Source organism: Subtercola sp. YIM 133946, assembly GCF_036553535.1.
Lineage (GTDB): Bacteria > Actinomycetota > Actinomycetes > Actinomycetales > Microbacteriaceae > Subtercola.
The window spans coordinates 1-44,049 of the sequence record NZ_JAZHPE010000021.1 but is presented as its reverse complement, the minus strand read 5'-3'; the positions used below and the strand labels follow the sequence as shown (position 1 = coordinate 44,049).

General features: G+C 69.0%; 41 protein-coding genes and 1 pseudogene. 16 read left to right on the top strand and 26 right to left on the bottom strand.

Annotation, left to right across the window (positions count from 1 at the left end):
• Positions 1-247: 247 nt before the first annotated feature.
• On the bottom strand, positions 248-706 hold the full coding sequence (locus tag V3W46_RS07415; RefSeq protein WP_331782454.1) for a sterol carrier family protein: 459 nt from the start codon (positions 704-706) through the stop codon (positions 248-250).
• Between the two features lie 561 nt (positions 707-1,267).
• Here V3W46_RS07415 and purD point away from each other — a divergent pair.
• The gene (gene purD / locus V3W46_RS07410) at positions 1,268-4,012 is read left to right on the top strand and encodes a phosphoribosylamine--glycine ligase (protein WP_331782453.1); all 2,745 of its coding nucleotides are present in this window, start codon (positions 1,268-1,270) and stop codon (positions 4,010-4,012) included.
• Between the two features lie 289 nt (positions 4,013-4,301).
• Here the strand turns inward: purD and purM are convergent, their stop codons facing one another.
• Positions 4,302-5,609: a phosphoribosylformylglycinamidine cyclo-ligase gene (gene purM / locus V3W46_RS07405; RefSeq protein ID WP_331782452.1), complete on the bottom strand. Its 1,308-nt coding sequence runs from the start codon at positions 5,607-5,609 to the stop codon at positions 4,302-4,304.
• A 284-nt stretch (positions 5,610-5,893) separates the two neighbouring features.
• Between purM and purF the strand changes: the two genes are divergently transcribed.
• The gene (gene purF / locus V3W46_RS07400; protein WP_331782451.1) at positions 5,894-7,351 is read left to right on the top strand and encodes an amidophosphoribosyltransferase; all 1,458 of its coding nucleotides are present in this window, start codon (positions 5,894-5,896) and stop codon (positions 7,349-7,351) included.
• Between the two features lie 114 nt (positions 7,352-7,465).
• Here purF and V3W46_RS07395 read toward each other — a convergent pair whose 3' ends face one another.
• The 3 genes from V3W46_RS07395 to V3W46_RS07385 all read right to left on the bottom strand — a co-directional run bounded on the left by V3W46_RS07395 (position 7,466) and on the right by V3W46_RS07385 (position 11,408).
• Complete coding sequence (locus V3W46_RS07395) at positions 7,466-8,794, bottom strand: hypothetical protein (protein ID WP_331782450.1); 1,329 nt, start codon at positions 8,792-8,794, stop codon at positions 7,466-7,468.
• 232 nt (positions 8,795-9,026) lie between these two features.
• The gene (locus V3W46_RS07390; protein WP_331782449.1) at positions 9,027-10,076 is read right to left on the bottom strand and encodes an LLM class flavin-dependent oxidoreductase; all 1,050 of its coding nucleotides are present in this window, start codon (positions 10,074-10,076) and stop codon (positions 9,027-9,029) included.
• Between the two features lie 81 nt (positions 10,077-10,157).
• Positions 10,158-11,408 carry a Bcr/CflA family efflux MFS transporter gene (locus tag V3W46_RS07385; RefSeq protein ID WP_331782448.1) on the bottom strand — a complete coding sequence of 417 codons (1,251 nt, stop codon included), beginning with the start codon at positions 11,406-11,408 and terminating at the stop codon, positions 10,158-10,160.
• A gap of 157 nt (positions 11,409-11,565) precedes the next feature.
• On the opposite strand from V3W46_RS07385, the gene V3W46_RS07380 reads away from it, so the two are divergent.
• Positions 11,566-12,474: a VOC family protein gene (locus V3W46_RS07380; RefSeq protein WP_331782447.1), complete on the top strand. Its 909-nt coding sequence runs from the start codon at positions 11,566-11,568 to the stop codon at positions 12,472-12,474.
• Between the two features lie 71 nt (positions 12,475-12,545).
• Entirely contained in the window at positions 12,546-15,104 is a 2,559-nt protein-coding gene (locus V3W46_RS07375; RefSeq protein ID WP_331782446.1) for a glycoside hydrolase family 15 protein, read from the top strand.
• Here V3W46_RS07375 and V3W46_RS07370 read toward each other — a convergent pair.
• The 7 genes from V3W46_RS07370 to V3W46_RS07340 all read right to left on the bottom strand — a co-directional run bounded on the left by V3W46_RS07370 (position 15,101) and on the right by V3W46_RS07340 (position 23,108).
• Positions 15,101-16,354 carry a mechanosensitive ion channel family protein gene (locus V3W46_RS07370; RefSeq protein WP_331782445.1) on the bottom strand — a complete coding sequence of 418 codons (1,254 nt, stop codon included), beginning with the start codon at positions 16,352-16,354 and terminating at the stop codon, positions 15,101-15,103. The genes V3W46_RS07375 and V3W46_RS07370 overlap by 4 nt on opposite strands.
• 254 nt (positions 16,355-16,608) lie before the next feature.
• A complete protein-coding gene (locus tag V3W46_RS07365; RefSeq protein WP_331782444.1) occupies positions 16,609-18,246 on the bottom strand; it encodes a DHA2 family efflux MFS transporter permease subunit in 1,638 nt (545 codons plus the stop codon).
• Positions 18,247-18,316: 70 nt separating this feature from the next.
• Entirely contained in the window at positions 18,317-18,904 is a 588-nt protein-coding gene (locus V3W46_RS07360) for a PadR family transcriptional regulator (protein WP_331782443.1), read from the bottom strand.
• 77 nt (positions 18,905-18,981) lie between these two features.
• Positions 18,982-20,193 (bottom strand): MFS transporter, encoded by a 1,212-nt coding sequence (locus V3W46_RS07355; protein ID WP_331782442.1) that lies wholly within the window; start codon positions 20,191-20,193, stop codon positions 18,982-18,984.
• Between the two features lie 223 nt (positions 20,194-20,416).
• A complete protein-coding gene (locus tag V3W46_RS07350; protein ID WP_331782441.1) occupies positions 20,417-21,979 on the bottom strand; it encodes a catalase in 1,563 nt (520 codons plus the stop codon).
• A 91-nt stretch (positions 21,980-22,070) separates the two neighbouring features.
• Positions 22,071-22,508, bottom strand: coding sequence for a Fur family transcriptional regulator (locus V3W46_RS07345; RefSeq protein WP_331782440.1), 438 nt, complete (start codon positions 22,506-22,508; stop codon positions 22,071-22,073).
• Between the two features lie 60 nt (positions 22,509-22,568).
• Positions 22,569-23,108: a YbhB/YbcL family Raf kinase inhibitor-like protein gene (locus V3W46_RS07340; protein WP_331782439.1), complete on the bottom strand. Its 540-nt coding sequence runs from the start codon at positions 23,106-23,108 to the stop codon at positions 22,569-22,571.
• 142 nt (positions 23,109-23,250) lie between these two features.
• Between V3W46_RS07340 and purS the strand changes: the two are divergent.
• Positions 23,251-23,490, top strand: a pseudogene (gene purS / locus V3W46_RS07335) (phosphoribosylformylglycinamidine synthase subunit PurS); the annotation flags it as partial.
• 257 nt (positions 23,491-23,747) lie between these two features.
• Positions 23,748-24,446 (top strand): phosphoribosylformylglycinamidine synthase subunit PurQ, encoded by a 699-nt coding sequence (gene purQ, locus V3W46_RS07330; protein WP_331782455.1) that lies wholly within the window; start codon positions 23,748-23,750, stop codon positions 24,444-24,446.
• Between the two features lie 74 nt (positions 24,447-24,520).
• Here the strand turns inward: purQ and V3W46_RS07325 are convergent, their stop codons facing one another.
• A complete protein-coding gene (locus V3W46_RS07325) occupies positions 24,521-25,951 on the bottom strand; it encodes a lipase maturation factor family protein (RefSeq protein ID WP_331782438.1) in 1,431 nt (476 codons plus the stop codon).
• Between the two features lie 92 nt (positions 25,952-26,043).
• Here V3W46_RS07325 and purL point away from each other — a divergent pair, with 92 nt between their 5' ends.
• Positions 26,044-28,419: a phosphoribosylformylglycinamidine synthase subunit PurL gene (gene purL, locus V3W46_RS07320; RefSeq protein WP_331782437.1), complete on the top strand. Its 2,376-nt coding sequence runs from the start codon at positions 26,044-26,046 to the stop codon at positions 28,417-28,419.
• Between the two features lie 11 nt (positions 28,420-28,430).
• Here the strand turns inward: purL and V3W46_RS07315 are convergent, their stop codons facing one another.
• The 5 genes from V3W46_RS07315 to V3W46_RS07295 all read right to left on the bottom strand — a co-directional run bounded on the left by V3W46_RS07315 (position 28,431) and on the right by V3W46_RS07295 (position 30,953).
• Positions 28,431-28,793 carry a type II toxin-antitoxin system PemK/MazF family toxin gene (locus V3W46_RS07315; RefSeq protein WP_331782436.1) on the bottom strand — a complete coding sequence of 121 codons (363 nt, stop codon included), beginning with the start codon at positions 28,791-28,793 and terminating at the stop codon, positions 28,431-28,433.
• Positions 28,790-29,014 carry an antitoxin gene (locus V3W46_RS07310; RefSeq protein ID WP_331782435.1) on the bottom strand — a complete coding sequence of 75 codons (225 nt, stop codon included), beginning with the start codon at positions 29,012-29,014 and terminating at the stop codon, positions 28,790-28,792. Before V3W46_RS07310 ends, V3W46_RS07315 begins: the two co-directional genes overlap by 4 nt.
• Before the next feature lie 42 nt (positions 29,015-29,056).
• On the bottom strand, positions 29,057-29,395 hold the full coding sequence (locus tag V3W46_RS07305) for a chorismate mutase (RefSeq protein WP_331782434.1): 339 nt from the start codon (positions 29,393-29,395) through the stop codon (positions 29,057-29,059).
• 39 nt (positions 29,396-29,434) lie between these two features.
• Positions 29,435-30,379, bottom strand: a complete 945-nt coding sequence (locus V3W46_RS07300) for a DMT family transporter (protein WP_331782433.1) — start codon at positions 30,377-30,379, stop codon at positions 29,435-29,437.
• Between the two features lie 154 nt (positions 30,380-30,533).
• Complete coding sequence (locus V3W46_RS07295) at positions 30,534-30,953, bottom strand: organic hydroperoxide resistance protein (protein ID WP_331782432.1); 420 nt, start codon at positions 30,951-30,953, stop codon at positions 30,534-30,536.
• Positions 30,954-31,010: 57 nt separating this feature from the next.
• Between V3W46_RS07295 and V3W46_RS07290 the strand changes: the two genes are divergently transcribed.
• From V3W46_RS07290 to V3W46_RS07280, 3 genes are read left to right on the top strand one after another with little or no spacing between them, the layout of a single operon-like run.
• The gene (locus V3W46_RS07290) at positions 31,011-31,619 is read left to right on the top strand and encodes a maleylpyruvate isomerase family mycothiol-dependent enzyme (protein WP_331782431.1); all 609 of its coding nucleotides are present in this window, start codon (positions 31,011-31,013) and stop codon (positions 31,617-31,619) included.
• A gap of 23 nt (positions 31,620-31,642) precedes the next feature.
• Positions 31,643-32,113: a GNAT family N-acetyltransferase gene (locus V3W46_RS07285; protein ID WP_331782430.1), complete on the top strand. Its 471-nt coding sequence runs from the start codon at positions 31,643-31,645 to the stop codon at positions 32,111-32,113.
• Complete coding sequence (locus V3W46_RS07280; protein WP_331782429.1) at positions 32,110-32,700, top strand: hypothetical protein; 591 nt, start codon at positions 32,110-32,112, stop codon at positions 32,698-32,700. Before V3W46_RS07285 ends, V3W46_RS07280 begins: the two co-directional genes overlap by 4 nt.
• A gap of 69 nt (positions 32,701-32,769) precedes the next feature.
• Here V3W46_RS07280 and V3W46_RS07275 read toward each other — a convergent pair whose 3' ends face one another.
• Positions 32,770-33,378 (bottom strand): SRPBCC domain-containing protein, encoded by a 609-nt coding sequence (locus V3W46_RS07275; RefSeq protein ID WP_331782428.1) that lies wholly within the window; start codon positions 33,376-33,378, stop codon positions 32,770-32,772.
• Positions 33,379-33,435: 57 nt separating this feature from the next.
• On the opposite strand from V3W46_RS07275, the gene V3W46_RS07270 reads away from it, so the two are divergent.
• A complete protein-coding gene (locus tag V3W46_RS07270; RefSeq protein WP_331782427.1) occupies positions 33,436-34,611 on the top strand; it encodes an alcohol dehydrogenase catalytic domain-containing protein in 1,176 nt (391 codons plus the stop codon).
• A gap of 118 nt (positions 34,612-34,729) precedes the next feature.
• On the top strand, positions 34,730-35,290 hold the full coding sequence (locus V3W46_RS07265) for a hypothetical protein (protein WP_331782426.1): 561 nt from the start codon (positions 34,730-34,732) through the stop codon (positions 35,288-35,290).
• Positions 35,291-35,345: 55 nt separating this feature from the next.
• Here V3W46_RS07265 and V3W46_RS07260 read toward each other — a convergent pair whose 3' ends face one another.
• The 6 genes from V3W46_RS07260 to V3W46_RS07235 all read right to left on the bottom strand — a co-directional run bounded on the left by V3W46_RS07260 (position 35,346) and on the right by V3W46_RS07235 (position 39,456).
• Positions 35,346-35,699, bottom strand: a complete 354-nt coding sequence (locus V3W46_RS07260) for a hypothetical protein (protein ID WP_331782425.1) — start codon at positions 35,697-35,699, stop codon at positions 35,346-35,348.
• A complete protein-coding gene (locus V3W46_RS07255) occupies positions 35,696-36,346 on the bottom strand; it encodes a hypothetical protein (RefSeq protein WP_331782424.1) in 651 nt (216 codons plus the stop codon). Before V3W46_RS07255 ends, V3W46_RS07260 begins: the two co-directional genes overlap by 4 nt.
• Positions 36,336-37,280 carry a linear amide C-N hydrolase gene (locus V3W46_RS07250; RefSeq protein ID WP_331782423.1) on the bottom strand — a complete coding sequence of 315 codons (945 nt, stop codon included), beginning with the start codon at positions 37,278-37,280 and terminating at the stop codon, positions 36,336-36,338. Before V3W46_RS07250 ends, V3W46_RS07255 begins: the two co-directional genes overlap by 11 nt.
• A 129-nt stretch (positions 37,281-37,409) precedes the next feature.
• On the bottom strand, positions 37,410-37,622 hold the full coding sequence (locus tag V3W46_RS07245) for a DUF2945 domain-containing protein (protein WP_331782422.1): 213 nt from the start codon (positions 37,620-37,622) through the stop codon (positions 37,410-37,412).
• Positions 37,623-37,678: 56 nt separating this feature from the next.
• On the bottom strand, positions 37,679-38,980 hold the full coding sequence (locus V3W46_RS07240; RefSeq protein ID WP_331782421.1) for an adenylosuccinate synthase: 1,302 nt from the start codon (positions 38,978-38,980) through the stop codon (positions 37,679-37,681).
• 2 nt (positions 38,981-38,982) lie between these two features.
• Positions 38,983-39,456: a DUF3151 domain-containing protein gene (locus V3W46_RS07235; protein ID WP_331782420.1), complete on the bottom strand. Its 474-nt coding sequence runs from the start codon at positions 39,454-39,456 to the stop codon at positions 38,983-38,985.
• A gap of 174 nt (positions 39,457-39,630) precedes the next feature.
• Between V3W46_RS07235 and V3W46_RS07230 the strand changes: the two genes are divergently transcribed.
• Both V3W46_RS07230 and V3W46_RS07225 read left to right on the top strand, forming a co-directional pair.
• Positions 39,631-41,106: a hypothetical protein gene (locus V3W46_RS07230; RefSeq protein WP_331782419.1), complete on the top strand. Its 1,476-nt coding sequence runs from the start codon at positions 39,631-39,633 to the stop codon at positions 41,104-41,106.
• A gap of 297 nt (positions 41,107-41,403) precedes the next feature.
• A complete protein-coding gene (locus V3W46_RS07225; protein WP_331782418.1) occupies positions 41,404-42,141 on the top strand; it encodes an AfsR/SARP family transcriptional regulator in 738 nt (245 codons plus the stop codon).
• Positions 42,142-42,167: 26 nt separating this feature from the next.
• Here the strand turns inward: V3W46_RS07225 and V3W46_RS07220 are convergent, their stop codons facing one another.
• Positions 42,168-42,362, bottom strand: a complete 195-nt coding sequence (locus V3W46_RS07220) for a hypothetical protein (RefSeq protein WP_331782417.1) — start codon at positions 42,360-42,362, stop codon at positions 42,168-42,170.
• A gap of 200 nt (positions 42,363-42,562) precedes the next feature.
• Between V3W46_RS07220 and V3W46_RS07215 the strand changes: the two genes are divergently transcribed.
• Together V3W46_RS07215 and V3W46_RS07210 are read left to right on the top strand one after the other, a co-directional pair.
• Positions 42,563-43,315, top strand: coding sequence for a TetR/AcrR family transcriptional regulator (locus V3W46_RS07215; RefSeq protein WP_331782416.1), 753 nt, complete (start codon positions 42,563-42,565; stop codon positions 43,313-43,315).
• On the top strand, positions 43,312-44,049 hold a 738-nt coding region (locus V3W46_RS07210; RefSeq protein ID WP_331782415.1), incomplete at its 3' end, for a hypothetical protein. The genes V3W46_RS07215 and V3W46_RS07210, both read left to right, overlap by 4 nt.

Below are 44,049 nucleotides of genomic sequence, written 5' to 3'. Positions count from 1 at the left end.
CCCCCCGCCCCCCCCCCCCCCCCCCCCCCCCCGCACTCCGAGCCCATCTCCAGCGTCGAGGCCTAACCCCAGCCTCCAGTCCATCTCCAGCCCATCCACCAGGCTCGAGCCCATCCCCAGCCTCGAGCCCAACCCCCAGCGTCCAGTCCACCCGCAGCCTCCATCCCTCGGTCAGCCCTGAGCCTGCCGGGCGTCGAGCCGAGCCCACCCGAACCGCTCCCGCGCAGAGACCGCTGGGTGACGAGCGTCAGGAGGTCATTCGAAGCCCGGCGATGGGAACCAGACCGCGCAGGTCGGCGCGCTGCCCCGACGCATGGATGCGCCCGGCCTCGACTCCGGGCATCCACTCGAGGGCGCCCGTTGCGAGTGACAGCCAGGTCTCGGCATCCATCTCGACCACGTTCGGCGGCGTACCGCGCGTGTGCCCCGGGCCTTCGATGCACTGCACTGCGGCGAACGGCGGAACCCGCACCTCAACCGTATTGCCCTTCGCCCGTTCGGCAAGCAACTGAAGGCTGAACCGCACCGCGGTCGCCAGCGTCGTGCGGTCGACTCCCCCGGCAACCGTCGCTGCGTGGTGGGGTGCTGCCGCCTGGTGGGGCGCCGCTGCCTGGTGGGGCGTCGATGTCGGGTGGAGCCCCAGCCCGGCCACGGCCGCTTCGACCGCGGCGTAACCGATGCTGTCGTCGATGCGTGCGCGAGCCATGACTCAAGGCTAGCCACCGCGGTCTCGTCGCGCGCTGCTACCACGGCACCGGCCCGCACCAGCACCGCCGCACGATCGGCCCGGGCACCGGCCACCGCGGGCGCGGCCTGCGCGCTGCTACCGCAGGCTCGGCCCGTGCCACTGGGTCACCAGGGGGGCGTGATGGCGCCAGGCACAGTGGTTCCGCGGGGCCGACCGGGGGATGGACGGCCGACCCCGCGAAAGGGATTCGTGCGGCGCGAAGTCGGGGGGGGAACCGCGCGTCGCACGAAAGGGTTCGTGCGACGGAAGGCCGGGGGCGCCCACCGCCACACGAGATCGTGGGAAGTACGTGCAGCGGAGCTGTTAGGGGGGTTACAGCCCCGCCGCACGACGTCTGCGAGGCCTGTTCAGAGCCTCACATAGAGAAGAGAGCGGTCATCCGTCGTTTCATTACGCCACTTCTGCAAGAAACTTTGAGTAGTTTCCTCGCCGTTCTCCACAGACCTCACGCCAGCCGATCTGTGCACAAACGGCACCCGCCCAGCGGCCCGCACCGCGCCCCCACCCTAGAATCGTCGAGTGAAGATTCTCGTTCTCGGCTCCGGTGCTCGCGAGCACGCCATCGTCATCGCCCTGCTCGCCGAACCGGCTGACGGGGGCGAGCGGCACGAGATCGTCGTGGCGCCCGGCAACGCCGGTCTGGCCGCCGACGCGTCCACCGTCGACCTCGACACCAACGACCCCGCCGCCGTCACGAACTTCGCCAACGAGAACAACATCGAGCTCGTCATCATCGGCCCCGAGGCGCCCCTGGTGGCCGGGGTCGCCGACGCCCTGCGCAGCCGCGCGATCCCCGTGTTCGGCCCTGGCCGTGCCGCCGCCGCCCTCGAGGGCAGCAAGACCTTCGCCAAACGAATCATGGATGCGGCCGGTGTTCCCACCGGCCGTGCCGCCCGCGCCGTCACGGCCGACGACGTCGATGCGGCCCTCGACGCGTTCGGGGCGCCCTACGTCGTGAAGGCCGACGGCCTCGCCGCGGGCAAAGGAGTACTGGTCACGCCAGACCGCGCGGCCGCCCGTTCGCATGCGATCCAATGGCTCGCCCACGGTGACGTGCTCGTCGAAGAGTTCCTCTCCGGCCAGGAGGTCTCGCTGTTCTTCGTGAGCGACGGCCACACCGTGCTCCCCCTCTCGCCCGCCCAAGACTTCAAACGCCTGCTCGACGGCGACGAGGGCCCCAACACCGGCGGAATGGGCGCCTACTCCCCCCTGCCCTGGCTCGACGACGAATTCGACGATGAAGAGTCGTTCGTCAACGAGGTGCTCGTGTCGATAGCGCTGCCGACCATCCGCCAGCTCGCGCACGAAGGCAGCCCGTTCATCGGGCTGCTGTACTGCGGCCTCATCCTCACGCCCGCAGGCATCCGCGTGATCGAGTTCAACGCCCGCTTCGGCGACCCCGAGACCCAGGTCGTGCTGGCCCGCCTGACCACGCCGCTCAGCAGCCTGCTGCTCGCCGCCGCAACCGGAACCCTCGCCGGCCACCCAGCCCCCACCTTCTCCGCCGACTGCGCAGTCACCGTCGTCGTCGCGAGCGAGAACTACCCCGACTCCCCCGTCACCGGCCGCGAGATCACCGGCCTCCACGACGCCGCAGCCCTCGAGGGCGTGCACATCGCCCACGCGGCAACTGCCGTTGCACCCGACCCCGAGCCCACGGCCCAGCGCGAGGCCACGCCCGGGGCCGGGGCGGCATGGGAGGGTGAGGCCTCCTCAGAGCCCGAGGCGGGGGCGGCACGGGAGGGTGAGGCCTCGTCAGAGCCCGAAACCGTGCCCTCACGTGCGACAGACGCGGGGGCCCGGCGGCAGGATGCCCGGCTCATCGCCACCGGAGGGCGCGTGCTGAGCGTGGTCGCCACCGGCGCCGACTTCACCGAGGCGCGCCGCCGCGCCTACGCCGCCGTCGACCTCATCACCCTCGAGGGTTCCCGCCACCGCACCGACATCGCCGCTCGCGTCGACCCCGCCGCGACCTCGTCGGCCGCACCCACCGGCGCCGACAACGCCTCCTCTTCCGCGACCACCGACATCTTCGGCACGGCGGCCCAACCCACTGACTCCTCCGGCACGGCGGCCCAACCCACCGACACCTCCGGCACTGCGGCCGAACCCACCGACTCCTCCGGCACGGCGGCCGAACCCACCGACACCTCCGGCACGGCGGCCGAACCCACCGGCTATCTGAGCGGCTCGGTCGGCAACGTCAGTGGGCCGGCCACGATCGAGGGGTGGCAGCACGTGTATTCGGGAAAGGTGCGCGATCTCTACGTGCCCGCGCCCGGAGCTGGCGGAGCGACGCCGGCCACAGTCGGCGGCCGGCGCGGTGCCGACACGTCAACGGCTGGATCGGCGTCGCGCAGGGTCGAGAGCGGCGAACGCTCGGGCGACGGGGCACCCGGGCGGCACGCGGCGTCGACAGATGTGACACGCGACGTCAGCGCGGCGTTGGCCCAGGCGCGCGGCGTGCTCGTGGTGGCCAGTGATCGGGTGAGTGCGTTCGACTATGTGCTCGAGCCGGGCATCCCGGGCAAGGGAGCACTGCTGACCGCGCTGAGCCGGTGGTGGTTCACGCAGATGGAGGGTTTCGCGAACCACGTGCTCGAGAACGACAGGGCTGTCGAGGGGCTCGACCTGCCGCCCGTTCCGGCGGAGGTGGCCGAGCGGTCGATGGTGGTGAAGTCGCTGGAGATGTTTCCGATCGAGTGCGTCGTGCGCGGGTACCTCTCGGGCAGCGGCTGGGTCGAGTACCAGGCGACGCAGAGCGTGTGCGGGGTGCGGCTTCCGGCCGGGCTGAACGACGGAGACAAGCTTCCGGTGCCGATCTACACGCCGGCGTTCAAGGCCGAGCTCGGTGAGCACGACGAGAACATCACGTACGAGCGCACGGTCGAGCTGGTGGGGGCCGAGGCGGCAGAGCAGCTGCGCGGACTCTCGCTGGGCATCTACGCCCGCGCGGCCGAACTGGCGGAGACGCGCGGCATCATTCTCGCCGACACGAAGTTCGAGTTCGGCGCCGATCGAGTCACGGGCGAGATCACCTTGGCTGACGAGGTGCTGACCAGCGACTCGTCGCGCTACTGGGATGCCGCCGCCTACGACTCGGGCGACCGCACCGCGAGCTTCGACAAGCAGATCGTGCGCAACTGGCTGAGCGCCAACTGGGACAAGACGGGCACCCCGCCCGCTCTCCCCCAGGAGATCGTCGAGCAGACCGCCGCCCGCTACCGCGAGCTCATCGACCGCCTGACGGGCCCGCAGTCCTGACCGTCTGACCGACGGCTCCACCGACCGATCGACCCGCAGGCGGCGGATACGTCAGGAGACGCGCGGCGTCGAGTGGAGGATCCACTCGAGCAGAAGAATGTCCTGAAGAATCTGGAGGTGCGACGGGCGGGCAGGTAGGTGCGGCGGGCGGGTCGGCGCGGCAGCGGGCGGGCAGATAGGCGCGGCGGGCGGGTCGGCGCGGCAGCGGGCGGGCAGATAGGCGCGGCGGGTGTGCGGGTAGGCGCGGCGGGCAGGTCGACGCGACGGGTGTCCGGGTAGGCGCGGCGGTTCAGGCGGCGTAGGAGCCCACGAGGCGCACGGCGCCGCCGTCGACACCCTTGGCGCCCTGCTCGAAGCCGGTCAGGTCGCGGGGGGTGGTGCTGACCGTTCCGATCTGCCAGGTGCGGATGCCGTCGGCGGTGAGCGCCGCCGTCACGGCGGCAGCCGCTGGAGCCGCGACGATCGCGATCATGCCGATGCCGAGGTTCCAGGTGCCCTCGGCCGACTCGAGGGTCGTTGCGGCGAGCTGCGACAGCACGCGGAACACGGGCAGCGGCGACCACGTGGAACGGTGCACATCGACCCAGGAGCCCCGCGGCAGAACGCGCGCGAGGTTGGCCGCGATGCCGCCGCCGGTCACGTGGCTGAGCGCGTGCACCGATCCCGCGGGCACCGCGATGTCGTAGCCGGCATGCTCCTCCGGCGACACGAGCCCCGAGCTGGCGGCCGGTGCGCCGCCCGTCGCGAGGCCCGACCCCGACCCCGAGCCGACGGCCGGGGCGCCGCCCGTCGCGAGGCCCGACCCCGACCCGTACTCCGACGCGCCACCCGAGGCGCCGCCCAACCCGACCCCAGACGCACCCCCGCCCGCAAAACCCGGCGCACCCCCGATGAGCCGAAGCAGCGGAGAGGTGTACAGCCGGGTGGGCTCGAGCAGCGCCTCGCCCACCACACCGCCGAGGTCGGGCGACACCGACGTGTACGAGACTCCGGCGCCCGTGAGAATGTGGCGCACGAGCGAGAACCCGTTGGAGTGCAGTCCCGACGATTCGAGCGCCAGAACCACGTCGCCATCGGCGACGCGCTCGGGGCCCAGCAGGGCATCCGCCTCGACGACGCCCGTCGCAGCGCCGGCCACGTCGTAGTCGTCGGGCCCGAGAAGCCCCGGATGCTCGGCGGTCTCGCCCCCGACCAGCGCCGTTCCGGTGGCGGCGCAGCCCCGGGCGATGCCGGCCACGATGTCGGCGATGCGCGCCGGAACCACCTTGCCGCACGCGATGTAGTCGGTCATGAAGAGGGGCCGGGCGCCGACCACGACGATGTCGTCGACGACCATGCCCACCAGGTCTTGCCCGATGGTGTCGTGCTTGTCGAGGGCCTGCGCAATGGCAACCTTGGTGCCCACGCCGTCGGTCGAGGTGGCGAGCAGCGGGCGGCGGTACGCAGTGAGCGCCGACACATCGAACAGCCCCGCGAAGCCACCGAACCCGCCGACCACGTTGGGGCCGTGCGTGGCCGACACCGCCGATTTCATGAGTTCGACCGCGAGGTCTCCGGCGGCGGTGTCGACCCCGGCTTCGGCGTAGCTGTTCGTCATGCGCCCATTCTCCCAGACTCCGGCGCCGCCGGTTGAGTAGCGGCGAAGCCGCGTATCGAAACCCACACCGCGCCCGCCGGTTGAGTAGCGGCAAAGCCGCGTATCGAAACCCACACCGCCCCCGCCGGTTGAGTAGCGGCGAAGCCGCGTATCGAAACCCACACCCCGAACCGGGTTTCGATACGCGCTCCGCGCTACTCAACCAGCGAGGGGCGGTCGCTCAGATGCGCGGCCGTAGAATGGAGAACGGCCCGTTTTCTCTACCGTCTGGAGCCCGCCTCAGCATGTGCGGCATCGTTGGCATCGTCTCGTCTGAACCCGTCAATCAACTCGTCTACGACTCACTGCTGCTGTTGCAGCACCGCGGGCAAGACTCGACGGGCATCGCCACCGCCGAACGCGACATCTTCCACATCATCAAGGCGAAGGGGCAGGTGCGCGAAGCCTTCCGCACCCGCGACATGCGCTCGCTGCTCGGCACGATGGGACTCGGGCATGTGCGGTACGCGACGAAGGGCAACGCGTCGAGCGAGCAGGAGGCCCAGCCGTTCTATGTGAACGCGCCGTACGGCATCATCCTCGTGCACAACGGCAACCTGACGAACACGCGCGAGCTGACGCAGGAGCTCTTTCACATCGACCGCCGGCACCTCAACACCGATTCAGACACCGAGCTGCTGCTGAACATCCTCGCCCACGAGCTGCAGCAGCAGGTATCGGGCATCGACCTCGACCCCGAACAGGTCTTCACGGCGGTCGAGCGGGTGCATGAGCGCGTCGAGGGGTCGTATGCGACCATCGCCATGATCGCGGGGCACGGGTTGCTGGCGTTCAGAGACCCGTGGGGCATCCGGCCGCTCACGCTCGGCAAGCGCACCCTCGAGTCGGGGCGCGACGAGTGGGTCGTGGCATCCGAGTCGCTCGTGATGGAGTCGCTCGGCTACGAGGTCGTGCGCGACGTTCGCCCGGGCGAGGCCGTGTTCATCACGATGAACGGCGAGATGTTCTCGAAGCAGTGCGCTCCGGATGCCCGGCTGGTGCCCTGCTCGTTCGAATTCGTCTACCTCGCCCGCCCCGACTCGGTGCTCTCGGGAATCTCGGTGTACGAGGCGCGACTGCGGCTCGGCAATCGCCTGGCCGACACCGTCGCCCAGTGGACCCCGTCGGGCGACATCGACGTGGTGATGCCCATCCCCGATTCATCCCGCCCGGCGGCGATGCAGGTGGCGCAGAAGCTCGGCATCGAATACCGCGAGGGGTTCTACAAGAACCGCTACGTCGGCCGCACGTTCATCATGCCCGGCCAGGCCGTTCGCAAGCAGTCGGTGCGGCAGAAGCTGAACGCCATGTCGACCGAGTTCAAGGGCAAGAACGTGCTGATCGTCGACGACTCGATCGTGCGCGGAACCACGTCGAAGGAGATTGTCGACATGGCCCGGCAGGCGGGTGCGAACAAGGTGACGTTCGCCTCGGCGGCGCCGCCCGTACGGTATCCGCACGTCTACGGCATCAACATGCCCTCACGCGATGAGCTCGTGGCTCACAATCGCAAGATCCCCGAGATCGCGGCGTACATGGGTGCCGACCACCTCATCTACCAGGAGGTCGCCGACATGGAGGCCGCCATCATCGAAGGCTCGTCGGTGCAGTCGCTCGAGATGAGCTGCTTCACCGGCGACTACGTCACCGGCACCGTCTCGCCGGAGTACCTCTCGTGGGTGGAGCGCACGCAGAACTCCTGACCCGCGCTCGTCAGCTACGCGCTGGCCCGGCGATCCGTTTGAGTGCATGGCGGCCGATGTCTACGCAGGCTAATCGTCGCCGCTCTTCGCAGGTACGGGACGGAGACAGCGCCGTTACTCCTCTAAGTCGAAGTCGAAATTCAGCGGCTCCTGAATATAAAGATCGTTGACGATCTCAGGCTCCCCCTGGGACCATGGCCAGGTCTGTGAACTGTGCTGTCTGTAGAACAAGAACGATCGATCCGCGAGAAACAGCTTTCGGTCCGACCTGTTGTAGGTCAATACGACGGGATTGACGCCAATTTTCATCTGGAGACGGTCAATCCGATCGAGCGCCTGTGTGAGATCGGAGGCCCGTATAGCGTCGGCACCTTCGTGATCCAGCACTCGCTGAAGCAGAATAGCTGAGTCGATTCCGTCAATGAGTTCATCGTCTGTGGCTTCGGTGGCAGTCTGGAGTATGTGTTTGTAGACCTCCAGACCTTCGGGCAAGCGCCTCATCCCGCGAACAAAGTTGTCTGCGAATGTTTGGTACCTCCCTTGCATTTGGTTTGCTACTTCTTCTCGCGCCAAAAGGTAATTCGTACCGCCTGTGAGCTGACGTTGGCGACTCCCAGAGGTGGCGGCCGTTACGCCCTCCGCAAGCAGGTAGCCCTCGGCTAGTCGCTGCAGCAACCCGACACTTCCGTACGCGTCACGCACCATTTGCTGCTCGATCTGATTGCTGATCATCACATTCAGCGCGCTCGACCCTTGGGACACGACCCGGGTCAGTTCAGCGTTGCTCCACATGAGATGGATATCCACGATTCGGCCATCAAGATCCCCGTTGAAGTAAGAAAGAAGGTGGTCTCGGGGCCACACTCCCACGACGACGACAAAAAGCCCATATTCGCCCATGGCCTTCAACATGAACGCGAACTCACTCTGCGCGTCTTGGCTGAGGTAGTGGAAATCTTCCAAGACCAGGCGTCGGCCGGACTCTCGGATTGTCAGCGCAACCCAGAGCAAATCCGCCGAGGTCTGTCCTACCGGCTCGAGTTCAGTGGTGGACTCGAGCGACCCCTGCACCGACCCATGCCCCTCAGCCTTAGCCTTCGCGATCAACTTTCCCAGTTCGATGGCCGCACGGAAGTCGAGAGACCCTGAAATCTCCTTCGACTTCGTCGTGGAAAGCGTGGCACTCACACCGAGTCGCCCGAGCGCCTCCGCGAGCAGCGACGCCGGCGTGGACGAGGGCGTACATTGCACGAGCAATGTCTGGTCGTCAGGCAAACCACGCGCACGCAACCATGACTTGCCCTGTTTGCTGCCGCCATGGACGGCGATATGGCGATCGCTAACCAGTGCCCGCTCGAACAGCTTGTCGAGACCGCCCCGATCGACGTAGGACGGGCTACCGACGTTGGCACTAATGCCGAAGACATTTCGAAGCTTGAACACCTGAATAACTATACGGATGCATGCCGACGATTGATCAACACTGGCTTCCGTGCCAACGGTGAACTCATTGGGGTTGGCTTATGCGGCGCGGTTCTGCAAAGACGCGGTGGATAGAACATGTGCGGTAGTTCGGGGCATACGCGGTAGCTCGAGTTGGCGCGCATGCGCCGAACCACCGCAGATGCAGTGCTGGACCAGCGCTAGCGGCCGCGCACCCACTGACGGCAGGCGCTCAGGCCAGGGCGGGGGCCGGCAGGTTCGGGGTCCAGCCGAAGGCGGGGGCGACGTGCAGGGCGATCTGCTCGAGCAGATGGGCGTTGTAGTCGACGCCCAGCTGGTTCGGAACGGTGAGCAGCACGGTGTCGGCCGCCTGAACCGCGGCGTCGGCCGCGAGCTCGGCCGCGATGACGTCGGGCTCTCCGGTGTACGACCGCCCGAACCGGGCGAGGCCGCCGTCGAGGTGCCCGATCTGGTCTTGCGACTCACCCGCGGCGCCGGAACCGAAGTACCGCCGGTCGAGGTCAGACGTGATGGGGATGACGCTGCGCGACACCGACACCCGCGGCTCGCGGGTGTGCCCGGCGGATGCCCAGGCAGAACGGTAGAGCGCGATCTGCTCCGCCTGCAGCTCGTCGAACGGCACTCCGGTGTCTTCGGTGAGCAGCGTCGAGCTCTGCAGGTTCAAGCCCTGCTCGGCAGCCCAGACGGCGGTGGCGCGAGTGCCCGAACCCCACCAGATGCGGTCGCCCAGCGTGGCCGAGCGCGGTTCGATGGCGAGGGCGCCGGTATGCCCGGTCATCTGCGGGTTGGCGCTGGCGACGCCGGCGCCGGCGATGGCGGCGCGAAAGATCTCGGTGTGCGTGCGGGCCAGGTCGGCATCCGTCTGGCCGTCGGCGGGCACGTACCCGAACGACTCCGAGCCGCGCAGGGCGGTCTCGGGTGACCCCCGGCTGACGCCGAGCTGCAGGCGTTCGCCGCTGATCAGGTCGGCCGCGGCGGCCTCTTCGGCCATGTAGAGGGGGTTCTCGTAGCGCATGTCGATCACGGCGGTGCCGATCTCGATGCGCGAGGTGCGGGCGCCGATGGCGGCCAGCAGCGGGAACGGCGATGCGAGCTGGCGGGCGAAGTGGTGCACACGCACGTACGCTCCGTCGATGCCGAGCTCTTCGGCGGCTTCGGCGAGCTCGATCGACTGCACGAGGGCGTCTCGGGCCGTGCGCGCCTGCGATCCGGGAACCGGCTGGTAGTGACCGAACGACAGAAATCCGATGCGCTTCTTCATGCCGTGTACAGCGCTCGAGCGCCGCTGCGTATTCCCACCTTCATACATTCGCATGGATGCTCGGCAGCAGCATGAGCGCCGTCACTCCGCGACGGCGACGCCCGCGGCCGCCCCGCCCGCACGGGCCCGGCGCGGCAGACACACCGCGAGCAGCACGAAGCCGACCACGGCGCATCCCACGTAGATGAAGCCCATCGGCGCCTGCGAGGTGTCGGGCAGGCCGGCCGCGGCCCCGAGGGCGACCGCGACGAAGAGGTAGCAGATGGCCGAGGTGAGCCCGCCGACGAGGCCGAGGTTGCGGTCGAAGAGCCCCATCACGAGCCCGTAGGCCAGCGGGCAGAGCGCGCCGCAGCCGAGCAAGGCGAGCAGCCCGCCGAGGGTGATCCAGAGTACGTGCGGGCCCACCAGCGTGCCGCTGAGCGCCAGGATGACCGCGCCCAGGCTGAACGCTGCCAGGGCCGAGAAGCCGAGCATCCGCGACGAGATTCTCGTGGCGAAGTAGCTCGTCGACAGTTCGCCCACGAGATTGGCGGCACCGACCACGAGCGCGATGAGGCCGTAGATCGCCGGACTCAAGCCGAGCTGCGTCTCGTAGAGCAGCGGTGCGACGACCCCGAACATCAGCTGCGCGCTGGCGAACACGGCGAAGATCAGGGTGAGACCGACGAAGATGCGTCGCCGGAAGGTGGCCGCCAGAACGTGCCCGATCTCGCGCGGGCGAATCGGGGTGCGTCGCTCGACCGACAGCGTCTCGGGCAGCAGGAAGAAGATGACGACCGCCGCCAGCAGCGCCAGCACGGCGATCAGCACGAAGATGCCGCGCCACGACACGAACTGCACCAGCAGCCCGCCCACGGCCGGTGCGAGCACGGGCGCGAGCCCCCACGACGCGCCCAGCAGGCCCGAGATCGAGGTGAGCCGCGCTCCGCGGAACGAGTCGGCGGCGATCGCGTAGACGATGACCATGCTGGCGCAGCCGCCGAGGCCCTGCACGAAGCGCAGCGCCAGCAACGTGTAGATGTCGCCGGTCACGGCGCAGCCGAGGCTGGCGAGCAGCAGGATGCCGAGGCACACGAGCAGCGTCGACTTGCGGCCGCGCGCGTCGGCGATGATGCCGATCGGCAACAGCCCGATGCTCATGCCGAGCACGTACGCCGACACCGAGTTCTGCACCAGCGTCGACGAAGCGTTCAGCTCGGTGATCATGTCGGGGATGGCCGGGGTGTAGGCGTCGATCGGAATCTGGCTGAGCGGAATCACCGCGAGCAGAATCAGCACGAGCAGGCGCTGTCTGCCGGCCTCGCGCGACGGCACGGTCTTCGAGTCGGTCATGTTTCCCCCCGGATGCACGTTGTGCGGCTCTCCGGATGCAAGCTTATGCGGCTCTCGGCCGGCCCGAAAACGGTGTTCCGGCACACACCGGACACCAGGGTCTGCCGACACTCCAGGCGGACGGAATACGGCACCCCGGAGTATGGTTGTAGCTACAATGAATACCTCCTCAGACCTGCTTGCCGCGGACACCCAGATGGGCGCCGTGACCCTGCGCGTCGGCGACCTCGACGCGATGATCCGGTACTACCGCGACGCCGTCACGCTCGACCTGCTCAGCCAGCACGGCGACGTCGCGGTGCTGGGGCGGGGCAGCACGCCGGTGATGATTCTGCAGCACGCGCCCGAGTTGAAGCACGCGGCACCACGGTCGGCCGGGCTCTACCACACCGCCATCCTGTTCGACTCGCGCGAGGCGCTCGCCGCGGCTCTCTACTCCGTCGCGACCCGCGCCCCGGGCACGTTCACGGGCAGCGCCGACCACAAGGTGAGCATCGCGTTCTACTTCACCGACCCCGAAGGCAATGGCGTCGAGCTGTACTGGGACAGAGCGCGCACCGAGTGGAGCTGGATCCACGGCCAGATCGAGATGACGACCCTCTACGTCGACCCCAACGCGTTTCTGCAGCAGCACCTGACGGCCGAGACCGCCGAACGCGCGGCGACGGCGGGCGTGCCGCGGCTCGGTGCGGCATCCGTCGGCCACGTACACCTCTCGGTGGGCGACACGGCCACCGCCACAGACTTCTACGTGCGGCGCCTCGGCTTCGAGACGACGTTCGAGGTGCCGGGCAGCGCGCTGTTCATCTCGGCCGGCGGCTACCACCACCACATGGCGATGAACACCTGGCAGAGCGCAGGCGCCGGGCGCCGCGGTCTCGCGCTGGGGCTGGCCGAGGTCGACATCGAGGTGCCGGCGACGGATGATCTGGGCGCACTCGAAGAGCGGCTGGCGCACTACGGCACGCCGTTCGCGAACGACGGCCGCAGCCTGGTCGTCGAAGATCCCTGGGGCAGCACCCTCAGGGTGGCCGCGCCGCTCCCATTGATCACGAAACCCGCGTAATGGATGCCCGGCTGCACAGTCTCTTGAAGTAGACACCCGCACCTCTGCGGGCCCTACCCAAGGAACAGTGAATGCAACGAAGCAATCTCCTGCGTGCCGTCAGCACGGGTCTCGCCCTGTCGGCGATGATCGCCCTGCCCTTCGCCGCTGACGGAGCAGCCGAAGCAACGACCCTCGCCGCCCCGACGACCCCGGTCTCGCCCGCCACCCTCACCGCGCCGGGCGGGCCCGGCGTCACCTCCACCTGGACCAGCGGCGACAAGGAGGGCCTCGGCACGTCGTTCGCCGCCGACCCGTCGACCTCGAAGTCGCACGTCTGGTACACCCTCGGCCCCGGCACGATGACCGAGGTGTTCTACCCCACGGCCGACAGCCCCCAGGTGCGCGACCTGCAGTACATCGTGGCCGACGGCTCCGGGTACACGAGCGTCGAGGGCACCGACACGACCCAGCAGGTTCAGCTGGTCGACGGCCAGGCCCTCGAGTACCGCCAGGTCGACACCGCGAAGAACGGGTCGTACCGCATCACGAAGACCTACGCGACCGACCCCGACCGGTCGAGCGTGCTCATCTCGACGCGCTTCGAGCAGCTGACCGGGGCCATCGCGCTGCACCTCTACGTTCTCTACAACCCTTCGCTCGGCAACGCCGACGCCGACACCGGCGCGACCGCCGGCGGCACCCTGGCCGCCTCAGGCAGCACGGCCGCGACCGACCTGCGGTCGTCGATCGGCTTCAGCCGGCTCTCGACCGGCTACAGCGGAACGGCCAGCGACGGGTTCTCCGACCTCATGGCCAACCACACGCTGACCACGCTCTACGACGCAGCCTCCGCACCCGGAAACATCGTGCAGACGGGCGAGATCCCGGTCGGCCGCGACACCTCGTTCACGCTGTCGCTGGGCTTCGGGGGCACCACCACCGACGCCATCTCGGTGGCCGCGGCATCCGACTCCGCCGGTTTTGCCGACCGCGCTGCCGCCTACGTCGCCGGCTGGCACGGCTGGTTCGCCACGCTCAACGCGCCGCCGGCGAGCGTGGCGGGCACCCCGGCCCTGCTGACGCAGTACGACGTGGCGCTGATGACGCTGCGCGCGCACGAAGACAAGACGCACCCCGGTGCGTTCGTGGCGTCGCTCTCGACGCCGTGGGGGCAGGCCAGGACGGGTGCGGCCCCGGGCTACCACGCCATCTGGGCACGCGACCTCTACAACACCGCGACCGCCCTCGACGCGGCGGGCGACCACGCCGCCGCCGTGCGGGCGCTGAAGTACATCCTGAACACGCAGGAGGTGACCACGGGCACCGACGCGGGGCTCATTCCGCACAACTCGATGGTGAACGGGGCGAGCACGGGGCTCACGGGCATCCAGTTCGACGAGATCGCCGACCCGGCCATCCTCGCCGACCAGCTCGGGGTTCGGGATGCGGCCACCTGGGCGAAGATCAAGCTCTCTGCCGACTACCTGGTCGCGCACGGCGTGAACACCCCGCAGGAACGGTGGGAGGAACAGGGCGGCTACTCGCCGGCCACGATCGCGGCCGAGATCGCCGGGCTCGTCTCGGCCTCGTCGATCGCGCTGGCGAACGGCGACACCGGGCGGTTCGGCACATACCTCGCCACCGCCGACAACTGGCAGGCGAGCGTGGAGTCGTGGACGGTGACGCACAGCGGTGACATCGCCACCGCCCACTACGAGCGCATCAACCGCACGGGGGCACCCGATGAGAACCAGACGATCACCGACGGCAACGGCTGGCTGAACCTCGACGCCCGCGACGAGATCGACCCGAGCTTTCTCGAACTGACGCGACTCGGCATCAAACCGGCCGACGACCCGGTGATCGTGGCATCCGTCGGGGTCGTCGACTCGATTCTCAAGGTGAACACCCCGTCGGGGCCGATGTGGCACCGCTACAGCGAAGACGGCTACGGCGAGTTCGCCGACGGTACGCCCTTCGGCGGCTCCAGCACCGGGCACAGCACGGGCCGGGCCTGGCCGGTGCTGACCGGCGAGCGCGGCGAGTACGAGCTCGAGAGCGCACAGCTCGCCCGGGCCGCGGGCGACGCGTCGAGTGCGGCGACGCACACCGCTGCGGCGAAGGCCGACCTCGCCGCCATGGCGGCGAGCGCCAACGCCGGGTACATGATTCCCGAGCAGGTGTGGGATACGGCCGATGCGGCCGGCTTCACCGAGGGCGAGGCCACCGACTCCGCGGCACCGCTGGCCTGGGCCGACGCCCAGTTCGTGCGGCTGGCGATCTCGATCAGCACCCCCGCCGTGGCCGGTCAGCCGGCCAACGTCGAGACGCCGAAGAGCGTTGCCGCGCGCTACGCGAACCTCGTCACGGTGACCTTCGTCGAGACCGCCAGCACGACCCCCGGCGACTACGTGTACGTGGTGGGCGACGGGCCGGCGCTCGGCAACTGGGACACGGCGAAGGCCATCCGCCTCTCGCCCGCCGGCTACCCGGCGTGGTCGGTGCGGGTCGGGCTGACGGGCGGAACGAGCGCGAAGTTCAAGTTCTTCACCCGCGGCGCCGACGGGGTGGTGCACTGGCAGCTGGCGCCCGACACGGTGAAGGCGGTGCCGTCGTCAGGTTCGGTGACCTTCACGGGCACGTTCTAGGCCGTCGGGTCGGCGGGTCGCTCCTCCTCGGAGGGAGCGGCCCGTCGTCCGTCGTCAGACGCAGTAGGCCGCGCGCCGGGATGCACGTCGGCGGGAGCGACCCGCTGCACCTCGAGCGGGCCGGTGAACTGGCTCGCCCGCAGCTCGGAACGGGCATCCCCGCTGAACAGTGCGTCGGGCGGCGTCTTCGAAGGCGCGGTCTTCTTCCGTGGGGCATCCGATTCCAGCGGCGTCTCCGAGATCTCGACCCGGCTGCGCGGAACGGTCTGCGGGCTCACCTGCTGCACCCAGCTGACCAGCGATTCACGCACGTAGCAGCGCAGATCGAAGAGCGTCGGCGCATCGACGGCCGTCACGAGGATGCGGATGCGCACGTAGCCGGCCACGGCATCCGTCACCTGCAGAATGGCCACACGGTGATCCCACAGGTCGGTCTTCTCCATCACGCGGTGCAGTTCGTCGCGCATCGCGTCGGGTTCGACGCGCCAGTCGAGATCGAACTCGACCGAGCCCATCAGCTCGGAGTTCTTGCGGGTCCAGTTCTGGAAGGGGGTGGTCGTGAAGTAGGTCGAGGGCAGCACCATGCGCCGGTCGTCCCACAGGTGAACGACCACGTAGGTCAGCGTGATCTCCTCGATTCGGCCCCACTCGGTCTCGACGATCACGACGTCGTCGACCCGGATGGCGTCGCTGAAGGCCAGCTGCACCCCGGCGAACACGTTGGCGAGTGTCGACTGAGCGGCCAGACCCGCGATGATCGAGATCAGGCCAGCCGATGCCAGGATGCTCGCGCCCGCCGCCGAGACGCCTGGGAACGTCAGCAGAATGGCGCCCACTCCCAACAGCACCGCCGCGACGACCGTGATGCGCCGGATGATCAGCACCTGCGTGCGCAGACGACGGGCATGCCGGTTGTCGGCAACATCGATGCGGTACCGCGCGAGCCCGAGGTCTTCGAGGAAGATGGCCAGCGCGCAGATGAGCCAGGTTCCGGCCGCGATCGAGGCGACGAGCAGGCTGTGGCTCAGAAACTCGCGCCACCCCGGGTCGACGGCGGTCGACTGCACGGCCACCCAGAGGGCGATGACCAGCAGGAAGATGCGGAAGGGCATCCGCGCGCGTTTGATCAGCCGGCTCGCCCACGCCTTCTTGCGCGCGATGCGGCGCACGATGAAGGCCACCAGCGCGGTGACGACCACCGCGCCGACGGCGGCGATGAGCACGTAGACGAGAGCCTGCAACCAGGGCATAGTGGCCAGACTAGACAGAAAATCGGTCAAAGGGCGGGGCTCCTTCACAAAAGACGTGAGATGGAGAATCGCGCGGCGGTGCACAAAACATTTCGGAGTCTCCAGCCTGTCATGCCGGTCGGTCCGAACCTCCGTAACGCCTGTGCGCGCCCACGCAAGCCCTCGCGGGTGCGCGGCGGTGGCGGCCTAAACGCTCCTGCGCGGTGCACGCGCTACAGCGACCAGGCCACCACCGACCACACCGGCTACGCCGGCTACGCCGAGGCGCTCGACGCCGCGCTCGAACCGCTGCCGCCGGCGGCGGCGGCGACTGCGGAGTCGGAGGTCACGCCGGCCCCCGACGCGCCCGCCTGATCGCGCACCTGCGTGGCCTGCGGGGATCGCGCGGCGTGCGAGTCTTCGATGGCCCGCGTTGCCCGCGTGGCCTGGGGGCCTTGAGGGGCACGGCCGCGGGCCGCGGGGCGCACGAAGAAGAGCACGGCCACGGCACCGACCAGCGCCACGACGGCGGGCAGCAGCAGTGCCTGCGACATGGCGGTCGCGAAACCGGCCTGCAGGGCATCCGGCAGCACCCCCGACTCGCCGGCGGATGCCCCGCCACCCGCCGCGGCCGGCAACTCGGCCACGAGCCGGGCCTGCATGAGGGCTGCGATCGCGGCGCTGCCGATGACGGCGCCGACCTGGCGCGTGGTGTTGTACACCCCAGAACCGGCGCCCGCGAGCCGCGGGTCGAGGTTGCGGGTCGCGGTGGTCGACAGCGGAGCCCAGATGAAGGCGTTCGCGACACCCAGCAGGGCCAGCGGCAGCAGCAGCTTCCAGAGGTCGACGCTCGGCGTCATGAGCGCGCTCAGCCAGAACAGCGCGCCGGCCAGCGAGGCGAACCCGAAGAGGGTGAGGATGCGCGGGTGCACCCGGTCGACCAGCTTGCCCACCACGGGCGAGAGCACCATGGTGAAGATCGCCATCGGCACGAGCAGCAGGGCCGCGTTGGTCGGGCTGAGGGCACGTACATCCTGGGCGTAGAGCATGAACGGCAGCACCATTCCGGTGATGACGAAGCCCATCACGGTGACGGCGATGTTCGCGAGCGAGAAGTTGCGGTCGCGAAACACCTTCAGCGGCAGCAGCGGCTCACCCCGGTTGACGCGCTGCCACACCACGAAGGCCACCAGCAGCACGATGCCCGTGATGATGAGCCCCCACACCGTGATCGGGCCCGTGATGGTGCCCCAGTTGTAGGTCTCACCCTCCTGGATGCCGAAGACGATGCAGAACAGGGCGACGGCGCTGAGCACCACACCCAGAATGTCGAACCGGTGGGCAGTGGTCTTCAGCACCGGCACGAACCTCAGGGCCAGGATGAACGCCACCACGCCGATCGGAACGTTCACGAAGAAGATCCACTCCCAGCCGAGGCCGTCGACGAGAACGCCACCGAGAATCGGGCCGACGAGAGTGGCGACGCCGGCGACCGCGCCCCAGAGAGCCATGGCCTGGCCGCGGCTGGTCGCCGGGAAGATGCGGGTGATGACGGCCATCGTCTGCGGCGTCATCAGTGAGGCGCCGAGACCCTGCACGACGCGGGCGATGATGAGCGTGCTGATGTCACCCGCGAATCCGCACCAGAGCGAGGCGAGAGTGAAGAGCACGAGGCCGGTGAGGTAGACGTACTTCGGGCCGAAGCGGTCGCCCAGGCGGCCGGTGATGAGCAGCGGAACGGCGTAGGCGAGCAGGTAGGCGCTGGTGACCCAGATGACGCTGTTGATGTCGGCGTCGAGCCCCTTCATGATGGCGGGGGTCGCCACGGTGACGATGGTGCTGTCGACCAGAATCATGAAGAACCCGATGACGAGGGTCCAGAGTGCGGGCCACGGCTTGACCATGGTTTCCATTGGGGTGTCCTTTGCTTGTGAAGTCGGTGTGCCGTGCCGAGCGCCGGAGTTGCGGTGCTCAGCGGTGCGGTCAGTGCATGAAGTCGGGGTCGTCGATCCAGGCGATACGGTGTTCGGCTAGATCGTCGATGAGGGCGGCGAGCCACCCGGTCTCGGCCGTGAGCAGCGCGGCCCGGTGTTCGGCGTGCAGCATGAAGAGGCGCTGTGCTCCATCCGACTGCTTCTGTGTGATCATGTCGCCCACCTCCTCAGCCTGCCGGCGCAGGTCGGCGAGCCGCACGCGCAGCAGCTGCACGACGGCCTGGCGGGGCAGGTTGTGCGCCTCGCTGATGGCGAGGGCGAACTCGGGGTACTCGTACGGCGAGTCGGCGAGCAGCTGCGAGACCCGGGTCTGCAGGGCCAGCCGGCCGGTCTCGGTGATCTCGTAGGTGGTGCGCTCGGGTCGCTGGCCGTCGCGGTCGGTACCGACGACGCGCGCGTAACCGTCGCGCTCGAGGCGGTCGATGGCGTGGTAGAGCGAGCCGGGTCGCACCTTCACGATCTCGTTCTTCAACCGCCGGATTAGCAACTGGTACATCTCGTACGGGTGCATCGGGCCCTCGGTGAGCAGCGCGAGCGCCGACAGGCCGAGGGGGGTGAGAGCGGCAGCCGCGGGCATGAGAGGAGCTTTCGAGAGACGATATTCGGAGCGAAATATTCGGTGTGAACTATTCCACTTGGAACATTACGCCGTCGTCACGTCGAACGCAACCGTGTGCCGGCCCGGCGCGCACTACGAACCGCCGCCGCCCAGCACACGATGGCCAGCAGAACCAGCACGACCGCCTGCACGGCGACCGCGGGCATCCCGCCGGCGTCGAAGGTGATCACGCCGAGAAACGCGCCGAGCGACCCGCCCAGGAACACCGCCACCATGAACACGGTGTTCGCCTGCGCCGACGCCTCGGCGTTGGTGCGCAGCACGCGGTTCTGGTTCGCCGACTGCGCCGACTGGTTCGCCCAGGTGATGAAGAACATCGACACCGCGAACACGACGATGCTGCCCGAATCGACGATCACGGTTGCGGTTGCGACCAGCAGCACCGCGAGCGACACCCCGGCGACCGGCAGCGCGCCGAAGCGGTCGATGAGCCGGCCGCCGAGCGGCGTCACCACCCCGGCTGCCAGGCCGACCAGCCCGAACAGGCCGGCGCCCGCGACACTCCAACCGAACTCGGGGCCGGTGAGGTGCAGCACCATCACCGTCCACAGCGAGTTCAACGTGGCGAAGGCGAAGAAGTTGATGGCCGAGAGCGGCAGCACGGTGGGCGACGACCGCACGAGGGCGAGCGTGCCGGCGAGCAGGGCACCGTAACTCGTTCCGATGCTGTCGAGCCGAACATCCACCCGCAGGGCACGCCTGAACAGGGGCACCGTCGCCAGCACCAGCGCCGCGAACACCACCACCACGAGCCGCCAGCCGAGCGCCTCGACGAGCACACTCGCCAGCACCCGGCCACCGAAGATGCCCACGAGCAGCGCCCCGACGAGCGCCGTGGTGGTGGCGCCCGACCGCCCCTCTGGCGCCAGCTTGTTCGCGGCCGGAATTGTCAGCTGCGCGATGTTCGCCACCAGCCCCACCACGAAGAAGCCCAGCCCCACCCCCACGATCTCGGGCAGCGCCGCTGTCGCGAGCATCGCCACGGCCAGCAGCACGAGCTGTACGGTGATCTGCCGACGCGGCTGGATGCGGTCAGACAGCGGCACCAGCAGAAAGATGCCGATCGCGTACCCCACCTGCACCGTGGTCGCGGCGATTCCGGCGACGGCCGGCGTCACGCCGAGCGACGTCGCCATGTTGGTGAGCATCGACTGCGGCAGGTAGATGGTGCTCACCGCGACGGCGGCGGTCGCCGCGAGCACGGTGAGGCGCAGGGTCCAGGCGCGCTGGTCGGTCAGGGCTTTCATGCGGGGTGGGCTCCGGATGCTCGGGATACGGCTTCGGCGGCCTCATTGCCCTCGAGCGACCCAGCGTGGTGGGCCGCTCGTCAACGGTATGCCGTTTTCGGCGCTGCGCGGCTCTCGACGCCGCCAGAGCATGAAATACGGCCCGGCAAGCCCTCATTCGGCTTGGCGGACCGCATTTCATGTCGAACTGCCGTCAGACAGACGGCGGTCGGCGGTCAGGCGGTCAGACCGTCAGCTGCACGTCGGCCTCTGCTTCGCGGTTGAGGCCCGCCGCGTTCGGCGGCGCGACCTCGGGGTCGATCTCGGCGGCCGCGAGCAGCGCCTCGACGCGCGCGGCGAGCGACACGTCGACATTGCGCCAGTACTGCAACGCACGCGCCTTGATGTCGGGCACTGTCACCTGGCCCACGTGGCCGGCGATGTTGTTCGCCAGTCGCTCGCGGGCGACGTCGTCGAGCACTTCGCGCACGAGCGTGCCGGCCTGGCCGAAGTCGTCGTCTTCGGCGTGCAGGGTGGCGGCGGTGCGCTGCAGCTCACCGTCGTTCTGCCAGCCCGCCGAGTCGCCCGCGGCCTGGGCCGAGGCGGCCGGGCCGCCCACCGAGTTCGGGGCGTAGACGGGGGTCGACGGCGGGTTGTACGCGTACCGCGCGGCACCGTCTTTCGAGTACGAGTTGACCGGCGCGGCGTGCGGCGCGTTGACCGGCAGCTGGGCGTGGTTCGTTCCGACACGGTAGCGGTGGGCATCCGCATAGCTGAAGATGCGCGCGAGCAGCATCTTGTCGGGGCTGGCCGCGATGCCGGGAACGAAGTTCGAGGGTGCGAACGTCGCCTGCTCGATCTCGGCGAAGTAGTTCTGCGGGTTGCGGTTCAGCGTGAGCGTGCCGACGCGGTGCAACGGGTAGTCGCTGTGCGGCCACACCTTGGTGAGGTCGAACGGGTTGAAGCGGTAGGTCGCCGCCTCGGCGTAGGGCATGATCTGCACCGAGAGGGTCCATGACGGGAAGTCGCCGCGGTCGATGGCCTCGCCGAGGTCGCGGATGTGGAAGTCGGCGTCTTCACCGGCAATCTGGTTCGCCTGCTCCTGGCTGAGCATTTCGATGCCCTGGTTGGTCTTGAAGTGGTACTTCACCCAGAAACGCTCACCGGCGGCGTTGATCCACTGGTAGGTGTGCGAGCCGAAACCGTCCATGTGGCGCCACGACGCAGGCAGGCCGCGGTCGCCCATCAGCCAGGTCACCTGGTGGGCCGACTCGGGGCTGAGCGACCAGAAGTCCCACTGCATGTCGTTGTTGCGCAGGTGCGAGCCCGGCAGGCGCTTCTGCGAGTGGATGAAGTCGGGAAACTTGATGCCGTCGCGAATGAAGAACACGGGCGTGTTGTTTCCGACGAGGTCGTAGTTGCCCTCGGTCGTGTAGAACTTGAGCGCGAATCCGCGCGGGTCGCGCCAGGTGTCGGGGCTGCCCTGCTCGCCGGCGACGGTCGAGAACCGGGCGAGCGCCTCTGTGGTGACGCCGGGCTGGAACAGCGCCGCACGGGTGTAGGCCGACACGTCGTCGGTGATCTCCAGGGTGCCGAACGCTCCGCCGCCCTTCGCGTGCACGATGCGCTCGGGCACCTTCTCGCGGTTGAACTGCGCCAGCTTCTCGAGCAGGTAGTGGTCGTGCAGGGGAATGACGCCGTCGGCACCGACGCTCCGCGAGTGGTCGTCGCTCGCGACGGGGGCACCCGAGTTGGTGGTGGTCACGGGGGTGGTGGGCACGTGGGTGGTGGGCACGGTGTCGGTCATGCAGTTCTCCTTCGGTTTCGTATACAGCTTCGGTCGGTTGAGTTCTGTGCGGGGTGGCGGCGACGACGGATGCCCGGGGCGGTGTCGTTCGTCAGGCAGGGGTACGGGCATCCGTCGTCGCCTGGCAGGCGGCGCAGAGACCCCAGTACGTGACCTCGGCGGTGCTGATCGCGAACCCGCCGGCCTCTGACGGCTCGAGGCAGGGAGCGTGCCCGACAGCGCAGTCGACGTCTTGCACGGCGCCGCAGCGCGTGCAGATGGCGTGATGGTGGTTGTCGCCGATGCGGCGCTCGTAGCGGGCGGGCGAACCGGCGGGCTCGATGCGACGGATCAGGCCGGCCTCGGTGAGAGCACCGAGCACGACGTAGACCGACTGCAGGGTGATGTCGGGCTGGCTGAGCCGCACCCGGCGGTGCACCGCGTCGGTGTCGGCGTGCGGCAGCTCGCTCAGGGCTTCGAGCACGGCCAGGCGCTGCGACGTGACGCGCAGGCCTGCGGCGCGGATGCTGTCTTCAGGCTCGGGCGTCATTCGGCCAGTCAACCACTGATTGTGAAGAGTTCACAATTAGGTCGGGAAGGGCAGGCGCCGTCAGGCCTCGAACCAGGGGGTGATGACCGCCCGCGCCAGGGTGTGCCCGAACATGGTGAAGCCGAGAAACGCTGGGGTAGCGGTCGGGTCGATGCCGAGAGTCTCGACGTCGAGCGCGTGAACGCCGATGGCATACGGGTGCCTGCCGTGGCCGGCGGGCGGCGCCGCACCGAGGAAGCGCGCAAGGCCCGCGTCGTTCTTCAGCTGGAACGCCTCGGCCGGCAGGCCCGAACCGCGCTCGTCGCCCGCGCCGGTGCCGAGAGAGGTGACCGAGGCGGGGATGTCGACGACGGCCCAGTGCCAGAAACCCGACGCGGTCGGCGCCGCCGGGTCGTACATCGTGACGGCGAAGCTCTTCGTGCCGTCGGGAAATCCGCTCCAACTGAGCTGGGGGCTGGTGTCAGAGCCTCCTGCGCCGAAGATGCCGCTCACCTGGGGCAGCGGGAGCTTCTCTCCGTCTGTCACGTCGGTGCTGGTCACAGCGAAGGCGGGAACCTGGGCGATCGCATCGTAGGGAGTGCCGCCGGTCGATGTGCTCATGCTGTTCTCCATTCGTCGGTGTGCTCGTACATCGGTGTGCTCGTTACATTCGTATCACCCGCCGCCCCAGACGGCCTCCTCGTCGGGCGACGCGGCCCGCGTAGAATGGTGGTATTCGCCCGCCGTTCGAAAAGAGTTCCCGGTGCCCACAATCGTCGTCGAAGTCATGCCCAAGGCTGAACTGCTCGACCCCCAGGGCAAGGCCGTAGCCGGCGCCCTCGCCCGCCTCGGCCGGTCGCAGATCAACGGCGTTCGGGTCGGCAAGCGCTTCGAGATCGAGGTCGACGGCCCCGCCGACGACGCGATCCTCGCCGAAGTCGCCGCCCTGGCCGACGAGGTGCTGGCCAACCTCGTCATCGAAGACGTCATCAGCGTGCACTTCGCCGGCGCCGACGGGTTCGGCCTCGACGCGTCGCTCGACTTCGCGACGGGCAACGTGACCTCCGACACGTCTGCGGCAGCGGCGGGTGCGACCTCCACCGAGACCGCGCAGCAGCTCGACGACGAGATCAGCGAGGGCCTGGCGTAATGGGAACCAACTCGGGGCTCGACGGCTACGGCTCGCGGCCGTCGATCGACGTCGAGCGGGCGGCGGGCTCGGGTTCCGGCTCGTTTTCGGGCGAGGGCGCAGGGGCGGGCATCCGTGTCGGCGTCGTCACCTTTCCGGGGTCGCTCGACGACCGCGATGCAGCGCGAGCGGTGCGGATGGTCGGAGCCGAGGCCGTGCCTCTGTGGCACGGAACGCACGACCTCGAGGGCGTCGACGCGATCATCCTGCCCGGCGGGTTCAGCTACGGTGACTACCTGCGCGCCGGGGCCATCGCGAGCCTCTCCCCCATCATGGCCGAGGTCGTCGACGCGGCCGAGAGCGGGGTGCCGGTGCTCGGCATCTGCAACGGGTTCCAGATGCTCACCGAGGCGCACCTGCTGCCCGGAGGCCTGATTCGCAACGACCACGGCGCGTTCATCTGCCGCGACCAGCGCCTGCGCGTCGAGAACACCTCGACCGCATGGAGCAACGCCTTCGCCGACGGCGCCGAGATCACCATTCCGCTGAAGAACGGCGAAGGCGGCTTCATCGCCTCGGCCGACGAGATCGCGCGGCTCGAGGGCGAGGGCCACGTCGTCTTCCGCTACCTCGAGGTGAACCCCAACGGGTCGATGAACGACATCGCCGGCATCACCAACGCCCGCGGCAACGTGGTCGGCCTCATGCCGCACCCCGAGCACGCCGTCGAGCCCGGCTTCGGCCCCGACACCCGCGCCGCCATGCGCTCGGGCACCGACGGCCTCGCGCTCTTCGCCTCGGCATTGACGGCCCTGCTTGCCCGCGCCTGACCTGTATCGCGGTCGCCGCACGGGCCTCCCCGCCCGCGTGAGATGCCTGCCTCCGGCCTTGGTCGGCCCTCCCGTCAGCGGAACGAGGCTAGAGAGACGGGGCGGAGGAGCCAGCCCGATGGCTCACGCATCCACCACTGGCCGGTGGCGCGGCGCTCGGCACGGGTCGTGAAACGATAGAGGTAGACGCGGGCGCGCACCCACGTCGGCGCAGAGCCGTCGAAGGGGTCGATGCGCAGCAGTGCGAGTGTGGGGCGATCGGCCTCGAGCAGGCGGCGCACGAACGCCTCGAACCAGCGCGTGTCGGGCGAACCCAGGGCGAGAAACCACATCAGCCAGTCGAGCCGCAGATGGTAGGGCGCGAACTGGCGGGGGATGCGTCGGACGTCGCCCGGCTTGCCCTTGAACTCATACGGCAGCCAGTCGGCGTCGCTCGCCGGCATGGCCGCACTGCTTCCCTCCACGATCACCTCGTAGCGGCGCTTCGTCACGCTGCCGAAGGCGCCGTAGGCGTTGACCAGGTGCCAACGGTTGAAGCTGGCGTTCATGAGCTGGCGCCGCGAGAGCAAATTCTTCGCCGGCCAGTAGCTCAGCACGAGCAGCAGGGCGGCGACAGCACTGGTCAGCACGACGAACCAGAGCGGCGAACTCGAGAGACCCGCGGCCGTCACCGGCACAGAGGCACCCAGCAGCACGTCGTCGCTCACCGCCGAGAACGCCAGGATGATCGTGAGCACGTTCAGCCACGCGAAGTTTCCCGACAACACGAGCCACAGCTGCGTCACGATGACGATCGCGGCCGCCACGCTCGCCACCGGCTGCGGTGCGAACAGGAAGAAGGGCACCACGAGCTGTGCGAAATGGTTGCCCAGCACCTCGCCCCGGTGCATCCACCTCGGCAGCAGGTGCGCGAACCGGCTCAGCGGGTTCGGCATCGGCTGCGTCTCGTGGTGGTAGTACAGGGCCGTGAGGTCACGCCACGAACGGTCGCCGCGCAGCTTGATCAGCCCGGCGCCGAACTCGAGCCGAAAAACCAGCCAGCGGATGAGCAGGATGATCGTAGTCGGCGCCGCGACGTCGTTCGACCCTAGCCACGCGACCGTGAAGCCCGCCTCGAGCAGCAGGCTCTCCCAGCCGAAACCGTAGAACGTCTGCCCGATGTCGACGACCGAGAGGTACAACGCCCAGACGAGCAGGAACGCGACCGTCGGCAGCCAGGGTGGCCCGAGCTGCGGCAGACCCGCCACGAGCGCGGCGGCGACGGCGGCGCCCAGCCAGCACAGCACACGCAGCGAGCGGTCGGAGTAGTGCCACCGGAACACCGACGGATGCGTCTTCGCCGACGTTCGCGCAATGAACCGCGGTGCCGGCAGCAGCCCGTGCTCGCCGAGCAGGGCGGGAAACTGGGCGGCCGTCGAGATCAGCGCGATGACGAACACGGCAGCGGTGCCCCGCTGCAGCACCTGCCTGGCCACCTCGTAGTTCGTGGCGTCGAACCACTCCATGGTGCCACGGTAGACGGGCATCCGATTCGCCGCCAGCGGCGTGCCAGTAGAATCGGAAGGCAACAGTGCCGCCCTCGAAGGAGCCTTTACGCGTGTCTGACAGCCCCACGAGCATCCGCCCGACCGTCGACAGCGTGAGCGTCGCCGAGGCGACCCCCGAGAAGGAGCAGCCGTATGCCGCGCTCGGGCTGAAGCCCGACGAATACGCGCGTATCCGCGAGATTCTGGGGCGCCGGCCCACGAGCGGCGAACTCGCGATGTACTCGGTGATGTGGAGCGAGCACTGCTCGTACAAGAGCTCCAAGATCTATCTGCGGCAGTTCGGGTCGAAGACCACCGAGAAGATGCGCAAGAACCTCATGGTCGGCATCGGTGAGAACGCGGGCGTCGTCGACGTCGGCGAGGGCTGGGCGGTCACGTTCAAGGTCGAGTCGCACAACCACCCGAGCTACATCGAGCCGTTCCAGGGCGCGGCGACCGGCGTCGGCGGAATCGTGCGCGACATCATCTCGATGGGCGCCCGCCCCGTGGCGGTCATGGATCAGCTGCGGTTCGGCGACATCGACAACCCCGACACGGCGCGGGTCGTGCACGGCGTCGTCGGCGGCATCAGCTTCTACGCGAACTGCCTCGGGCTGCCGAACATCGGCGGCGAGACGTACTTCGACAGCGTGTACCAGGGCAATCCGCTGGTGAACGCGCTGGCGGTCGGGGTGTTGCGGCACGAAGACATCCACCTGGCGAACGCCAGCGGCACGGGCAACAAGGTGGTGCTGTTCGGCGCGCGCACCGGTGGCGACGGCATCGGTGGAGCATCCATTCTCGCCAGCGACACGTTCTCGTCGGGCGGGCCCACCAAGCGCCCAGCGGTGCAGGTCGGCGACCCGTTCGCCGAGAAGGTGCTCATCGAATGCTGCCTCGAGCTGTTCAGGGAGCAGCTGGTCGAGGGCATCCAAGACCTCGGCGCCGCCGGCATCAGCTGCGCGACCAGCGAGCTCGCCAGCAACGGCGACGGCGGCATGTACATCGAGCTCGACAAGGTGCTGCTGCGCGACCCCACCCTCACCGCAGAAGAGATTCTGATGAGTGAGAGCCAGGAGCGCATGATGGCCGTCGTCACGCCCTCGAAGCTCGCGGCGTTTCTGGCGGTTGTGGCCAAGTGGGATGTCGAGACCAGCGTTCTGGGTGAGGTCACCGACACCGGCCGGCTCATCATCGACTGGCGCGGCGAGCAGATCGTAAACGTCGAGCCCCGCACGGTGGCCGTCGACGGGCCGGTGTACGACCGCCCGGTCGCGTACCCCACGTGGATCGACAAGCTGCACGACGACACCGCTGCCACGCTGCCCCGTGCCACCGACGACGATGAACTGCGCGCCCAGGTGCTCGCCCTACTCGGCAGCGCCAACCTCGCTTCGAAGAGCTGGATCACCGACCAGTACGACCGCTACGTGATGGGCAACACGGCGCTGTCGTTCCCCGACGACGGCGGCATGATCCGCGTCGACGAGGAGTCGGGGCTCGGCTTCGCCATCGCCACCGACGCCAACGGCCGCTATTGCCAGCTCGACCCGTACCACGGCGCTCAACTCGCGCTCGCCGAGGCATACCGCAACGTGTCGGTCACCGGCGCCGTGCCCGCCGCGGTCACCGACTGCCTGAACTTCGGCTCACCAGAGAACCCCGAGGTCATGTGGCAGTTCTCGCAGGCCGTCGCGGGCCTGTCAGACGGCTGCCTCGAGCTCGAGATCCCCGTCACGGGCGGCAACGTGTCGTTCTACAACCAGACCGGCGGTGCGCCCATCCACCCCACCCCCGTTGTCGGCGTGCTCGGCGTGATCGACGACGTCGCGCGGCGCGTGCCGAGCGGCTGGCAAGACGAGGGCAACAACATCTACCTGCTCGGCACCACCTCGACCGAGCTCGACGGGTCGGCCTGGGCCGGAACCATCCACGACCACCTCGGCGGCCGCCCGCCGGCGGTCGACCTGCCCCGCGAGGCCGCGCTCGGCGCGCTGCTGCACGCCGGCACCATGCAGGGCCTGCTCGCCTCGGCGCACGACCTCGCCGACGGCGGTCTCGCTCAGGCCCTCGCCGAGGCCGTGATGCGCTTCGGCGTGGGCGCCCGCGTGTGGCTCGACGAGCTGATGCTGCGTGACGGCATCGACCTCACCACCGCCCTGTTCAGCGAGTCGACCGGCCGGGTCATTGTGTCGGTTCCGCGCGAAGACGACGTGAAGTTCATGGGCCTCTGCGAGGGCCGCGGCTACCCCGTGCTGCGCATCGGCGTCACCGACGCGGGGGCGGGCCTGCCGGCATCCGAGGCGGCCGTGGGCATCGGCGTCGAGCCGACACCGGCGACGGATGCCGCACTCGACATCCAGGGCCACTTCAGAATCGGCGTGCCAGACCTCTACGCCGCCCACCGCTCCCCGCTGCCGGCACGCTTCGGACCCACCGTCGCCTAGCTCGCACGACGTCAGAGACTGAGGTGGAACCTCAGTGCGTGATCGACCTGCTGCATGATCCATCCCGGGGCGTACCCGGTGATGCCACTCAGCCGATCGACCGAGACTGTTCTCACCTGCTCGGCCTGGATCTTCGATGCGCTGGTCAGCCCCATGGCCTCCATCGCCTCGTCGTCGGCCACGAACACCTGGAACTCACCCCGGGAGTTGGAGACGTTCGACGTGATCGGAACGACGGTGACCGTTCCGCGCCCGAAGCTCGTTGCGGCCTCGTTCGCGCCGTCATTGCTCACGACGACACACGGCCTGGTCTTCGACGCCTCACCCGGTTCAGTCGGGTCGAGCCTGACCGCGACGACGTGACCCCGTCTCACGCGCCGAGCCCGTCTCCCGCCGTCTCATCCCATCCTCGGGACTCTGCTGAGGCCAACCATTCATCGTTGGCCGCGATGTAGTCGCTGACCGATCGCATCTCGCGTGCGATGCGAACGAGATCGTGGATCACTGCCGATCTGTTGCCTGATCGGCTCTGGGCGAGAGCATCGATGTATTCGACGTCGTCGTCAGACAGGCTGACGCTGAGTTTGGCGGTCATACCACAATGCTACCGAAGTACGACCGCTCGCGCTATCGAGAGCTAGTCGGCCGCGACGACGGGGGTCGAGCCGGTGTCAGCCGCGATGCGCTCGTGGTGGTGGATGACCTCGGCGACGATGAAGTTGAGAAACTTCTCGGCGAACTCGGGGTCGAGGTGCGACTCTTCGGCGAGCGCCCGCAGGCGCTTGATCTGCCGTGCCTCGCGCTCGAGATCGGCGGGCGGCAGGCCGTGCTCGGCCTTCAGGCGGCCGACCGACTGGGTGAACTTGAAGCGCTCGGCGAGCAGGTGGATCAGTGCGGCATCCACGTTGTCGATGCTCTCGCGCAGCCCCTGCAGCTCGCGCAGGGCATGGGCGTGGTCGGCGCTGTTCACGTTCATAGTCAGAACTTTATTGGGTCGCCGGGCCACGAACCTGAGTTATTGCAGACTGTGCACTGGGCGGCGACGGCCGACCCGCAACCGCTTCTGCGTCAACAGGATGCCCACGAAGACCAGCACCGCACCGACCGGTTCGTTCCACACGAACGCCTCACCCAGAACGAGCACGCCGAGCAGAACCCCGACGACCGGCGTGATGTAGGTGACGGTCGACGCCGAGGTCGGGCCCCAGGTGCGCAACACGTTGATGTTCCACACGTACACCACGCCCGTGCCGAGCGCACCGAGGGCCAGCAGGCTCAGCAGCACGGGCAGGCTCAGGATGATCGGCCCCACCGCCACGAACGGAGTCAGCACCAGCAGAACGAGGGCACCCATGCCGACCTGCATGAACGCGAACGGCACCCCCGCGATCGACCGCCGACTGAGGAACCGGCGCGTGTAGCTCAGCGCGATTCCGTAGCAGAGCGCAGACCCGAGGCAGGCGAACTGCCCGACGAGGTCGCCGCTCAGCGCCGCGTACCCCCACGGCCCGATGATGACCACGGTGCCGAGGATGCCGATGGCGATGCCCGACACCTGGCTGCCGTTGAGCCGCTCGACCCGGAACACGGCGGTGGCCATGATCGCCGTCATGATGGGGGTCACGGCGTTGTAGATGCTGGCGAGGCTCGACGAGACGTACTGCTCGGCCCACGCGAACAGCAGGAACGGCATGGCGCAGCCGACCGTTCCGAGCACGAGGAAATGCAGCCACACAACCCGCTCGCGCGGCAGCCGGTGTCGCCCGACCAGCACGATGATGCCGAGCGTCAGGGCGCCGAACACCAGCCGCGCCCACGCCACCTGCCCGAAGCCCACGCCGGTGAGAGCGACCTTCATGAAGAGGAAGCTGCTGCCCCAGACCAGCCCCATCGCGAGAAACTGGATGAGGATGCCCAGGTTGCGGGCGGGTGGGGCGGGAGCTACAGCGTCGAGGGGCACCCCGCGACACTATCGCGAACGGGCGACGGGGCCCCGGGCATCCGGAAGCGCTGACCGAAAACCGCCGAGCCGTGGCAGTTACTCGACGACCGCGAGGTTACTCGACGACCGAGGGGTTACTCGACGACCGAGCAGTCGCTCGATGACCGAGCAGTCACTCGACGACCGAGATCGTGACCTCGATGTTGCCGCGCGTCGCGTTGGAGTACGGGCAGACCAGGTGCGCCGCATCGGCGGCCTCGCGGGCCTGCTCGGCGCTGGCCTTCGGAACGTACACGTCGAGCTCGACGGCGAGGCCGAAACCGCCCTCGCCGTTGCTGCCGATGCTGACGCTGCCCGACACCTCGGCGTCGGTCGTGTCGATGCCGAGGCGCTTGCCGACGACGTGCAGGGCGCTGAGGAAGCACGCGGCGTAGCCGGCCGCGAACAGCTGCTCGGGGTTGGTGCCGTCGCCGGTGCCACCCATCTCTTTGGGCGGGCGGGTGTCGAGGTCGAGGCGGTCGTCTTCACTTCTGACGTGGCCGTCGCGCCCTCCACCAGAGGCGTGGGCGATTGCGGTGTAGAGAGCTTCCATGACTTCAGTCCATCACACTTTTCGAGGGGCATCCGCCCGGTGTGCGACGATGTAGGCATGGGCAACGTCGCCAAATTCCACCAGGCCGCCGAGGCGTTCATCGAGCTCGTTCGACTCATCCGCCCCGAGCAGTGGGATGAGCATGCCCTCGGCTCGTGGAGCGTGCGTTCGCTCGTCGGCCACACCACCCGGGCCATTCTCACCGTCGAGACCTACCTCGGCCACGACGAGGTCTCACGGGTGGGTCTGCCGACCGCCGAAGACTACTACGCCCTCATCTACACCGACTTCGCCGACCCGGTCTCGGTGGCCGCGCGGGGGGTCGAGGCGGGGGTCTGGCTCGGCGACGACCCGGTTCAGCAGATCACGGATGCCCTGCAGCGCGCCAGCGACGCCATCGCCTCGGCGCCCGCCGGCCGTGTGGTCTCGGTGGGCGGGCACGGCATCGAACTGACGCAGTACCTGCGCACACGCATCTTCGAGCTCGTGGTGCACTCCATCGACATCGGTCGCGCCATCGGCCAGCCGCACGGCCAGTCGGTCGAGTGCATCACCGACGCGACCTCGCTCGCGGCCCGTATCGGCGCCCGGGCGGGGTCGGGCGAAGAGATTCTGCTCGCGCTGACCGGGCGCGCGCCACTGCCCTCGGGGTTCTCGGTGGTCTGAGCCCGGGCGAGTACCGTAGTCGCATGACGGTGACGCTGCGGCCCATGCCCGACGAGGTGATGAGGAGCTGGCTCGACACGAGCAACGCCCACTACGAGGCCGAGCGTGTCGCCAACGGCGACTCTCCCGAGGAGGCCGCGCGCCGGGCACGCGAGTCACGCGAACAGTATTTTCCGGGTGATCAGCCAATCGCCTCGCACGCCGTGTTCGAAGTGCTGGCCGGCGGCGAGCCGGTCGGCGTGCTGTGGCTCGGGCCGCTCACCGACGAACGCCCCGACGAGTGGTGGGTGTTCGACATCGAGATCGACGAGGCGCACCGCGGCCAGGGGTACGGCCGGGCGACGATGCGCCTGGCCGAGACGGCAGCCCGCGAGCGCGGCGCGGTGAAGCTCGGCCTCAACGTGTTCGGCTCGAACACCGTGGCGCAGAGCCTCTACACCTCGCTCGACTACACGGTGACGGCGATCAACATGTCGAAGTCGTTGCTGCCGTGAGCCTGCCCCGGCCGGGCGACGACCCGCAGCCCGGCGGCAGATCGGCCCGCGTCGCCCTGCCCTTCCAGTCGCTCGGCGTCATCGTCGTCGGTATGAGCCTCGCCGTGTGGTGGCCCGCCTTCACGCTCGGCGCCTGGGGCGAGATCTTCTTCGACACCCTGCTGCAGGTGTGGGCAGCGGCCACCGCCGCGTTCGTTGTGGTCGTGCTGGTGCCGGCCGCCCGGCGCCGCATCGGCTGGCTGGCCGTGACCCTGCTGCTGCCGACCGCCTGGCTCGTTCTAACCATCGCGATCTCTGACGAGACCGGCAACGTGTGGGTGGCACTGGGCACCCTGGCCGGGGTTCTGCTGATCATCCTGGGCATCCCGTGGATGATCTGGGTTCTCGCCCGCATCGTGTGGCCCGACATCAACGAGCAGGTGCCGCTGCGCGGGAAGGTGCTCGTGCTGGGCACCGTGCTGCTCATCGTCGCGGCGTCGTACACCCTCGGCCTCAACCAGGCCCGCTTCCTGACCTGCGAAGACTTCGCCATCAGCGGCAACTCCGAGCCGCCGGGCTGCGTGCACCAAGCCGACCTGCCCGGCTGACGGCTGATGGCACGCGCCGGGCGCCGACCACCACAGGCCGCCCACCACAGGCCCGGTCGACCTGCGCCGTCACTCGGGCGGGAACACCACCGACGGCTTCACCCCGAGCTCGGCGGCGAACTGCTCGTTGAGCTCGTTCCAGCCGTAGTCGAGTGCCTTCACACCGCGGCGGGGGGCCTCCGGATGCCCGGCCAGCACGGTCTCGAGAACGTCGAAGCACAGCTGCCAACCGGCCGCGACAGCCGACACCATCACCGGGTCACCGAGCGTGTGGCGCAGCACCAGCACCGAACCCGACTCGTCTTCGTCGCCCCCCGCCGGGTTCACGTCGCCGAGCAGGGCCTCGAGGCCGTCGGTGGTGACGTCGGCCGTGATCTCCCAGCGCAGCACGTCGGGGCCCCAGGTGTGCTTGAGCAGGTGCGGCGGCTTGACCACGAGCACCTCGATCGGCACCTGCTGGTCGTCGCCCACGCCGTCGGCCAGCATCACGAGGGTGGCCGGCCCCGCGGCGTCGAGGGGGGTCTCGGCGGTGTGGGGCGCCCACATCCGCAGCTCGCCCGGGTCGGTGAGGGCCTGCCAGAGTCGATCGGCCGAGGCGCTGAAGTCACGTTCGATGACGACCGTCGTGCGATCATCCACACCGGTCGACACGCTCACCCGTTGAAGTTCGCTTGTCATTCAGCCAGAGTACGTCAACCCCTCCCGGGCGGGCAGTCCGGCACGTAGACCTGAAGCATGAGAGCACTCACCTTCCAGGGAACCCAGAACGTCTCGGTCGAGACCGTACCCGACCCCACGATCGTCGAACCGACCGACGCCATCATCAAGGTCACCTCGACCGCCATCTGCGGGTCAGACCTGCACCTCTACGACGTGCTCGGCGCGTTCATCAACAAGGGCGACATTCTCGGCCACGAGCCGATGGGCGTCGTCGTCGAGGTCGGCAGCGACGTGAAGAACCTCGCCGTGGGCGATCGCGTCGTGATTCCGTTCGTCATCGCCTGCGGTCACTGCTACATGTGCCAGCGCGGGCTGCACAGCCAGTGCGAGACCACGCAGAACCGGCAGAGCGAGAGCGGGGCGTCGCTGTACGGCTACACCGAGCTCTACGGTGACATTCCGGGCGGACAGGCCGAGTACCTGCGCGTGCACCTCGCCGACTTCAACGCGCTGAAGGTCGGCACCGACCTCGCCGACGAGCGGTACCTCTTTCTGAGCGACATCCTGCCCACGGCCTGGCAGGGCGTGCAGTACGCCAACGTGCCCGACGGCGGAACGCTGGCAGTGCTCGGCCTCGGCCCGGTGGGCCAGTTCGCCAGCCGCATCGGCGTTCACCTCGGCTACCGGGTGCTCGGTGTCGACCCGGTGCCTGAGCGCCGGGCGATGGCCGAGCGGCACGGAGTGCAGACCCTCGACCTCAGCGACGACCTGCTCGCCCAGCTGCGCGACGAGACCGACGGGCGCGGCCCCGACTCGGTGGTCGACGCCGTCGGCATGGAGGCGCACGGCAACCCGGGCGCGGCCTTCGCCCAGAAAGCGGCCGGGCTGCTGCCCGATGCCCTCGCCAAGAAGGTCATGACCACCGCCGGTGTCGACAGGCTTGCGGCGCTGCACCTGGCGCTCGACGCGGTTCGCCGCGGCGGAACGGTATCGCTGAGCGGCGTCTACGCCGGCGCCGGCGACCCGATGCCGCTCATCCACATGTTCGACAAGGGCCTCACGCTGAAGATGGGCCAGTGCAACGTGCAGAAGTGGCGCGACGAGCTGGTTCCGCTCGTCGAAGACCCGTCTGACCCGCTGGGCACCGAAGACCTCACCACCCACGCGGTGCCGCTCGAGCAGGCTCCCGAGATGTACAAGACCTTCAAGGAGAAGGAAGCCGGCTGCATCAAGGTCGTGCTGAAGCCGTAGGTGCGGCCCGGGGCGCGGGCAGACGGCCCGGGGTGCGGGCGGATGGCCCGGGGTGCGGGTGGATGCCCGGCCCCCGCCACAGTGGCGCGCTGGGGCGCGCGGCGGTAGCGTGGCGGGCGTGATCGGTGACGTGGTGGCGGCGCTGCAGTTCGAGCTCGAGCGGGGTGAGTCGCTGCCCGGCACCGAGGATGAGTTCGAGAGCGCACTGCGCCCAGCCACGATCGCGCGGCTGAGTCTGCACCAGCCCGTGCGGGCCGCGCTGGTGTTGCCCTACGCGGTCGAGGTGCGCATCGAGCAGCCGGGCGGCGGATCGTCGGCGGGTGCGCCCTCGCCGGTGGGCGCACAGACCGCCAGCGATCGGTCGAACGTGGACGCACACACCGCCGCCGCGCAAGCGTACGTGGACGCACAGGCTGCCGGGCACGCCACCCGGCCGCAGGAGCTTGCCGTGGTGGTGCGCAACGACCCCGACAGTCCCGTCGCGTTCCTGCGGGTGGCGATCTCGGGCGTGACGCCGGCGCGGCTGCTGCCCACGATCGACGACGACCTGGCGCTCGAGTTCGACCCCGGGGAGTACTTCGTCGAGCTGCGGCGGGGTGGTTCGTGGGCGGAGGTCGAGCATCCGGTGCCCCTCAACCGCGTCTCGTACTTCGGCGAACGGCAGGCCGCCGCACTCTGACACCCGTCGGCGAGCGAGCAATGGCCGCGCGCGCCCCCGGGTCAACCCGGGGAGGTCAGGAGTCGGCGGCGTCGATGCGGTCGAGCAGGTCTTTGGCGGCCTTCGCGATGTCGTCGTGGTCGTTCTGGGCGGCGCGGCTCTCGAGCGAGATCACTCCCCCGCGGCGCACCTTCGAGAAGTCGCCGAACGGAAAGCTGTAGTGCCCCTTGGTGTCGTCGGGCTTGTCGTCGTCGACGCCGAGGTGCCACTTGGCGTACTCGCCATAGCCGTTGTTCTCGATGAACGTGTTCTCGCGGGCGGCCGTGGGGGCGGCCTCACTCCAGTCGTCGCGTTCGTCGCGAACGACCGCGCCATCGGCGATCAGCTTCTTCGCGAAGTCGTAGGCCTTCTTGTTGAGCTTGACTGTCATGCCACGACCTTATTTCGGGTCTCCTGGTCGAGGTAGATCCTGCGCACGCCGAGCGCGATGGCTATGATGCCGAACAGCGCGAAGTAGGCGAACACGTAGTACTGGAAGAGCTGCTGCTGGTCGAAGGCGGCGTCTTTCGAGCTGAGCCGCAGCACGGTGACGAACAGGCTGGCGGCGGTGATCGAGGGCAGGATACCCCGGAGCAGCACCGTCTCGACCTCCTTGAGCACGAACATCCCGAAGCCCGAGAGCTCGACCGTGGGGGCATCGCCGAGGTGGTGACGGTACGCGTCGGCCGAGCGGTACCGGCGCTGAACGACGAGGTCGACGACGAGCAGCACCACGGCCACCAGTACGAGCGAGCCGAGCGCCACGTAGACGCTGCTGCCGTAGTCTGCGGCGACCTCGTCGCGGGCGAAGGCGGTGGCGATGAGCACCGGTCCGGTCGCGATGGCGATGAGGCAGAGCGAGTAGACGATGGCGCTCACCCGGCGGTGGCGGGTGTACTGCCTCAGGTCGGCGTCGGTGAGGTCGGCGACCGCGCGGCCGCCGAAGGTTTGCGGCTGCGCGGGGAGATGCGGGGGCGTCTGCGCGGGCGCGGGCGCGGGCGGCTGCGGCTGCGGCTGCGGCTGCGGCTCAGTAGACAAGCTCGGCCGGCTCCAGCCGGTGCGCCGAGTCGCCGACCAGCGTCTCGTCGCGCGGGTTCAGCGACAGCACGCGGTCGCCGTCTTTCAGGTCGTCGAGCGACACCCAGAACAGGCTCGGGCTGCGCGTCGACATGAAGTAGTACGTACCGTTCGTGAGGTCGGCCCCCGCCTCCCACCAGGTGGGATACACGCCTCCGTCTTGGTACGGCGCTCCATACGGCACCGCCACGTTCTGAATGAGCTGGAACACGCCGGCCACGGCCTGCTCCACGTTCGCGGGCTCGGGCAGGTAGTGCAGAAAGTAGCTCGCGCGAACGAAGCGGTCGAGTGAGGTGATGTCGCCCGGAGGGGGCAGCTCACCCCCGAACGGCTTGTACCGGGCGAGGTTGGCCACCTGGGCATCCATCGTCGGCGAGTTCGCCATCACCTGGAATTCGGGCCCGTGGTGCACCACCAGCCTGCCCTCAATGGGCTCGATGATGGCGGAGTCTCCGCTGGCGTCTTCGAGAGCCACGTGCACGCCCATCTGCTGCCCGCGCAGCAGCCGCGACGAGATGCGCACGTCGTCGATCGCGTCGATGGCCTCGGCCACGGTGGCGAAGCTGTCAAGCAGGTACTGCACCCACAGCGCGTTGGCGACGGATGCCCGGCCGTCGTCGACCGCATACATGTCGGGCGTCGGGTCGAGGTAGAGCGCGTGCGCGGCGAGACCCTTCTCGTTGAGGCCGTCGACCGTTCCGAGCCGCCACATGCTGAGCACGACGCTGGCGTACCGCGACACCCAGGTGTGGTTCTGCGTCGACTCGGAGCCTCCGTCGCGGGCCGTGCCGCGCGGAACGAACCACAGGTCGGGCTCGTCGCTCACCGCCCAGTCCATGCAGCGGGAGACCGTCTTGGCGACGGCGTTGTCGTTCCAGAAGATGCGCGTGCACATGCCCATCACGCTACCCGATGCGGCGGGCACCGCTCGCGCTGGACGCGCGGCGGCGGGGCGGCGGGGCGGCGTCGACGACGACCGCGGCGGGGCCGGGGCCCGAACCGCGACCGCGACCGACGTCGCGGGTCAGTCGTGCTTCTTCGTGAGGGCGGCGGGCTTGTGCACCGCCTCGCCGCCGCTCTTGTCGCTCTTGACGAGAAACTGGGGGTCGTCGGGCGACGCCTTCACGTCACGCTTCGCAGCGTGGGTGTCGCTCGTGATCTTCTTCTCCACCTTGCCCTCGGCGGTGCCGCCGTGCGACTGCCAGGTGACCTCATCGCCCTTCGTGAATTCGCTCATGAGCCGACGCTAGCCCCGGCACCGGATGCGCGGCCACCCCTTGCGCGGCGTTCGGTTCAGGCTGGGTCGTCGGCGCCCAGGAGGTCATGGCGCACGACGATGGCCTCACGGCCGGGGCCCACGCCGATGGCCGAGATGCGCGAACCGCTCATCGCCTCGACGGCCAGCACGTAGTTCTGGGCGTTGACGGGGAGGTCGTCGAAGGTGCGGGCGCCGGTGATGTCTTCGGTCCAGCCGGGGAACTCTTCGTAGATCGGCACGGCGTGGTGGAAGTCGCTCTGCGACACCGGCACCTCGTCGAACCGAACGCCGTCGACGTCGTACGCCACACACACCGGGATGGTCGAGAGGCCGGTCAGAACATCCAGTTTGGTGAGCACGTAGTCGGTGACGCCGTTGATGCGCGCCGAGTAGCGGGCGATGGGGGCGTCGTACCAGCCGCAGCGGCGCGGGCGGCCAGTGGTGGTGCCGAATTCGAAGCCGTTGGCGCGCAGGAACTCGCCCGACTCGTCGAACAGTTCGGTCGGAAACGGGCCCGAGCCGACGCGGGTCGTGTACGCCTTGACGATTCCGATGACGCGGTCGATGCGGTTGGGGGCGACGCCCGAGCCGGTCGCAGCCCCGCCCGAGGTGGCGTTCGACGACGTCACGAACGGGTAGGTGCCGTGGTCGACGTCGAGCATGGTGGCCTGCCCGCCTTCGAACAAGACGGTCTTTCCGGCATCCAGGGCCTGGTTGAGCACCAGCGAGGTGTCGGCGACCATCGGCCGCAGCCGGTCGGCGTACGAGAGCAGGTCGGCCACGATGTCGTCGACGAGAATGGCGCGGCGGTTGTACACCTTCACGAGCAGGTGGTTCTTCTGCTCGAGCGCCCCCTCGACCTTCTGCCGCAGGATGTTCTCGTCGAACAGGTCTTGAATGCGGATGCCGAGCCGGTTGATCTTGTCGGCATAGGCCGGCCCGATACCGCGGCCCGTCGTGCCGATCTGGCGTTTGCCCAGAAACCGCTCGGTGACCTTGTCGAGCGTGCGGTGATAGGCCGTGATGACGTGCGCATTCGCACTGATCAGCAGGCGCGACACGTCGACGCCGCGCGAGATGAGCGCCTCGAGCTCGTGAAAGAGCACCTCGATGTCGACGACCACACCATTGGTGATCACCGGCGTCACATTCGGGGTCAGGATGCCCGACGGCAGCAGGTGCAGCGCGTACTTCTGCGTTCCGATCACGACAGTGTGACCGGCGTTGTTGCCGCCGTTGAACTTGACGACGTAGTCGACCCGGCTGCCGAGCAGGTCAGTGGCCTTTCCTTTGCCCTCGTCGCCCCACTGGGCTCCGATCAGTACGATTGCCGGCATTTCTAGAGCCCTTCTGTGGCAGTGGGCGCGGCGGCCTGCGCCGCGCGGAAGTTCGCGGTCTCGATCGCCTCGGCAGCCGACGGGTCTGACATCTCGAGAAAGTCGCTGAGGCGGGTGACCTCGTCGTCTTCGCCGATCACCTCGGCCGCGCGGCGAAGCGCGTACAGCGAGCGCAGCACGCCCCGGTTCGGCTCGTGCGACCACGGCACGGGGCCCTGCCCGCGCCAGCCGCCCTTGCGCAGCGCGTCGAGCCCGCGGTGGTAGCCGACCCGCGCGAAGGCGTAGGAGGCGATCACCTCACCCGACTCGAAGGCGCGGTCGGAGAGCAGCGCCCAGACGAGCGACGAGGTCGGGAAACGGCGGACGACCGCCTCGAGCTCCTCGCGTGAAAGAGGTCGGTCGCCCAGTGCCTCCACAACGTCGTCGTCGGGGTTCAGCAGGGTCGGGGGCACGCCAAGGAGGTTTTCGCCGGTCACACTCGATCCTATCAAAGCGCCGCCTCGGGTCGGCGGCCCCGGCTGGCCGGCGTGGGCACCGGATGACCGGCGGGAGTGTCACGCCCGTGTCACGTCGACGTCACACTCCCGTCACGACGGGCTCGTCATACTGCCCCTTACGAGGGGTACGGCACACCGCACAAAGGGGCGCTCATGAAGAGCACAGCACGACGCACATCCACACGATCATCCGGTCACCGCGCACGCGGGCTGTTCGGCTCATCGTCACAGCACGGCAAGGTCTCGATTCTGACGGTGAGCGCGCTGGCGACAGTTCTGCTCTTCGTCGCGTTCGTGGCGTTGAGCGTCACTGCCCTCGGCACGAGCCAGAGCGCCTCGGCCGCGACTCCGAAGTCGGTGTCGCAGTGCGACGGAACAGACGCCGGCAACCCGAACTTCGCCGCCTACGCCGCGGGTGGAGCCGGAATCACCTGCACCATCACGGTCGAGAACGAATTCGACGTCGCCACGGGAACCACGTCATCCACCCTGTCGCTCAACGAATGCGTCGGCGCCGCGGATGCGAACACGTTCTGCACTCCCACCGTCACGCCCTCGACCAGCCTCATCGGCTCGATCGACCAGTGCAAGGGCGTCGGCAATTCCGGCGGCTCGAAGATCGTCTGCATCATCAACATCGTGAACACCATCGTCGGCGGGGCTCCCGCGGGCGCCGCGACGGTCAACCAGTGCATCGGTTCGGGCACCGGCGCGATCTTCCCCATCGTCGACTGCACGCCCGGCGGCAATACGACGAACGCTGTCGTCACGCAGTGCAACGGGTCGGGCAACGGCGGAACGCTCGTGCTCCTGGCCTGCTCGTCTGATGCGACTGTGAGCGCGAGCCTGCCGTTCACCATCAACCAGTGCAACGGAACCGGCAACGGCGGCGGCGCGTATGTCGACTGCGAGGTGACGGTGACGAACATCATCACGGCAGTGGATTCCGGCTCGCCGACGGGCACGGCGACAGGCACCCCGACCGACAGCCCCACGGGCACGCCGACCGACACTCCGACGAGCACCCCCACCGACACGCCCACAAGCACGCCGACCGACACACCGACGAGCACCCCCACGGATACACCGACGAGCACGCCGACGAGCACCCCCACCGACACACCCACAAGCACGCCGACCGACACGCCCACGAGCACGCCGACCGACACCCCGACGAGCACCCCCACCGACACCCCGACGAGCACGCCGACCGACACACCCACGAGCACGCCGACCGACACGCCCACAAGCACTCCCACGGATACCCCGACGAGCACGCCCACCGACACGCCGACGAGCTCCCCGACCGACACCGCCACCCCGACACCCACGGTGACGGCGACGATCACGGCGACGCCCACCCCGACCGCCAGCGCCTCGGCGTCGGCCTCGGCCACCACGACGGCGACCGCCAGCGCGGCCGCCGCGACGACCGGCACCGGCGGATCGGGCGGCTCCGGCGGCGCCGGCGGGGGTGGGTCTGGCTCGGGCGGATCGACCTCAGCCCTCGCTGAGACCGGCCTGATGATGGCTCCGGCCCTCGGCATCGGCGGCGCCGCACTGCTGCTCGGCATACTCGGTATCACCGCCGTGACGGCCCTGCGCCGCCGACGCTCACACCAGGAGTGACGCCCGGCCGGGCATCCACCTCGCCTGTCGAGTGGATGCCCGGCACACCGGCCCCGACCCCGACCCCTTCGCTGAGCAATGCGGCCAAGGACAGTAGCACGCAGAAGATTCTGCCGACAGGGTGCCGAAAAGAGCCTCCTACTCGCGTCTGACGCTCAGAACCGTCGTAGAGTTCAAGAACCGGCGAGCCGGCTGCGCGAGTCACCGACCTGTACACCGCAGTACACGTGAATCTCACCCAGATGCGCTTGAACCGCGATGGGGGCAGCGCTATGAATTCCGAGCACACGACGTTTCGTGAGACGAGTGCCGATCTTCTGGGACGTCTCGGTGCCTAGCCTCACGGTGCTGGGCGGGTTCGCTCTCTCAGATGACAGCCGCACGCGCATCACGGTGTCGGCGACCTCCCGCCGCCTTCTGGCCTACCTGGCGCTGAACGCCCGCGACATCGGCCGCATCACGATGGCCGGAATCATGTGGCCCGATGCCAGTGAACAGCGTGCGGCGATGAGCCTGCGCACGGCCCTCGCCCGAATGGATGCTCAGACCCGCGATCTCGTGCACGTGGCATCCGCGAGCCTCAGCCTGGCCGATGCGGTGACCGTCGATCTGCGGTCGTCGCACGCGCTCGCGATGCGCCTGCTCCCGGCCGACACGACCGCGAGCGCCGCCGACATCGCCCCGGCGGCGGTGGCCGCCCTCTCAGAAGAGCTGCTGCCCGACTGGTACGAGGACTGGGTGCTCGATGCGGCCGAAGACTGGCGCGCCCTGCGCATGAACGGGCTCGAGGCGCAGTCGCGGCTGCTGGTGCAGAGCCGCCGGCTGCCGGAGGCGGGGGTGGCCGCGCGGGCGGCCATCGCGGCCGAGCCGCTGCGCGAAAGCGGTCAGGCGGCGCTGATAAAGGTGCACATCGCCGAGGGCAACCAGTCGGAGGCGCTGCGCGTCTTCGACCGCTACTCGGGGCTGCTCTTCACCTCGCTCGGGCTGACGCCGACGCCGCTGCTCTCGGTGCTGGTGCGTGACATGGCGCCCTGACGCCGCCGGCGGCTGGGCACCGAAGGCTACGCCGAGAGGCGCTCGGGCATTCTGAACTGGAACACCTCGACGTAGCCGTCGCCGAAGCACTCGACGCACACACGCACGTCGTCGCCCACCGCGGGGTCGGTGTCGAGAGTGTCTACGTGACGGTCGGCGAAGGGCTGCACCGGGTCTGCCCCGGAGCCTTCGCAACGCTCGCACATTTCGTGGTTCTGCATGCTGCCATCATGCGCCGCACCACCGACATCGCCTCGGGGATGCCCGCGGTGAGTCGTGAATCCGCCGATGCTCTCAGTCACCTCGACCAAGTGGGCAACACCCGGGGGTCGGTCATCGCATCCTCCACCCTGCTCGAGACAGAGCTGCGGCGTCTATCGCATAACTTGCACAGTGGTGTGCAAGTTATTAGGATGAAGGGGTGCACACGATCGATCAGACCAAACCCCCGCGGCGCGACGCCGCCGAGAACCGCATCGCGATTCTCGAGTCGGCCCGGCTGCTGCTGAACCGCGACCCGGAGGCCTCACTCGAGGCCATCGCCGCCGGCGCCGGCCTCTCCCGGCGCTCGATCTACGGCCACTTCGCCACACGCGACGAACTGGTCACGGAGATCCAGACGCTCGGCGGCCAGCGGGTCACCGCGGCCCTTGCGCACGTCGACCACGTCGACTCGCGGGTCGCGATCGCCCTGATCGGCGCCCGCCTCTGGTCTGAGGTCGAGAACGTGCGCGTGATGGCCCAGCTGGCCGTGCGCGGCCCGCAGCGCGCAGCGATGGCCGACACCCTGCGCCCCGTGCGCGAGAAGCTGCGCAGCATCGTCGAACGCGGAATCGCTGCACGCGAACTGCGCACCGACGTCGCCCCCACCACCCTCGCGAACCTCATCGAGGGAGCCGCCCTGTCGGTGCTCGACGAGGCCATCCGTGCCGACCTGTCGAACGAAGAGGGCCACCGGCTCGTCATGCTCGCCACGCTCGCCACGGCCGGGCTCTCGTGGCACGAGGCCAGCGCCGTGATCGTGCACCACCCCGAACTGCAGTTCGTCGAAGCTCCCGCGCGGGGCGAGACCGAACCGCCGCGCGCGCCCGCGCCTCTGCAGTCGCCCGACGCCTCGCACGAGACGCGCGACCGCACCGCCGCATCGACCCGCACCAGTGGAGCACCGTCATGAAGGTCATCCTGAACGGCGTCTCGAAGGGCGAGAACGGCGAGAACCTGCCGCGCACCAGCCTCCGCTACGAGTCGGGAGCGGTCACCCTCGAGGTGGTCGAGACCGCCAGGCGCCCCACCGTTCTGGCGCTGCTCGCGTCTGGCCGCATGGTGGCGGATGCCGGCACCATCACGTGCGACGGCTCGACCGACTCGGCCTCGCTGCGTGCCCGTTCCGCCGTCGTCGACGCTCCCGACGTGAGCGAGCCGGTCGGCGACCTGCGCCTCACCGCCGTCGTGCAGGAGGAGCTGATGTTCGCAGACCGGCCCTCGTCGCGTCGCGCCACACTCGACGCTCTCACCGAGCTCGACGCCGCCCGGTACGCCGACTTCGAGGTGCAGAACGTTCCGCCGGCGGTTCGGCTGCGCGTGCTCGCCGAGCTGGCGGTGTCGCGGCCGGGCATCGAGGCTGTGGTGCTCACCTCGCCCGACCGCCACGGTGGTGACCCCTTCGCATGGTGGGCGGTCGCGGCCGATCTCGCCCAGCGCGGTCTCGCCGTGCTCGTCATCGCCTCGGAGGCATCGGTCGACGTCGTGCGCGACGTCAGCGAGAAGTTCGAGGCCGACCGCCTCGTCGAGTTCGAGCGCCGCGCCGCCCGCCTTGCGGAGGCGGAGGCGGAGGCCGAAGCCGAGGCGCAGGCGCAGGCGCACGCCGAGACGCAGGCACACGCGCAGGCGCAGGCGCAAGCCGAGACG

Excerpts from the sequence above, each read along its gene's own strand:
- V3W46_RS07415 (WP_331782454.1), bottom strand. The coding sequence starts at position 706 with ATGGCTCGCGCACGCATCGACGACAGCATCGGTTACGCCGCGGTCGAA.
- purM (WP_331782452.1), bottom strand. The coding sequence starts at position 5,609 with ATGACGAACAGCTACGCCGAAGCCGGGGTCGACACCGCCGCCGGAGAC.
- purF (WP_331782451.1), top strand. The coding sequence starts at position 5,894 with ATGTGCGGCATCGTTGGCATCGTCTCGTCTGAACCCGTCAATCAACTC.
- V3W46_RS07390 (WP_331782449.1), bottom strand. The coding sequence starts at position 10,076 with ATGAAGAAGCGCATCGGATTTCTGTCGTTCGGTCACTACCAGCCGGTT.
- V3W46_RS07385 (WP_331782448.1), bottom strand. The coding sequence starts at position 11,408 with ATGACCGACTCGAAGACCGTGCCGTCGCGCGAGGCCGGCAGACAGCGC.
- V3W46_RS07380 (WP_331782447.1), top strand. The coding sequence starts at position 11,566 with ATGAATACCTCCTCAGACCTGCTTGCCGCGGACACCCAGATGGGCGCC.
- V3W46_RS07375 (WP_331782446.1), top strand. The coding sequence starts at position 12,546 with ATGCAACGAAGCAATCTCCTGCGTGCCGTCAGCACGGGTCTCGCCCTG.
- V3W46_RS07370 (WP_331782445.1), bottom strand. The coding sequence starts at position 16,354 with ATGCCCTGGTTGCAGGCTCTCGTCTACGTGCTCATCGCCGCCGTCGGC.
- V3W46_RS07365 (WP_331782444.1), bottom strand. The coding sequence starts at position 18,246 with ATGGAAACCATGGTCAAGCCGTGGCCCGCACTCTGGACCCTCGTCATC.
- V3W46_RS07360 (WP_331782443.1), bottom strand. The coding sequence starts at position 18,904 with ATGCCCGCGGCTGCCGCTCTCACCCCCCTCGGCCTGTCGGCGCTCGCG.
- V3W46_RS07355 (WP_331782442.1), bottom strand. The coding sequence starts at position 20,193 with ATGAAAGCCCTGACCGACCAGCGCGCCTGGACCCTGCGCCTCACCGTG.
- V3W46_RS07350 (WP_331782441.1), bottom strand. The coding sequence starts at position 21,979 with ATGACCGACACCGTGCCCACCACCCACGTGCCCACCACCCCCGTGACC.
- V3W46_RS07345 (WP_331782440.1), bottom strand. The coding sequence starts at position 22,508 with ATGACGCCCGAGCCTGAAGACAGCATCCGCGCCGCAGGCCTGCGCGTC.
- V3W46_RS07340 (WP_331782439.1), bottom strand. The coding sequence starts at position 23,108 with ATGAGCACATCGACCGGCGGCACTCCCTACGATGCGATCGCCCAGGTT.
- V3W46_RS07325 (WP_331782438.1), bottom strand. The coding sequence starts at position 25,951 with ATGGAGTGGTTCGACGCCACGAACTACGAGGTGGCCAGGCAGGTGCTG.
- V3W46_RS07310 (WP_331782435.1), bottom strand. The coding sequence starts at position 29,014 with ATGACCGCCAAACTCAGCGTCAGCCTGTCTGACGACGACGTCGAATAC.
- V3W46_RS07305 (WP_331782434.1), bottom strand. The coding sequence starts at position 29,395 with ATGAACGTGAACAGCGCCGACCACGCCCATGCCCTGCGCGAGCTGCAG.
- V3W46_RS07295 (WP_331782432.1), bottom strand. The coding sequence starts at position 30,953 with ATGGAAGCTCTCTACACCGCAATCGCCCACGCCTCTGGTGGAGGGCGC.
- V3W46_RS07290 (WP_331782431.1), top strand. The coding sequence starts at position 31,011 with ATGGGCAACGTCGCCAAATTCCACCAGGCCGCCGAGGCGTTCATCGAG.
- V3W46_RS07285 (WP_331782430.1), top strand. The coding sequence starts at position 31,643 with ATGACGGTGACGCTGCGGCCCATGCCCGACGAGGTGATGAGGAGCTGG.
- V3W46_RS07275 (WP_331782428.1), bottom strand. The coding sequence starts at position 33,378 with ATGACAAGCGAACTTCAACGGGTGAGCGTGTCGACCGGTGTGGATGAT.
- V3W46_RS07270 (WP_331782427.1), top strand. The coding sequence starts at position 33,436 with ATGAGAGCACTCACCTTCCAGGGAACCCAGAACGTCTCGGTCGAGACC.
- V3W46_RS07260 (WP_331782425.1), bottom strand. The coding sequence starts at position 35,699 with ATGACAGTCAAGCTCAACAAGAAGGCCTACGACTTCGCGAAGAAGCTG.
- V3W46_RS07250 (WP_331782423.1), bottom strand. The coding sequence starts at position 37,280 with ATGTGCACGCGCATCTTCTGGAACGACAACGCCGTCGCCAAGACGGTC.
- V3W46_RS07245 (WP_331782422.1), bottom strand. The coding sequence starts at position 37,622 with ATGAGCGAATTCACGAAGGGCGATGAGGTCACCTGGCAGTCGCACGGC.
- V3W46_RS07240 (WP_331782421.1), bottom strand. The coding sequence starts at position 38,980 with ATGCCGGCAATCGTACTGATCGGAGCCCAGTGGGGCGACGAGGGCAAA.
- V3W46_RS07230 (WP_331782419.1), top strand. The coding sequence starts at position 39,631 with ATGAAGAGCACAGCACGACGCACATCCACACGATCATCCGGTCACCGC.
- V3W46_RS07220 (WP_331782417.1), bottom strand. The coding sequence starts at position 42,362 with ATGCAGAACCACGAAATGTGCGAGCGTTGCGAAGGCTCCGGGGCAGAC.